This is a genomic window from Corynebacterium sp. USCH3 (genome assembly GCF_037619475.1).
GTDB lineage: Bacteria > Actinomycetota > Actinomycetes > Mycobacteriales > Mycobacteriaceae > Corynebacterium.
In genome coordinates this window covers 574,375-623,923 of the sequence record NZ_JAQPZT010000002.1, presented here as the reverse complement: position 1 = coordinate 623,923, position 49,549 = coordinate 574,375, and the positions used below count along the sequence as shown (strand labels likewise).

Annotated in this window: 50 protein-coding genes, 2 tRNA genes and 1 pseudogene (1 of these 53 cut by a window edge); 26 read left to right on the top strand and 27 right to left on the bottom strand. The window is 68.1% G+C overall.

Features of this window, described 5'->3' with window-relative positions; translation table 11 throughout:
- The 3 genes from PQI66_RS06160 to PQI66_RS06150 all read left to right on the top strand — a co-directional run.
- Nucleotides 1-572: cytochrome c oxidase subunit I (locus PQI66_RS06160; protein ID WP_339996784.1), on the top strand; the 572-nt coding region annotated here is incomplete at its 5' end.
- 97 nt (nucleotides 573-669) lie between these two features.
- Nucleotides 670-1,941 (top strand): phosphoserine phosphatase SerB, encoded by a 1,272-nt coding sequence (gene serB, locus PQI66_RS06155; RefSeq protein ID WP_339996783.1) that lies wholly within the window; start codon nucleotides 670-672, stop codon nucleotides 1,939-1,941.
- Complete coding sequence (locus tag PQI66_RS06150) at nucleotides 1,942-2,733, top strand: aminoacyl-tRNA hydrolase (RefSeq protein WP_339996782.1); 792 nt, start codon at nucleotides 1,942-1,944, stop codon at nucleotides 2,731-2,733.
- A 51-nt stretch (nucleotides 2,734-2,784) separates the two neighbouring features.
- On the opposite strand, the gene PQI66_RS06145 is transcribed toward PQI66_RS06150, so the two are convergent.
- The 3 genes from PQI66_RS06145 to PQI66_RS06135 all read right to left on the bottom strand — a co-directional run bounded on the left by PQI66_RS06145 (nucleotide 2,785) and on the right by PQI66_RS06135 (nucleotide 7,873).
- Complete coding sequence (locus PQI66_RS06145; RefSeq protein WP_339996781.1) at nucleotides 2,785-4,356, bottom strand: AMP-binding protein; 1,572 nt, start codon at nucleotides 4,354-4,356, stop codon at nucleotides 2,785-2,787.
- A 155-nt stretch (nucleotides 4,357-4,511) separates the two neighbouring features.
- Complete coding sequence (locus PQI66_RS06140; RefSeq protein WP_339996779.1) at nucleotides 4,512-6,605, bottom strand: ATP-dependent DNA helicase; 2,094 nt, start codon at nucleotides 6,603-6,605, stop codon at nucleotides 4,512-4,514.
- Nucleotides 6,602-7,873 (bottom strand): nicotinate phosphoribosyltransferase, encoded by a 1,272-nt coding sequence (locus tag PQI66_RS06135; RefSeq protein WP_445228007.1) that lies wholly within the window; start codon nucleotides 7,871-7,873, stop codon nucleotides 6,602-6,604. The genes PQI66_RS06140 and PQI66_RS06135 overlap by 4 nt, the downstream gene beginning before the upstream one ends.
- A 98-nt stretch (nucleotides 7,874-7,971) precedes the next feature.
- Between PQI66_RS06135 and clpS the strand changes: the two genes are divergently transcribed.
- The 9 genes from clpS (at nucleotide 7,972) to PQI66_RS06090 (ending at nucleotide 15,468) form a co-directional block, all read left to right on the top strand.
- Nucleotides 7,972-8,286, top strand: a complete 315-nt coding sequence (gene clpS / locus PQI66_RS06130) for an ATP-dependent Clp protease adapter ClpS (RefSeq protein ID WP_339996777.1) — start codon at nucleotides 7,972-7,974, stop codon at nucleotides 8,284-8,286.
- A 12-nt stretch (nucleotides 8,287-8,298) separates the two neighbouring features.
- Nucleotides 8,299-8,874 (top strand): DUF2017 domain-containing protein, encoded by a 576-nt coding sequence (locus tag PQI66_RS06125; RefSeq protein ID WP_339996775.1) that lies wholly within the window; start codon nucleotides 8,299-8,301, stop codon nucleotides 8,872-8,874.
- Nucleotides 8,867-9,940 carry a P1 family peptidase gene (locus tag PQI66_RS06120; protein ID WP_339996773.1) on the top strand — a complete coding sequence of 358 codons (1,074 nt, stop codon included), beginning with the start codon at nucleotides 8,867-8,869 and terminating at the stop codon, nucleotides 9,938-9,940. Before PQI66_RS06125 ends, PQI66_RS06120 begins: the two co-directional genes overlap by 8 nt.
- Nucleotides 9,941-9,948: 8 nt before the next feature.
- Nucleotides 9,949-10,587, top strand: a complete 639-nt coding sequence (locus PQI66_RS06115) for a rhomboid family intramembrane serine protease (protein ID WP_339996771.1) — start codon at nucleotides 9,949-9,951, stop codon at nucleotides 10,585-10,587.
- Nucleotides 10,588-10,811: 224 nt separating this feature from the next.
- The gene (gene murI, locus PQI66_RS06110) at nucleotides 10,812-11,654 is read left to right on the top strand and encodes a glutamate racemase (RefSeq protein ID WP_339996769.1); all 843 of its coding nucleotides are present in this window, start codon (nucleotides 10,812-10,814) and stop codon (nucleotides 11,652-11,654) included.
- Between the two features lie 77 nt (nucleotides 11,655-11,731).
- The gene (locus tag PQI66_RS06105; RefSeq protein ID WP_339996765.1) at nucleotides 11,732-12,556 is read left to right on the top strand and encodes an MBL fold metallo-hydrolase; all 825 of its coding nucleotides are present in this window, start codon (nucleotides 11,732-11,734) and stop codon (nucleotides 12,554-12,556) included.
- Between the two features lie 11 nt (nucleotides 12,557-12,567).
- A complete protein-coding gene (rph, locus tag PQI66_RS06100) occupies nucleotides 12,568-13,338 on the top strand; it encodes a ribonuclease PH (protein ID WP_339996763.1) in 771 nt (256 codons plus the stop codon).
- A 2-nt stretch (nucleotides 13,339-13,340) separates the two neighbouring features.
- On the top strand, nucleotides 13,341-13,985 hold the full coding sequence (locus PQI66_RS06095; protein WP_339996828.1) for a non-canonical purine NTP pyrophosphatase: 645 nt from the start codon (nucleotides 13,341-13,343) through the stop codon (nucleotides 13,983-13,985).
- A gap of 112 nt (nucleotides 13,986-14,097) precedes the next feature.
- Entirely contained in the window at nucleotides 14,098-15,468 is a 1,371-nt protein-coding gene (locus PQI66_RS06090) for an amidohydrolase (RefSeq protein WP_445228002.1), read from the top strand.
- Between the two features lie 25 nt (nucleotides 15,469-15,493).
- On the opposite strand, the gene PQI66_RS06085 is transcribed toward PQI66_RS06090, so the two are convergent.
- Nucleotides 15,494-15,868 (bottom strand): DUF3817 domain-containing protein, encoded by a 375-nt coding sequence (locus PQI66_RS06085; RefSeq protein WP_339996761.1) that lies wholly within the window; start codon nucleotides 15,866-15,868, stop codon nucleotides 15,494-15,496.
- Nucleotides 15,865-16,329, bottom strand: coding sequence for a hypothetical protein (locus tag PQI66_RS06080; RefSeq protein ID WP_445228001.1), 465 nt, complete (start codon nucleotides 16,327-16,329; stop codon nucleotides 15,865-15,867). Before PQI66_RS06080 ends, PQI66_RS06085 begins: the two co-directional genes overlap by 4 nt.
- Before the next feature lie 90 nt (nucleotides 16,330-16,419).
- Between PQI66_RS06080 and PQI66_RS06075 the strand changes: the two genes are divergently transcribed.
- Nucleotides 16,420-16,507: transfer RNA gene (locus tag PQI66_RS06075), tRNA-Leu, on the top strand.
- Between the two features lie 14 nt (nucleotides 16,508-16,521).
- Here PQI66_RS06075 and PQI66_RS06070 read toward each other — a convergent pair.
- Nucleotides 16,522-16,938, bottom strand: a complete 417-nt coding sequence (locus PQI66_RS06070; RefSeq protein ID WP_339996759.1) for a hypothetical protein — start codon at nucleotides 16,936-16,938, stop codon at nucleotides 16,522-16,524.
- Nucleotides 16,939-17,196: 258 nt separating this feature from the next.
- Here PQI66_RS06070 and PQI66_RS06065 point away from each other — a divergent pair, with 258 nt between their 5' ends.
- Nucleotides 17,197-17,337 carry a hypothetical protein gene (locus PQI66_RS06065; protein ID WP_339996757.1) on the top strand — a complete coding sequence of 47 codons (141 nt, stop codon included), beginning with the start codon at nucleotides 17,197-17,199 and terminating at the stop codon, nucleotides 17,335-17,337.
- An 18-nt stretch (nucleotides 17,338-17,355) separates the two neighbouring features.
- Here the strand turns inward: PQI66_RS06065 and PQI66_RS06060 are convergent, their stop codons facing one another.
- Nucleotides 17,356-17,901 carry a DUF4352 domain-containing protein gene (locus PQI66_RS06060; RefSeq protein ID WP_339996755.1) on the bottom strand — a complete coding sequence of 182 codons (546 nt, stop codon included), beginning with the start codon at nucleotides 17,899-17,901 and terminating at the stop codon, nucleotides 17,356-17,358.
- 205 nt (nucleotides 17,902-18,106) lie between these two features.
- On the opposite strand from PQI66_RS06060, the gene PQI66_RS06055 reads away from it, so the two are divergent.
- The 3 genes from PQI66_RS06055 (at nucleotide 18,107) to PQI66_RS06045 (ending at nucleotide 21,937) form a co-directional block, all read left to right on the top strand.
- Nucleotides 18,107-20,188, top strand: a complete 2,082-nt coding sequence (locus tag PQI66_RS06055) for a neutral/alkaline non-lysosomal ceramidase N-terminal domain-containing protein (protein WP_339996753.1) — start codon at nucleotides 18,107-18,109, stop codon at nucleotides 20,186-20,188.
- 128 nt (nucleotides 20,189-20,316) lie between these two features.
- Nucleotides 20,317-20,673, top strand: a complete 357-nt coding sequence (locus PQI66_RS06050) for a YciI family protein (RefSeq protein ID WP_339996751.1) — start codon at nucleotides 20,317-20,319, stop codon at nucleotides 20,671-20,673.
- Nucleotides 20,674-20,689: 16 nt separating this feature from the next.
- On the top strand, nucleotides 20,690-21,937 hold the full coding sequence (locus PQI66_RS06045; RefSeq protein WP_339996749.1) for an RNA polymerase sigma factor: 1,248 nt from the start codon (nucleotides 20,690-20,692) through the stop codon (nucleotides 21,935-21,937).
- Here the strand turns inward: PQI66_RS06045 and bcp are convergent, their stop codons facing one another.
- The gene (gene bcp / locus PQI66_RS06040) at nucleotides 21,938-22,420 is read right to left on the bottom strand and encodes a thioredoxin-dependent thiol peroxidase (RefSeq protein ID WP_339996747.1); all 483 of its coding nucleotides are present in this window, start codon (nucleotides 22,418-22,420) and stop codon (nucleotides 21,938-21,940) included. It abuts the gene before it with no gap.
- A gap of 140 nt (nucleotides 22,421-22,560) precedes the next feature.
- On the opposite strand from bcp, the gene PQI66_RS06035 reads away from it, so the two are divergent.
- The 3 genes from PQI66_RS06035 to PQI66_RS06025 all read left to right on the top strand — a co-directional run bounded on the left by PQI66_RS06035 (nucleotide 22,561) and on the right by PQI66_RS06025 (nucleotide 24,453).
- Nucleotides 22,561-22,842, top strand: coding sequence for a DUF3618 domain-containing protein (locus tag PQI66_RS06035; RefSeq protein ID WP_339996745.1), 282 nt, complete (start codon nucleotides 22,561-22,563; stop codon nucleotides 22,840-22,842).
- Nucleotides 22,843-22,949: 107 nt separating this feature from the next.
- Nucleotides 22,950-23,990, top strand: a complete 1,041-nt coding sequence (locus PQI66_RS06030; protein WP_339996742.1) for an AbrB family transcriptional regulator — start codon at nucleotides 22,950-22,952, stop codon at nucleotides 23,988-23,990.
- Between the two features lie 46 nt (nucleotides 23,991-24,036).
- Nucleotides 24,037-24,453 (top strand): phage holin family protein, encoded by a 417-nt coding sequence (locus PQI66_RS06025; RefSeq protein ID WP_339996740.1) that lies wholly within the window; start codon nucleotides 24,037-24,039, stop codon nucleotides 24,451-24,453.
- On the opposite strand, the gene PQI66_RS06020 is transcribed toward PQI66_RS06025, so the two are convergent.
- Nucleotides 24,425-25,660, bottom strand: coding sequence for an MFS transporter (locus PQI66_RS06020; RefSeq protein WP_339996739.1), 1,236 nt, complete (start codon nucleotides 25,658-25,660; stop codon nucleotides 24,425-24,427). The two genes, PQI66_RS06025 and PQI66_RS06020, sit on opposite strands and share 29 nt — an antisense overlap.
- A 138-nt stretch (nucleotides 25,661-25,798) precedes the next feature.
- Nucleotides 25,799-25,871: transfer RNA gene (locus PQI66_RS06015), tRNA-Lys, on the bottom strand.
- Nucleotides 25,872-26,282: 411 nt separating this feature from the next.
- On the opposite strand from PQI66_RS06015, the gene PQI66_RS06010 reads away from it, so the two are divergent.
- A complete protein-coding gene (locus PQI66_RS06010; RefSeq protein WP_339996738.1) occupies nucleotides 26,283-27,479 on the top strand; it encodes a L,D-transpeptidase in 1,197 nt (398 codons plus the stop codon).
- 29 nt (nucleotides 27,480-27,508) lie between these two features.
- On the opposite strand, the gene PQI66_RS06005 is transcribed toward PQI66_RS06010, so the two are convergent.
- The 11 genes and pseudogenes from PQI66_RS06005 to PQI66_RS05955 form a co-directional block, all read right to left on the bottom strand.
- Nucleotides 27,509-28,057, bottom strand: a complete 549-nt coding sequence (locus PQI66_RS06005) for a flavin reductase family protein (protein ID WP_339996737.1) — start codon at nucleotides 28,055-28,057, stop codon at nucleotides 27,509-27,511.
- A 10-nt stretch (nucleotides 28,058-28,067) separates the two neighbouring features.
- Nucleotides 28,068-28,316 (bottom strand): annotated as a pseudogene (locus PQI66_RS06000) (ABC transporter permease); the annotation flags it as partial.
- Nucleotides 28,317-28,450: 134 nt separating this feature from the next.
- The gene (locus PQI66_RS05995) at nucleotides 28,451-29,206 is read right to left on the bottom strand and encodes an iron ABC transporter ATP-binding protein (RefSeq protein ID WP_339996736.1); all 756 of its coding nucleotides are present in this window, start codon (nucleotides 29,204-29,206) and stop codon (nucleotides 28,451-28,453) included.
- Nucleotides 29,203-30,297, bottom strand: coding sequence for an iron chelate uptake ABC transporter family permease subunit (locus tag PQI66_RS05990; RefSeq protein WP_339996734.1), 1,095 nt, complete (start codon nucleotides 30,295-30,297; stop codon nucleotides 29,203-29,205). The genes PQI66_RS05995 and PQI66_RS05990 overlap by 4 nt, the downstream gene beginning before the upstream one ends.
- A complete protein-coding gene (locus tag PQI66_RS05985) occupies nucleotides 30,287-31,306 on the bottom strand; it encodes an ABC transporter permease (protein WP_339996732.1) in 1,020 nt (339 codons plus the stop codon). The genes PQI66_RS05990 and PQI66_RS05985 overlap by 11 nt, the downstream gene beginning before the upstream one ends.
- A 103-nt stretch (nucleotides 31,307-31,409) precedes the next feature.
- Nucleotides 31,410-32,399, bottom strand: coding sequence for a siderophore ABC transporter substrate-binding protein (locus PQI66_RS05980; RefSeq protein ID WP_445228006.1), 990 nt, complete (start codon nucleotides 32,397-32,399; stop codon nucleotides 31,410-31,412).
- 475 nt (nucleotides 32,400-32,874) lie between these two features.
- Nucleotides 32,875-33,870 carry an LLM class flavin-dependent oxidoreductase gene (locus PQI66_RS05975; protein ID WP_339996729.1) on the bottom strand — a complete coding sequence of 332 codons (996 nt, stop codon included), beginning with the start codon at nucleotides 33,868-33,870 and terminating at the stop codon, nucleotides 32,875-32,877.
- Between the two features lie 21 nt (nucleotides 33,871-33,891).
- On the bottom strand, nucleotides 33,892-34,395 hold the full coding sequence (locus PQI66_RS05970; RefSeq protein WP_339996727.1) for an HdeD family acid-resistance protein: 504 nt from the start codon (nucleotides 34,393-34,395) through the stop codon (nucleotides 33,892-33,894).
- Between the two features lie 165 nt (nucleotides 34,396-34,560).
- Nucleotides 34,561-35,139 (bottom strand): HdeD family acid-resistance protein, encoded by a 579-nt coding sequence (locus tag PQI66_RS05965; RefSeq protein WP_339996726.1) that lies wholly within the window; start codon nucleotides 35,137-35,139, stop codon nucleotides 34,561-34,563.
- Nucleotides 35,140-35,212: 73 nt separating this feature from the next.
- On the bottom strand, nucleotides 35,213-37,006 hold the full coding sequence (locus PQI66_RS05960; RefSeq protein WP_339996725.1) for an ABC transporter ATP-binding protein: 1,794 nt from the start codon (nucleotides 37,004-37,006) through the stop codon (nucleotides 35,213-35,215).
- On the bottom strand, nucleotides 37,003-38,766 hold the full coding sequence (locus PQI66_RS05955; protein WP_339996724.1) for an ABC transporter ATP-binding protein: 1,764 nt from the start codon (nucleotides 38,764-38,766) through the stop codon (nucleotides 37,003-37,005). Before PQI66_RS05955 ends, PQI66_RS05960 begins: the two co-directional genes overlap by 4 nt.
- 140 nt (nucleotides 38,767-38,906) lie before the next feature.
- On the opposite strand from PQI66_RS05955, the gene PQI66_RS05950 reads away from it, so the two are divergent.
- Complete coding sequence (locus PQI66_RS05950) at nucleotides 38,907-39,716, top strand: MurR/RpiR family transcriptional regulator (protein WP_339996722.1); 810 nt, start codon at nucleotides 38,907-38,909, stop codon at nucleotides 39,714-39,716.
- On the opposite strand, the gene PQI66_RS05945 is transcribed toward PQI66_RS05950, so the two are convergent.
- Both PQI66_RS05945 and PQI66_RS05940 read right to left on the bottom strand, forming a co-directional pair.
- Nucleotides 39,717-40,493 (bottom strand): VOC family protein, encoded by a 777-nt coding sequence (locus tag PQI66_RS05945; protein WP_339996721.1) that lies wholly within the window; start codon nucleotides 40,491-40,493, stop codon nucleotides 39,717-39,719.
- A gap of 499 nt (nucleotides 40,494-40,992) precedes the next feature.
- Nucleotides 40,993-41,691, bottom strand: a complete 699-nt coding sequence (locus PQI66_RS05940) for a hypothetical protein (RefSeq protein ID WP_339996720.1) — start codon at nucleotides 41,689-41,691, stop codon at nucleotides 40,993-40,995.
- Here PQI66_RS05940 and PQI66_RS05935 point away from each other — a divergent pair.
- On the top strand, nucleotides 41,690-42,589 hold the full coding sequence (locus tag PQI66_RS05935; RefSeq protein WP_339996719.1) for a cytochrome b/b6 domain-containing protein: 900 nt from the start codon (nucleotides 41,690-41,692) through the stop codon (nucleotides 42,587-42,589). The two genes, PQI66_RS05940 and PQI66_RS05935, sit on opposite strands and share 2 nt — an antisense overlap.
- 115 nt (nucleotides 42,590-42,704) lie before the next feature.
- Here PQI66_RS05935 and PQI66_RS05930 read toward each other — a convergent pair whose 3' ends face one another.
- The 4 genes from PQI66_RS05930 to PQI66_RS05915 form a co-directional block, all read right to left on the bottom strand.
- Nucleotides 42,705-43,772 carry a lipoate--protein ligase family protein gene (locus tag PQI66_RS05930; protein WP_339996718.1) on the bottom strand — a complete coding sequence of 356 codons (1,068 nt, stop codon included), beginning with the start codon at nucleotides 43,770-43,772 and terminating at the stop codon, nucleotides 42,705-42,707.
- Nucleotides 43,773-43,857: 85 nt separating this feature from the next.
- Nucleotides 43,858-45,987, bottom strand: coding sequence for a RecQ family ATP-dependent DNA helicase (locus PQI66_RS05925; RefSeq protein WP_339996716.1), 2,130 nt, complete (start codon nucleotides 45,985-45,987; stop codon nucleotides 43,858-43,860).
- 59 nt (nucleotides 45,988-46,046) lie between these two features.
- Nucleotides 46,047-46,565: a hypothetical protein gene (locus PQI66_RS05920; protein WP_339996715.1), complete on the bottom strand. Its 519-nt coding sequence runs from the start codon at nucleotides 46,563-46,565 to the stop codon at nucleotides 46,047-46,049.
- Nucleotides 46,562-47,065 (bottom strand): hypothetical protein, encoded by a 504-nt coding sequence (locus tag PQI66_RS05915; protein WP_339996714.1) that lies wholly within the window; start codon nucleotides 47,063-47,065, stop codon nucleotides 46,562-46,564. Before PQI66_RS05915 ends, PQI66_RS05920 begins: the two co-directional genes overlap by 4 nt.
- A 70-nt stretch (nucleotides 47,066-47,135) precedes the next feature.
- Here PQI66_RS05915 and PQI66_RS05910 point away from each other — a divergent pair, with 70 nt between their 5' ends.
- From PQI66_RS05910 to PQI66_RS05900, 3 genes are all read left to right on the top strand, one after another.
- Nucleotides 47,136-48,461 (top strand): dicarboxylate/amino acid:cation symporter, encoded by a 1,326-nt coding sequence (locus PQI66_RS05910; RefSeq protein WP_339996712.1) that lies wholly within the window; start codon nucleotides 47,136-47,138, stop codon nucleotides 48,459-48,461.
- Entirely contained in the window at nucleotides 48,458-48,778 is a 321-nt protein-coding gene (locus PQI66_RS05905) for a CHY zinc finger protein (RefSeq protein ID WP_339996711.1), read from the top strand. Before PQI66_RS05910 ends, PQI66_RS05905 begins: the two co-directional genes overlap by 4 nt.
- Before the next feature lie 153 nt (nucleotides 48,779-48,931).
- Nucleotides 48,932-49,549, top strand: partial view of an NADH:flavin oxidoreductase/NADH oxidase family protein gene (locus PQI66_RS05900; protein ID WP_339996709.1) — the 5' portion only. The gene runs 612 nt beyond the window's last position; 618 of the gene's 1,230 nt are visible here — the first part of the coding sequence; it begins with the start codon at nucleotides 48,932-48,934; its stop codon lies beyond the right edge, outside the window.

Here is a 49,549-nt window from a genome sequence, read left to right as displayed (position 1 = left end):
CCGGTGTGATGTTGGCGTCGCCGGCGCTGGACTTCCAGCTGTCGGACTCCTACTTCGTCGTCGCCCACTTCCACTACGTGCTCTACGGAACGGTCGCCTTCGGCTCCTTCGCCGGCGTCTACTTCTGGTTCCCGAAGATCACCGGCCGCATGCTGGACGAGAAGCTGGGCAAGATCCACTTCTGGCTGACCTTCATCGGCTTCCACACCACCTTCCTGGTGCAGCACTGGCTGGGCAACATGGGTATGCCGCGTCGCTACGCCGACTACCTGGACTCCGACGGCTTCACCCTGCTGAACCAGATCTCCACGGTCGGCGCGCTGATCCTGGGGCTCTCGGTCCTGCCGTTCATCTGGAACGTGTTCAAGTCCTGGCGCTACGGTGAGGTCGTCACCGTGGACGACCCGTGGGGTTACGGCAACTCGTTGGAGTGGGCGACGTCCTGTCCGCCGCCGCGGCACAACTTCACCTCGATGCCGAAGATCCGTTCGGAGCGTCCGGCCTTCGAGTTGCACTACCCGCACATGGTGAAGACCGCCCGCGAGGAAGCCCACGTGGGACGCCACTTCTAGTCTCCGCTCCACGACCGCACCTGCAGTCACAGCCGCACCCCAACTACGCGGGGTGCGGCTGTTCGCGTCTGCGGGAGTTCATGAGACAATAACACCCGTGGACCAGCCGAATTCCTCCCGTCACCTCACCGTCAGCCTCGCACCCGGACTCTCGCCCGGTGTCGTCACCGTCACAGGCCCCGACGCCCCCGGCGTCTCCGCCGACTTCTTCCGCATCCTCGCCGACCACGGCGTCCAGCTCCTGGACGTCGAACAGGCCAACTTCCGGGGGACCCTCAACCTCGCCGCCTACATCGGCGTCGTCGCCGGCAGCACCGAAGCCATGCGCCAGGCCCTCACCGATGAACTCACCGGCCGGGAGATGACCGTCACCCTCGACGTGGACGACGACCTCGTGGGGAGCCGCGCACGCTCCACCCACGCCGTCATCGTCCTCGGCAACCCCGTCACCGCCGAGCACATCTCCGCGATCGGGCAGACCCTCGTCGACCACGGCGCGAACATCGACCGTATCCGCGGCATCGCCGACTACCCGGTCACCGGACTCGAACTCAAGGTCACCGCCGCCGACCCGACCCCGGGCGGCAGTGCCGACCTGCGCCAGGCACTCGCCACCGTCTCCCACGCCACCGGAGTGGACATCGCCATCCAGCGCGCCGGTCTGACCCGCCGCGCACCCCGGCTGATCTGCTTCGACGTCGACTCCACGCTGATCCAGCAGGAAGTCATCGAGATGCTGGCCGCCCACGCCGGACGGGAGGCGGAGGTCGCCGAGGTCACCGAACGTGCCATGCGAGGGGAACTCGACTTCTCCGAGTCGCTGCACGAGCGGGTCAAGGCACTGAAGGGGTTGGACGCCTCCGTCATCGACGAGGTGTCCCGCATGGTGCAGCTGACCCCGGGGGCGCGGACGACCATCCGCACGCTGAAGCGGCTGGGGTTCCGTACCGGTGCGGTGTCCGGCGGGTTCGTCCAGGTCCTCGAGCCGCTCGCACGGGAGCTCGGCCTGGACTTCTACCGGGCGAACACCCTGGAGATCATCGACGGGAAGCTCACCGGCCGTGTCATCGGCCAGGTCATCGACCGTGACGTGAAGGCGGAGAGCCTCAAGGAGTTCGCCTGGTCGAACGGGATCGCGCTGCACCAGACCGTCGCCGTGGGCGACGGCGCCAACGACATCGCGATGCTGTCGGTGGCGGGTCTGGGCATCGCCTTCAACGCCAAGCCCGCGCTGCGTGAAGTGGCCGACGCCACGGTCAACCACCCGTTCCTCGACGAGGTGCTCTTCATGCTCGGCATCGACCGCGAGGAGATCGACGCCGCGGATCTCGAGGACGGCAGCTACCGTCGCGTCCCGCTGGAGCGCTGAGTGTCCTTCGACATCGCCTACGACCGCCTGCGGTCCGTGCTGGACACACCTGCGGGGGAGCGGGACGGGGAGAACCCGGCCGATCCCATGAGCGTCCAGGCGATGCCCCTGGTGCTGCACATCCCGCGTGACCCGCGGCCGCTGCGTCGCGACGTCCTGGAGGCCGCGGCGGTCGCCTGTGCGTCGGTGTGTCTCGACGACCGTGCGGGTGCGGAGCTCCCCGGTCCGGACGGCTCTGCCGACCCGGACAGCGGCGCTTTCGCCGCCGCACTGGTGCGGTGGTACGGGGCCCGGATCCGGAAGATCGCCCGCCGGGCGAGGAACAGCAGGTGGACGGACGTGCAGTCGTTGCCGGGGGCCACCGCGGCGGTGGGGACGGCGCAGGTCCGTGCCTTCCCCCCGTGTCCGGTGGTGGAGACTCCTCCGGCGATCAACCGCCTGCAGATCGAGGGGACCGACCTCCCGCTGCCCGGGGACGCCGAAGGCGTGGCGGACGGCGACGACCATCCGGTGGTCTACGTGGATGCGTCGCTGGGCATGAGCGTGGGCAAGGCCGCGGCGCAGGCCGCCCACGGCTCGATGCTGCTGGCGGCGTCCATGGACCGCGAACGGGCCCGGCAGTGGCGGGACGCCGGTTTCCCGCTGCACGTGTGCGAGGTGGGCGCGCCGCGCTTCGCGGACCTCAGAGCTGTCGTTGGCCAGCGCCGGCGCGGGGCCGCCGTCGTACAGGACGCCGGCTACACCGAAGTCGCCCCCGGGTCCGTCACCGTGGTCGCGCTCGACCGGCACTGAGGCGGACGGGCGCGGACGGGGGCGGACAACGCCGGCGCCGGCGCCGGTCGTTCAGAGCAGTGAGCGGCGCAGGATCTTGCCGGTGGCGGACTTGGGAATCTCCCGGAGGAACTCGAGGGCCCGGATCTTCTTGTAGGGCTCGACGTTCTCTGCCACGAATCCGAGCAGGGTGTCACTGAGGTCGTCACCGGCGGCCTCGGCGTCCCGGGCGACGACGAAGGCCTTCGGAACCTCTTCACCGTCGGCGTCGAGGACGCCGACCACGGCGGCGTCCGCGACGGCCTCGTGCGTGAGCAGCAGTGCCTCGAGTTCGGCCGGCGGGACCTGGTACCCCTTGTACTTGATGAGCTCCTTGAGCCGGTCGACGATGAAGACCTCGCCGTGGGAGCCCTGCCGGGCCAGGTCACCGGTGCGCAGCCAGCCGTCACCGGGCAGGCTCTCGGCGGTGGCCTCGGCATCACCGAGGTAGCCGTCCATCACCTGGGGGCCGCGGATCCACAGCTCGCCGGCGTCGCTGCGGGTCCCGTCCTCGGCAGGCACGGGAATCTCGTCGCCGGTGTCGGGGTCGACGATCTTGTGTTCCGTGTTGGCCACGGGCCGTCCGACGGAGCCGAGGGCGAGGGAGTCGCCGAGGTTGATGTGGGTCACGGGGCTGGTCTCGGTGAGCCCGTAGCCCTGGTGGACCTCGATGCCGAGCCGCTGTTTCACGGCGGCGGCGAGGTCGCCGTCCAGACTTGCCGCTCCGGACAGCACGCCGCGCAGGGCGGAGAGGTCGTAGTTGTCGACCTCGGGGTGCTTGGCCAGCGCCAGCGCGACGGGCGGCGCGATGAAGGTGAAGGTCACCGCGTGCTTCTGGTGGTTGCGCAGGAAGGTGTTGAGCTCGAAGCGTGGCACGGTCAGCAGGCGCGCGCGCAGGTGCAGCGTCATGTTCGCCAGGGCGGTGAGACCGTAGATGTGGAAGAACGGCAGGACGCCGAAGACGACGTCGTCCCGGGTGACCGGCCCCGCGGACTCGACCTGGGCCATGTTCGCCACCAGGTTGCGGTGGGTGAGCCGCACACCCTTGGGCAGCCCGGTGGTGCCCGAGGAGTACGGCAGCGCGGCGAGCTGCGTCGCGGGGTCGAAGGAGACGGCCGGGGGAGTGCTGCGCTCGGCGAGCATCTGGTTGAGCCCGCGGGAGGTGTCGAGGTGGATCAGCCGGTCGGACGGCAGCCCGGCGAGCTCGGCGGCCTCTTCGCCCCCGTCGCCCAGGCCGGCGAGGGTCAGCAGCATCACGGCGTGGGAGTCACGGAGCTGATCGGCGACAGACCCCGGTGAGGCCAACAGTGGCACGGGGGTCAGCACCGCACCGAGACGCCAGACCGCGTGGGCGGCGACGATGAATTCCACGGAGTTCGGGCAGTGCAGCGCGACGACGTCGTTCTTCTTCACCCCGTGGCGGGCGAGCCAGCCCGCGACGGAGTCGACGTGGCTGCGCAGGGTGGCGTACGACGTCTCCGTGCCTCCGGCGAGGTCGACGACCGCGATGCGGTCCTCGTCCTCGGGGGACAGGTCGCCGTAGAGGTACTCGTGGAGTCCGACGTCGGGGATGGTGACATCGGGACGGTCACTCGTGACGGGCATGTGTGTCCTCCTGCGCGAAAATGTCCGGGGTCGTCGTGTCCCGGGGGTAGATGTGTTCATCGTCGATCCTACCCGTGACTGTCAGTGACCCTGCCCACAATCCCCCGCGCGGTCACACCCGGACCCGCGGTGACCTGCGGAGAGGGCCGGCCCGGTCAGTCGGCGCGCAGTCGGCGCAGGGCACCCCGGGCGGTGTCGCCGTCGACGGTCTGCCAGAACGCCGGCATCGAGGCGCGGAGGAACGCCCCGTACCGCTTGGTCACCAGACGCTGGTCGAGTACGGCGACGACGCCACGGTCGTCGACGGCGCGGAGGAGACGTCCAGCCCCCTGTGCCATCAGCAGCGCGGAATGGGTCGCCGCGATCTCCATGAATCCGCTGCGCCCGGCGGCGTCCACGGCCTCCTTGCGTGCCTGCGACAGCGGGTCGTCGGGACGGGGGAAGGGGATACGGTCGATGACGACGAGGGACAGCGACGGGCCCGGGACGTCCACTCCCTGCCACAGGCTGAGCGTCCCGAACAGGCAGGTCTCGGGCTCGGCACGGAACCGGTCGATGAGGGCCCCGAGGGTGTCGTCGCCCTGGCAGAGGATCTCGTGGGGCACGAGGGTGCGCAGCTCCGCCGCAGCGTTCTCCGCGGCCCGCCGGGAGGAGAACAGGCCCAGCGTGCGGCCGCCGGCGGCGGAGACGAGCTGGGAGAGCTCGTCGATGGACTCCGGCGACGCCCCCTCCCTCCCGGGCGGGGGCAGGTGGCGGGCGGTGTAGAGGATGCCGTGGGTCGCAGGGTCGAACGGGGTGCCGACGTCGAGGGTGGTGCACGCCGAGGCGGCGAGGCCCCAGGTCGCGAGCATGGAGGTGAACCGACCGCCCAGTGCCAGGGTCGCCGAGGTCAGGACCACGGTCTGGTCGGCGAACAGCCGCCCGCGCAGCAGGTCGGACACGCTGAGTGGGGCGACGTAGACGCTGCGTCGGTTCCGGTCCCCGGAGAGCCAGACGACGTCGTCGCCGAGCAGGGAGTCGGCAGGCTCGGCAGGCTCGGCAGTCTCGGAAGCCCCAGCAGGTTCGGCGCCAGCCTCGGCAGGGGAGGCCTCGAGGATGCGCACCACCGTGTCGTGCATCTCCTCACAGCCGGAGAGACAGGAGAAGATCTCGGCTGTTTTCTCGGGGTCGTTCTCTGCGCCGCCCGCACCACCTGCACCGCCGGTGCCACCGCTGCCGTGCAGGCGGCTGCGCGTCTTCCACAGGGCGTCGCGCAGGGCGTGCAACGGTTCGACGAGGGTGACCGGCACACTCGTCCACCGGCCGTCGGGGGCGGTGTGGGCGGTGACGGCCGCCTCGATCTCGGCGGTCCACGTGTCGCCGGCGGTGAGCAGTTCGGCGGCGCAGTCGTCGGGACCGACCTTCTCGCACCGGCGCGCCAGTATCGCCACCGCCGCGCCGGAGAGCTCCTCGGTGGCGACCGAGGTGATGCGTCCCTCGAGTTCGTGGGCCTCGTCGATGATCACGGTGTCGTGGTTGGGCAGCACCGACTGCTCCGACAGCGCGTCGATGGCCAGGAGCGCATGGTTGGTCACCACGACATCGGACTGGGCGGCCTTCTCCTTGGCGGCCTCGGCGAAGCACTGGTCGCCGAACGGGCACCGGGTCGCGCCGACGCATTCCCGGCTGGTCACGCTGACCTGGCGCCAGGCCCGGTCGGACACCCCGCGGGGCAGTGTGTCGCGGTCGCCGTCCTCGGTCTCCTGCGCCCAGTCGTGCAGGCGCGCGACCTGTGCGCCGGTGGCTGTGACGTCCGCCTCGTCGAGCAATGCGGCGGCCCCGTCCTCTGCACCGGTGTCGCCGGTGCCTCCGGTGCCGCCGATCCGGTTCAGGCACAGGTAGTTGTTGCGGCCCTTGAGGATAGCGAATGTCGGACGCCGGCCCAGATCCTGCGCCAACGCCTCGGTCACCCGCGGAAGGTCGCGGTCGACGAGCTGACGTTGCAACGCGATCGTCGCGGTGGACACCACCACGCGCTCACCGGCACCCACGGCATGCTCCAGTGCGGGGACGAGGTAGGCCAGTGACTTACCTGTGCCCGTCCCCGCCTGCACCGCCAGATGGCGCCGGCCGGAGATCGCCTGGGACACCGCCGCCGCCATCCGACGCTGACCGTCCCGACGAGAGCCGCCGAGGGCGGCGACGGCGCTGTCGAGCAGCTGCTGTGTGTGCTCCCGCCGGTCGTCCGTGTCCTTCCCCCGGTCGCTCACAGGCCGACGAAACGAACGTTGAGGGCGGGCTCGTCGCGGGACAGGGCCAGGCCCTCCCACGGCAGCGACACCAGCTGACGGGCGAGATGGTCGCGGGACTCGCGGAGGGTCGGCAGATCGTCGACCACCGCTCCGTCCCGGACCAGCGGCACCGTGAGTTCCACGGGGTGCAGGATGCCCAGGTCGGGGATGCCGGAACCGAAGGGGTACACGACCTCCTCGACGGCGGTGCCGGTGTCACGGCAGGCGCGCAGGGCACGCTTGGCGCCGCCGTGGCTGGCCTTGTGGCTGCTGCGCTTGGCCACCGGGTGACCGTCGACGGAGGTCAACTTGTACACCAGCCCGGCGGTCGGGGCACCCGAGCCGGTGACCACCGAGGTTCCGGCACCGTAGATGTCCACCGGCTCGCTGCGCAGCGCGGCGATGGCGAACTCGTTGAGGTCGGAGGAGACCACGATGCGGGTGTCGTAGGCGCCGAGGCCGTCGAGCTGGTCGCGGACCTGGCGGGCCAGCACGCCCAGGTCACCGGAGTCGATACGCACCGCACCCAGCGCGGTGCCGGCGACCTCGACCGCGTTGCGCACACCCTGGGTGATGTCGTAGGTGTCGACCAGCAGCGTGGTGCCGGGACCCTGGGCGTCGATCTGGGAGCGGAACGCCGCCTTCTCGTCCGGACGGCCGTCCTCGTCGACGTGCAGCAGGGTCCAGGCGTGCGCGCTGGTGCCCCCGGCGGGCAGCCCGTACCGGGCGGCGGCCTCGAGGTTGGAGGTGGAGTGGAAGCCGGCGAGGTAGGCGGCGCGGGCCGCGGAGACCGCCGACTGCTCGTGGGTGCGACGGGACCCCATCTCGATGATCGGACGGCCCTCCGCCGCGGTCACCATGCGGGCGGCCGCGGAGGCGACGGCGGAGTCGTGGTTGAGGATCGACAGGATCACCGTCTCCAGGATCACCGTCTCGGCGAACGTGCCGCGCACCGTGAGGATCGGTGAGTTCGGGAAGTAGAGCTCGCCTTCCCGGTAGCCGTCGATCTGGCCGGAGAAACGGTAGGTGCGCAGGTACTCCCGCGTGCGCTCGTCGAGGAAGTCGAGACCGTCGAGCTGCCCGTCGGTGAAACGGAAGTCGCGTACCGCCTCGAGCACGCGTGCCGTGCCGGCGACGACGCCGTAGCGGCGCTCGTTGGGCAGGCGCCGGGTGAAGACCTCGAAACTGCACTGCCGGTCGGCCGTCCCGTCGCGCAGTGCGGCCTGCAGCATCGTCAGTTCGTACATGTCGGTCAGCAGGGCCGTCGACGACGCGCCGTCGGTCCGCTCAGGATGCGTGGTGTGCTCGGTCACGGTTGACCATCCTAGTCGGTAGTCTGGACACCATGACTTCACCTGCCGCTCCCGCCGCACCGGCGGTCACTCCCGTGGAAGAGCAGCTGCCGGACTCGCTGACGGCGGCCGACCTTCCCTGGCAGTGCATCTGCTGGGATGACCCGGTGAACCTGATGAGTTACGTGACCTACGTGTTCCAGACCGTGCTGGGGTACTCCCGGAAACGGGCGACCGAGCTGATGATGCAGGTCCACAACGAGGGCAAGGCCATCGTCAGTTCCGGGGAGCGGGACAAGGTCGAGGGAGACGTCAAGAAGCTGCAGACCGCAGGACTGTGGGCCACCATGCAGCGCGCGGAAGGGTGACGGGACAGAACCATGAAACCGTGGGTGAAGAAGAAGAGCCTCATGCGTGGCGTGCGCTACATCACCGAACTCGAGCCGATGGAGCGCGAGATGCTCGGCAACAGCGCCGCCACCGTCGGCGAACTGCTCATCGGACGTGCCCGGTCCGCGCCGAAGGACGAACTCGCCGACATGACCGGCCTGCCGTCGGGGCACACCGACGCCCCGGACGACCCGGTGCTCGCCGCCATGCTGCCGTCCTTCTTCCGCGACGGTGACGAGGAGGTCGACGGAGAGGCCGGCGTGTCCCGCCAGTTCAACGAGACCGACATCATCAAAGGCAAGCTGATCAACCTGCGACTGGTCAGCGATCTGCTCGGCCCGGACGGTTCGGTGAACGTCAGTCTCAGCGCGGAGCAGACCACCCCCTGGCTCGGTGCGCTCACCGATATCCGCGCCTACCACCACGGCCGTCTCGAACAGGCGCGCGGCAGCGACGGGGAGGTCGCGGCGGCGGAGAACTACCTCGAATGGCTCGGCTACCACCAGGACAGCCTGCTGACCGCCATGCTCGGGCCGATCGACGTCCCCGGTGAACGAGATGAATGAGCGGGCGGCCGGGGCCGCCACCGGTCCCGCCGGTCTCGCCGATGTCCCGGGTGTCTTCCTGGGGCACGCCGAGGTCGACAGCTCGGGGGTGAGCGTGGTCGTGTGCCCGGACGGGGCCGTCGGGGCGGTCGACGTGCGGGGAGGTGGGCCGGGGACCCGGGAGACAGACCTGCTGGACCCGTCGAACACCGTGGACACCGTGCACGCCGTCGCCCTGTGCGGCGGCTCCGCCTTCGGCCTCGACGCCGCCGGCGGGGTGATGGCCGGCCTCGAGGCCCGGGGGATCGGGCTGCAGGTGCCGGGGCCACGTCCGGAGCCGGACGCGCCGTCGCTCATCGTGCCGATCGTCCCGGCCGCGGTGATCTTCGACCTTCCCGTCGGTGACCCGTCCTCCCGGCCGACCGCCGACACCGGACGCCGTGCCGTCAGCGACGCGCTCGAGGGACCCCGGGGAGCCGGCAGCACATCACGCGCCGGGAACGTCGGCGCCGGGCTCGCCGCCACCGCCGGAGCGGTCAAAGGGGGCTTCGGCCAGGCCGGTGAGACCGTCCACCTGACCGACGGGGGCACCGCCACCGTCGCGGTCGGGGTCGTCGCGAACCCGGTAGGCTCCGTCGTCGACCCGGGGACCGGGCGACTGTGGGGCCCGCTCCCCGGCGACGGCGCCGACGTCCCCGCACCGACCGCCGACGGACTCCGCACGATCCTGGCCCGCGGCATCGGCGGCACGAAGATGACCGACTCCGGGCCCTCGCCGATGAACACCGCCATCGGCGTGGCAGCCACCGACGCCCCGGTGAACAAAGCCCAGGCCAGACGCCTCGCGATGGCCGCCCACGACGGCCTGGCCCGCGCCGTCCGCCCGTCCCACCTGCCGATGGACGGCGACACCTTCTTCGCCCTGGCACCGTCGGGGACCCGTGCCGGTACCGACACCACCGACCTCGCCCTGCTGTGTGCGGCGGTGGCGTCCTGCACGGAACGGGCCGTGGTCAACGCGGTCCTGGCCGCGGAGACCGCCTTCGACGTCCCTTCGTGGCGTGACATCATGACCGGAACGACCTGAGGAGAGCTATGACCGGGACAACACCTGCGACACCAGCCAAGACACGTTTCCGCGACCGCGGCCGATTCGGCCAGGCACTGGTCACCACGCTGGTGTTCCTCGCCGTGCTGTGGGGCGTCCAGATTGTCAACTGGGCCTCCGGCAACCGGCTCGTCTCCCTCGGCATCCACCCGCTGGACTTCTCCCGGTTCTGGGGGATCCTTCCGGCACCGTTCATCCACGTCAACTTCTCCCACCTGATCGCCAACACCCCGGCCGTCGCCGTCCTGCTCTTCCTGGTCGCCCTGTCCGGGCAGAAGGCGGTGTGGGCGTCCACGGTCGTCACGACCATCGTCGCCGGGGTCGGCGTGTTCTTCTTCGGCGGGGACAACACCGTGCACGTCGGTGCCTCGATGCTGATCTACGGGTGGGCGGTGTTCCTCGCTGTCCGCGGTGTCTTCACCCGCAGCATCCCCGAGATCCTGCTGGGGATCGCCGTCATCGTGGTCTACGCCGGGTTGTTCTGGGGGATCCTGCCCAACCAGCCCGGGGTGAGCTGGCAGGGACACCTCTTCGGTGGGGTCGGCGGCGCGATGACCGCCTGGGGTGCGGGGCGTCCGGCGGTGAAGGAGCGGCAGCAGGCCAAGGCCGTGACGGCCACGGCCTGAGGAGCGGACGGCTGGACCCCGGCGTCCGGCGCCCGGCCCCCGGTCCCCGGCGTCCCCATGATCACCGATTACGCCTCCGTCGGCGGGCAGCCTGCGAAACCCCAGGTCGCCGCGGAGGGGTGCGGGGTGTCAGGCGTAATCGGGGACGACCGCCGTGCGCTGCCGTGCGCTGCCGTCCACCTCGTCCGTCGGAGCGGCCCGGAACGGCACTAGACTCGGAGGCCATGAGCGATCTCTCCCCGTCAGTCCCCGCGCCCACGTCCACCGCACCCATCGGCATCTTCGACTCCGGGGTCGGCGGGCTGACGGTGGCACGGTCGGTCATCGACCAGCTCCCCGGCGAGTCGGTGATCTACATCGGCGACACCGCCAACTCGCCCTACGGCGACAAATCCCTGGCCACCGTCCGTCAGCTCGCCACCGGGATCGCCGACCAGCTGGTGGAACGCGGCTGCAAGATGATCGTCGTCGCCTGCAACTCCGCCTCAGCGGCCTTCCTGCGTGACGCCCGTGAGCGCTACCCCGTGCCCGTGGTCGAGGTGATCCTGCCGGCGGTACGTCGGGCGGTGTCGGTGACACGCAACAACCGCATCGGTGTCATCGGCACCCGCGCCACCGTGACCTCCGGGGCCTACCAGGATCTCTTCGCCGCAACTCCCGGGGTCGAGGTCATCGCCCAGGCGTGCCCCCAGTTCGTGCCCTTCATCGAACGGGGCGTCACCTCCGGCCGCCAGTTGCTGGGGCTGGCGGAGACCTACCTGGAACCGTTGAAGGACGCCGGGGTGGACACCGTGGTGCTCGGATGCACCCACTACCCACTGCTCACCGGGGTGATCCAGCTGGTGATGGGGGAGGACGTCACCCTGGTCTCCTCGGCGGAGGAGACCGCCAAGATGGTCTACCGCAGTCTGTCGGAACACGACCTGCTCGCTGAACCCGCGGCCGGGGTGACCCCGGAACTGACCTTCGAGTCCACCGGCGACCCTGCCCGTTTCGCCAACCTGGCCTCGCGTTTCCTGGGGCCGTCGGTGGCCGGGGTCAGCAGGATCCCGGAGATGCTGCGTTAACGGAGCCCGGGGAAATCACCGGGGAAATCACTGCCTGGTTCCCAGTTTCCGGCGTGGCTCATGTAACAATATCTCTCATGGACATGACCATTCTGGGATGCTCCGGGAGCCTTTCCGCTCCCGACAACCCCGCCTCGGGCTACCTGCTGCGGACGGCGGATGGGCGGGAGATCCTCATGGATATGGGTCCGGGCGTGCTCGCCCGACTCCAGGCGCTGGGACGCCCGGGAGATGTCGACGTCGTCTTCTCGCACCTGCACCCCGACCACTGTTCCGACTTCCCGTCCCTGGTGGTCTGGCAGCGGTTCCACCCCACCGAGGCGGCCGCGGTACGTCACACCCTGCTCGGCCCGTCGATCTCCGCCCTGCATCTCGGTCGGGCCTCGGCCGACCACCCGTCCCAGGTCGACGACTTCTCCGACATCATGGACGTGCGTTCCTGGCACGGCCCCGCCCCGCAGGACGCTCCTGTCGCCTTCGACGACGAGTCGCGCGGGACGGTGTACCCGGGGCACCACATCGGCTCGGCCGTCCTGTACGCCGCGCCGGCGGTGCACCCGACGGAGTCCTACATGATCCGTGTGGAGGACGGTGGGGCCTCCCTGGTCTACAGCGGCGACACCGCCGCCACCGGTCACCTCGCCGCGCTGGCCACCGGGGCGGACGTCCTGCTGTGCGAGGCGACCTGGGGGGAGCGGGACAACGGTGGCAACCCGCCGCAGATGCACCTCTCCGGAGAGGAGGCTGGTCAGGCCGCGGCGCAGGCGGGGGTCGGACGCCTGATCATCACCCATATTCCTCCGTGGGGTGACGCCGAGGGCGCGCTGCGCGGCGCACGCCGGTTCTACGACGGGCCGGTCGAGCTGGCCCGCCCCGGGATGGATGTCCGCATCGGCGGCTAGACTGTCGAGGCATGAGTGCTTCTGAATCATCCGTGACTTTCACCCGTGCCGACGGTCGCGCCGTCGACCAGCTGAGGAACGTCCGCATCACCCGCGGCTTCACCACCAACCCCGCCGGCAGCGTGCTGGTCGAGTTCGGTGACACCCGCGTGATGTGCACCGCCAGCGTCTCCGAGGGAGTGCCGCGGTTCAAGCGTGACTCCGGCGAAGGCTGGCTCACCGCCGAATACGCCATGCTGCCGTCGGCCACCGCCGAGCGCATGCAGCGTGAGTCCGTCAAGGGCAAGGTCAAGGGACGCACCCAGGAGATCTCGCGGTTGGTCGGCCGCTCGCTGCGCGCGGCGGTGGACCTGCGTGCCCTCGGTGAGAACACCGTGAACATCGACTGCGACGTGCTGCAGGCCGACGGCGGCACCCGCACCGCCTCGATCACCGGCGCCTACGTGGCACTGGCCGATGCACTGGCGGTGCTGCAGAGCCGCGGCGTCGTCCCTGGTGAACCCCTGCTCGACCCCGTCGCCGCGGTGTCCGTCGGCATCATCGACGGCGTCGCCTGCCTGGACCTGCCCTACGAGGAGGACAGCCGGGCGGACGTGGACATGAACGTGGTGATGACCGAGGAAGGTCACTTCGTGGAGATCCAGGGCACCGGTGAGAACGCCGAATTCAGCCGGGATGAACTCGGGGTGATGCTCGATCTCGCCGAGGGGGGCCTGCGCGACCTGACTGCGCTGCAGCGGAAGGCGCTCGCGGCCGATACGGGACAGGCGGTGACACTGTGACTGTGCAGGTCCTCGTCGCCTCCCGCAACGCCAAGAAACTCGCCGAACTGCACCGCGTGCTCGACGCCGCCGGCGTCGACGGTATCGAACTGCTGAGTCTGCGCGATGTCGACCCGTACCCCGAGACCCCGGAGACCGGAGCCACCTTCGAGGACAATGCCCTGATCAAGGCGCGTGACGGCGTCCGTTACGCGGGTCTTCCCACCGTCGCCGACGACTCCGGGCTGTGTGTCGACGCCCTCAACGGCATGCCGGGCGTACTCTCCGCCCGGTGGTCCGGCAGCCATGACACCGGTGACGGTTCCGCGGACGAGGCCAACAACCGCCTGCTGCTCGGCCAGACCGCCGACGTGCCCGACGAGCGACGCGGAGCCGGATTCGTCTCCGCCTGCGCCCTGGCGGTTCCCGCGGACATGGCCGGACGCCTCGGCGGTGACGAGGAGGTCACCGTCCGCGGTGTCTGGCGCGGCATGCTGCTGCGCGAGCCACGCGGCGAGAACGGTTTCGGCTACGATCCGCTGTTCTCCCCGGACGAGGAACCGCAGCTCTCCTCCGCCGAACTGAGTCCGGAACGTAAGGACGAGCTGTCCCACCGCGGACGCGCTCTCGCCGAACTTGTCCCGTACCTCACGGCGCTGCTGGCCTGAACCGGGGTGGGGCGTCCCGTTCACGCGGTAGGGTGGGGGACGACAGTATCCCCAGAATCCACCACAGAGCCTGCTCCAGAGCCAGCCGCTTCCCGGAAGGAACCGTGAGACCGTGCCCGTGACCGTCGACCCCGCTGACATCGTCGCCGAGACAGCGTTTGATCGGGACTGGCTCACCAGCCTGTACAAGGAGTTCCACCGGCGCCCCGAGCTCTCCGGCGCCGAGGAGTGGACCGCCGGACGCATCGCCGAGGAACTGGCACGCTTCAGCGACTGGGAGGTCACGACCGGCATCGGCGGGCACGGCATCACCGCCGTCCTGCGCAACGGTGACGGCCCGACCGTGCTCTTCCGGTCGGACTTCGACGGCCTGCCCGTCGCCGAGAACACCGGTGTCGACTACGCCTCGACGCACGCTCAGCTCGACGCCCAGGGCCAGCGCGTGCCGACGATGCACGCCTGCGGACACGACGCCCACACCTCCAGCGCCCTCGGCGCACTGTCGATCGTCGACGCGTCCCGGGAGAAGTGGGAGGGAACCGTGGTGTTCCTGTTCCAGCCCGCCGAAGAAGCCTCCATCGGTGCCCACGGCATGGTCAACGACGGACTCCGTTCCATCGTGCCCCGCCCCGACGTCTGCCTCGGCCAACACGTGGTCCCGGGGCCGGCCGGGCAGGTCTACACTGCTCCGGGACCGGTGTTGACCAGTTCCACGACCATTGAGATTACCCTGTTCGGCCGGGGCGCACATGCCTCGATGCCGCACCGGGCGGTGGACCCGGTGGTGCTGGCGGCCTCCGTGGTGATGAAGCTGCAGACCATCGTCTCCCGCGAACTGCCGCCGGGGAAGTTCGCCGTGGTGACGGTGGCGTCCGTGGAGGCGGGGAAGGCGAACAACGTCATCCCCGACTCCGCCCGGCTCGCGCTGAGCTGCCGTTTCTACGAGGAATCGGTGCGCACCAGAGCGGTGGACGCCATCAAGCGGATCGTACGCTCGGAGGCCGCCGCGGCAGGGTGTGAACGGGAGCCGGAGTTCCGTTTCCTCGGCCTGCTCGCCGCCACCGACAACGACAGCACCGCCTACGCGGTGGTCCGCCCCCACTTCGACCAGTTCTTCGGCGAGCAGTCCCAGGAGATGGAGCCCTGGACCGCCTCAGAGGACTTCTCCGTGATCCCCCGGGCGTTCAACGCGCCGTACCTGTTCTGGACGGTGGGCATCACGCCGCTGAAACAGTGGAAACGTGCCGAGGCCGCCGACCGGCTCGACATCGACATCCCCTCGAACCACAACCCGGGGTTCCTCCCGGACCTGTCGACACTGCCGGTGACGACCCAGGCAGCCGCACTAGCTGTGTTGGGGTGTCTGACGCACCAGTGGCCGGGGGCACCGGCCGGATGGTCCCCGGACACCGGTGCCGAGACCTCCGACATCGACGCCGCCGCGGTGCGACGGGCGAAGGTCGAGACGTCTCAGGCGGACTGAGCCGCGGTCCGCCCCGGGGCGGTGGCTACCGGTCGAGTCCGAAGGTCTCGATGACCTCGAGGCGACGGCGCTTCTCCAGCACGAACGAGAGCACCGGGATCACACCTGCCAGGATGGTGGTCACCCACTTCACCGGGGCCCAGCGGGCCTTGACCCCCAGGTCCAGGCAGGTGGCGCAGTAGACCAGGAAGATCCACCCGTGGACGATGGCGACGACCGAGAACCAGCCGGGGGACTCGATGTCCATCGGGGGGAAGACGAGGTACTTCAGGATCATCTCCACGCACAGGAACAGCAGGAAGAGGCCGGTGATGTAGGCGAGGACCGAGTAGCGCGTCAGGGCGCCCTTCACCCGGCGCTGACGTTCGGGGGTCACCGGGAGGGTGGTGGAGGTACTCATCGTTCTTCTCGGTCCGTCCTTGCTGTGTTGTCGTGTACTGAGGTGCGCGCCTGGCGGGCCCGGTGCCGTCGGTCATCCTCGAAGTGCTCCCGCGCTGCGGCGCTGGTGTCACGTGTCGGCAGGATGTCCTGCGGTATCTCGTGGGGGCCGGCGTCGGCCGAGGATTCCGGGGCGGCGGGGGAGGTGTTGCCGGCCGCGCGGTCGCGTTCGTACTCCATGTACCTGCGGTAGGCGAAGATGAAGAACAGTCCGAAGGTCGGCCACTGCAGCGCGTAACCGAGGTTCTGGTAGGAGCCGTCACCGCTTGACCAGCGTCCCCACTGCCACCAGGCGAGACAGAAGGTCGCGACGACGGCGAGCGCGAGAAACACCAGCTGGACCACCCGGACCCGCCGCGACTGCGGCTGCTGAGATCCGGTGGGCGTCATGGTGTTCGCGGTTCCGGGAGAGTCATCGGGCACGCGTTCCAGGGTACCCCCGCCCATGCTGCTACCATAACCCGGAGCAGCCGGTGGCCCGGCTGTGTCGACGGCCACCGTGTGGCCGTCACGGCGTCCGTGGCGGAATTGGCAGACGCGCCAGGTTTAGGTCCTGGTGTCCTTGACGGATGTAGGGGTTCGAGTCCCCTCGGACGCACCACGGAACGGGGGAGGTCAGGGCATGCCGGGAGTCGTCGACGCGCCGATGCTGTAGAAACCGGCCAGCGTCAGTGAGAGTCCCACGAGGACGAGGGCGGCGGCGACCGGTGCCACCGTCGTCCAGTGTCTCGGCGTCAACGGCGGCGGCCCACCCTGGTCGAACCCGGCGAGGAGGATCCGGTCCTCCTCGGTGAGGTGCCGGGCGAGCTCCCGGTTCGTCACCTGTTCCTGCCTCCACCGCAGGAGCGCCTTCGTGTCCCGGCGCCGGCAGCGCAACGGCCAGCCGCAGGCGACGGCGACGCCCGCACCGGTCACGGTGTAGCCGAGGGCGACGGGCACCGACAGTGCGAGCAGTCCCAGACCGGTGACGGCGCACATGCCGGCGAAGGCCACACCGGTCCACAGCCAGGTGTTCTGCCCGGTCACGGTCATCGTCAGCCTCCTGGGTCTGCGGGGTCGCGCCATGGACGTGCACATGCTACACTGCGGCGTCCGGCTCGGTCGTCAATGCCGCACTACGGAGATCATTGCGATCACCGCGATCACAGGGGTGGCAGGGGGACGTCAGGACCGGACATTTGCAGGGGGACGTCATACATCACGCCCCGGGGACCGGCTCAGTCAGAGGTTCCCGATCGGACATGCATGTCCCGACCCGCTGTCACCGAGTATCTTTCGAAAGGAGTGACCATGCCCCGCACTTTCCGCCAGCTGATCCACACCCTCACCGGACCGGCCAGTGAACCGGCCGAGCCGACCCACCCGACCGTCGTCGTCGAATATGATGCATTGTTCCAGCTGCCGCAGGGCGTGGAACAACCTGCGCCCTGACCGGCGGCAGGCTCGTTGTCAGAGCGTACCGGCCCACTCGGCGCGGTCGGTCTGGGCGTCGAAGTTCTCCTGGAAGCTCAGGTGGTACTCGCCGGGGTCGGCGGGTCCGTCGAAGCAGATGGTCCCGTCCTCGCTCTGCCCGGGGCCGACTTCGTCGAGCACGTGCTCGGTCTCGTCGGAGACCGTCTGGGTCCGGGCGACCTGGTCGGGGCCGTAGAGTTTCCACGCCGCCAGACCCCGCACCTGCAGTGCCTCGGTCTCGCTGGTGACGGTGAAGTTCACGTCCGCGCAGACCTGGTTCGTGGGATCGTGGTCGACCTCGCGGAGGTTGTCGACGGTGATGTCGGCCTTGTCGATGCTGATCGTCTCGCCGATCTGAGGCAGGTCAGAGTTTCCGTTTCCGTCACCGTCGCCTTCCGCGGCTCTGTCCGTGCTGGTGGCGTCACCGGTACTGGTGGCGTCGCCGGCACCGTCGGTGCCGTCGTCACCGCTCCCGCAGGCGGCGAGGGTGAGGGGGAGGGCGAGGGTGAGTGTCAACGCGGCGATGGCTCGGCGTGCGGTCATGGTTTCTCCTGGTCGTCAACGGGGATGTCCTGTGCACGAATGTATAGGAGCAGATGCAGCCTCCGCAGAGGAATCACTCTGATCTGCACAGACACAGGGTAATGGCGTTCACTGAGTGTGCATTTCCGTCGAATCCATTCCATTTTCGACATGAAACCTTTAGGGGGATGTAGCGTAAGCGGGGACATCACGGAGGAAGGCACCAATGACGGATTTCTCGCGCAGGACGTTCTTCGCCGGCCTTGCCGCGCTCGGCGGTACGGTGCTGTGGTCGTCGACCGTGTCGGGTGCGCCCAGCGCCGTCGCAGGGACAGCACAACCGGAGACCGCGGGAGCGTCGGGTGCCTCCGGACCGTCGTCCATCGCGGTGGGACGGGGAATCGCCGACGCGACGGGGGAGCCACTCGGCGCCGGGATGGACGGATACGCCGTCCAGGAGCAGACGACGGTCGGTATCCGGCAGCGACTGTATTCCCGGGCATTCATCTTCGACGACGGGACGCGGCGGTTCTGCCACGTCACCGTGGACACCCCGCTGATGTTCCAGTCGGTGTTCCTCGAGGTCCTGCGTCGCCTGCGGGCTTCCTACGGCGACACCTACCGCACCGACAACGTCGTCATCAGCGCCACCCACACCCATGTCGGCCCCGGGGGACGGTCAGGTCACGCGATGGTCGACCTTGTCTCGCTGGGGTTCCGTCCGGTGACCTTCGAAGCACAGGTCGCCGGCATCGTCCGCTCCGTCGCCCGCGCGCACGACGACATTGCCCCGGCGGAACTGACACTGGTCAGTGCAGAGATCGACGACGTCGGACGGAACCGTTCCCGGCAGGCCTTCGAGCGCAATCCGGCCGGGGACAGGGACACAAACCCGGGTGGAGTGGACCGCACCTCGGTCACCCTGCACATCGCCCGCAACGGGTCCCCGGTCGGCCTGATCAACTGGTACTCGGTCCACGCGACGAGTTTCAGCCATACGATCCGGCACATCTCCGGCGACAACAAGGGTTTCGCCGCCTACTCCTGTGAAGTCGAGGCAGGGGTCGACCACCGGAATCTCGGGGCTGCCCCGTTTGTCGCCGCATTCGCCCAGGGCACCCCCGGCGACGTGACGCCCAACCACGGGCTGGTGCCGGAGTCGGGGCCCGGTGGGGAAGGGGTGGACGGCCAACGGCGCTCCGTGGAGATACTCGGCCGCCGACAGGCGGAGGGGGCCCGCCTGTCCGGTGCCGGCCGCCGGGACGTCGGCAGCCGCCCTGGCCTGGAGGGACGCACCTGTTGGACCGACATGGACGGGGTCACCGTCGATGGCCGGTGGACGCCGGACGGTCGCCCGGGACGCACGGGCCCGGCCGTCCTCGGTGCTGCGTTCGCCGCCTCAAGCCAGGAGGACGGCGGCGGCCTGGATGTCGACCTCGGCATCGATGAGGGGGAGCGTGGTGGGTCGCCGTGGGTACGCCAGCTCAACGACCTGGCCCCGGTTCCGGAGGATGTCCGGCGCATCCACGCTCCGAAGGACATGCTGCTGCCGATGGGCTACATCGACGGCATGATCCAGCAGCGGCACCTCTTCGGGGTGTGGCGCATCGGCGGGCTGGTGCTGGTGTACCTCGGGTTCGAGCCCACGGTGACCTCGGGCCTGCGGATCCGGCGGACGGTGGCTGGCGCCATGGGCGTCCCCGCCGACAGTGTCGTTGTCCAGGGGTACTCCTGCGGCTACGGCCACTACATCACGACACCGGAGGAGTACGACCAGCAGGACTACGAGGGCGGCGCGACCGCCTTCGGACGTCTGGAGCTCCCCGCCGTCCAGCAGACCGTGCACCGGCTGGCGTCCGCCCTGGCGTCTGGCGGGGTCGTGGACCACGGGGCACCCGCCGGGGACCTCACCGGCGTCATCCCGACCAGTCCGGCGGCTGTCCCCGTCCCGGACACGGCACCGCCGGGCCGTAACTTCGGTGACGTGCTGGACGGTGGGGGCGAGGTACGGGTCGGGGACACCGCCCGGGTGAGGTTCGTCGGGGCGAACCCGAACAACAACCTGCGTCTGGAGGACAGTTATCTGCTGGTGGAGCGTCTCGGCGACGGTGCCGTGATCGCCCACGACTCGTCGTGGTCGACATTGCTGACCTTCGACCGCGCCTTCACCGAGACGACGGCCACCGTGGAGTGGGACACCACCGGGGCAGACTCCGGTGGCTACCGGATCGTCCTGTACGGGGGCTGGAAGGATATCCACGGCACCGTGCGTCCGTTCGAGGGGAGCTGTCGGGTCACCGTCGAATAAATTCTGCAGGTTCTGGCCACGGTGTCGATACTCGGGGATGCGGTACGTCATCATGATGTCGAGGCCGCAAGGTCTGGCAGCGCAGGCACCCGGAACCGCCGGGCGCCGACTACCGTGACGGAGGAATCATGAAGTACGCACTACTGTTGATGGGACGCACCAATGACCCGGACTGCGGGGACGACGGTGGCGCGAACCCGGAGGAGTTCTTCGAGTTCGACAAGGAGATTGAGGCGGCGGGAGTAGTCGTCTACTCGTTCGCCCTGGAGGACCCTGAGAATTCGGTCATCGTCAGCAGCGACGACGCGGCAGGCGGTGGCGACCGTGTCGTCTCCTCCGGGCCGTACGCGGAAGTCAGTGAGTTCGTCGGGGGTGGCTACGTCATCGACGTGCCCGACCTCGATACGGCGGTCGCGTGGGCGAAGAAGAGTCCGGCGTCCGGCTCGGGCGGCCACGTCGAGATCCGGCCCCTGGCACCCTACTGACAGCCGGCCCCACGCCATGCCTGATCTTCCAGTGGCTCTGGACGCGGAGACCCGTGCCCGCCTGATCGCCACCCTCGCCCGACGCTTCGGTGACATCGATCTCGCCGAGGACAGCCTGCACGAAGCGGTGCTCCAGGCGGTGCGCACGTGGCCCGAGTCGGGAGAACCCGACAACCCCGTCGCATGGCTGACGACCGTCGCAAAACGCAAGGCCCTCGACGTCGTTCGTCGTGAGGACGTCCTCGCCCGGAAGATCGCGGAACTGCACATCGAACAGGAACGCCCGGCCGGAGACGACCCCGTCGGAGATGCAGTCGGGGAGGGGCAGACGGAACGGGACGACAGGCTCGCCATGCTCATCGCCTGCAGCCACCCTGCGTTGACACCGTCTGACCGTGTTGCGATGACCCTGCGTTTCGCCGCCGGACGAGACACCCGCGTGGTGGCTGACCTGCTCCTGCTGCCGGTGACTACCCTGCAGCAACGCATAGTCCGTGCGAAGAAGCGCATTCGCGCCCTCGGCATCTCTTTCGCCGTGCCCGACGGCGACGTTCTGGAAGAGAGACTGGACAGCGTGTTGAAGGTGATCTACCTGATCTACACTGACGGATTCGCCCGCAGTACCGGGCCGGCCCACGTCCAGGACGATCGCACGGCGGAAGCACTGCGCCTCGCCCGTCTGGTGCACCGCCTTGAGCCGGATTCGGCGGAAGCGACCGGCCTACTGGCACTGCTACTTCTCACGGAGGCACGCCGTCCTGCCCGCCTTACCTCCGATGGACTACCGATACCGCTCGAGCGTCAGGACCGGACCCGGTGGGACGGACGGCTCAAGGCGGAGGGGCTGGTTCTCGCCGAACATGCCGCTGGAATGCCGGGTGCCCGGACCTACTCCATTCAGGCAGCCATTGCCGCAGTGCATGCCGAAGCGTTGACTTTCGCCGACACCGACTGGCGCCAGATTGTCGTTCTGTACCGACTTCTCCGGAGGTACGAATCCGGCCCAGCGGTGCAACTGGCCACGGTGGTCGCCGTCGGCCGGGCCGAAGGACCGCGACGGGGAAGCGAACTGCTCGGGGAACTGGCCGGGGAGCGCGCCTTCGACGACTACCGCCCGTTCCATGTCGCCCGGGCGGTCACATACCGGGAACTGGGGGACCGTCGCAGCGCCGCGGCTGCCTACCGACGGGCTCTGGAACTTCCGGGAAACGACGCGGAGGACCTTGTCCTGGCGGACATGTTGTCGGAGGTGACCCGCGCCTGATTACGTCAGGTCACGGATGATCCGGGCGACGTGACCGGTGGCCTTCACGTTGTACTTCGCCAGGCCGATGGTTCCGTCGGTGTTGATCAGGAACGTGGAGCGGATGACCCCTTGGACCACCTTGCCGTAGTTCTTCTTCTCTCCGAAGGCGCCGTAGGCGGTGAGTGCCTTCTTCTCCGGGTCGGAGAGTAGCGGGAACGTCAGGTCGTGGTTCTCACGGAACGTCTCCAGCTTCTCCACCGAATCCGGGGAGATGCCGAGGACGTCGATGCCGGCGTCGTTGAGCTCGGTGAGGGAGTCACGGAAGTCGCAGGCTTCCTTGGTGCAGCCGGGTGTGTCCGCCTTCGGGTAGAAGTAGACGATGACCTGCCGACCGCGGTAGTCGGACAGGCTGACCTGCCGGCCACGGTCGTCGGTGAGGGTGAAGTCCGGGGCGTCATCCCCGATCTCGAGGAGTGTGCGGTTGTCGTCGGGAGTGCTCATGTGGTCCGAGTGTACGGCGAATCCGTGGCATGTCGAGCACCGTTCGGAGGGTTCTTCTGCACCGCGTGGACCGGAGAACGTACAATTCAGGAACGATCTTTGAAACCGTTCCGTCACCACCAGTAATGCAGGAGACTTCAGTGGCCCGCACCATCGACTCTATCCAGAGCGACATCGAACGCACCCGTGAACAGCTCGCGAAGACTCTGGACGAGCTCAGCGTCCGCGCGGCTCCGAAGAACCTGGCGGACGAGGCGAAGACCCAGGTGTCCTCCATCTTCGCCCAGCCGAAGGTCCAGTTGATCATCGGCGGTGTCGTCGCAGGCGTCGGCCTCGTCGTCGCGCTGACGGTGGCGGGCAAGCGCAATGAGAAGAAGCAGATCAAGGAAATCCAGCGGCTGCTGGCTGACGCCAGGTCCTGATCCGCATTCCCGCCCCGCGCGAGCCCCGACAGCCCCGGCGGATCTCCGGCACACGACGTGCCGTCGAGATCGCCGGGGTTTGCGCATGCGCGGTGCTGCTCGGTGCGGTGTGCACCGAGTTCGGTGTCCCGGCGTCGTGGATCTTCGCCTTCCTGGTTTCCTTCGGTGTCTACGCGATCCTCTCCGATCGGCAGACGACACCGCCGACGCGGTTGATGCAGCCGGCCCAGGTGGTCATCGCGATGGTGTGCGTCGCCCCGCTCGTCGAGCTCGACGGGGCCACCGTGGCGGGCTACGTGGCGCCGACGGTCCTGGCGCTCGTGGTCACCCTGACGGTGTGCGCGGCGGCGGCGTTCCTCCTCTACCGCTCCGGGGCGACCAGCGCGGTCAGTGCGCTGCTGGCGACGTTGGCCGGGGGAGCCAGCGGCATGACCGTCCTCGCCGCCGAGCTCAAGGAGGACGTCCGCTTCGTCGTCCTCACCCAGTACCTGCGCCTGTCACTGGTGGTGCTGACACTGCCTGCCTTCGTGCACGTCTTCGCTGGTGGAGGCAGCGGTGGAGGCGACGGTGCCGACGCAGACGGTGGCGGGGGTTCGGATGCTGCGGCGTGGTGGTCGCCCGAGCTGCGGCCCGTCCTCGGTGCGCTCGTCGTCTGGGCCGCGGTGTGGGTGCTGGTGCGGGTGACCCGTCGGGTGGTGAAACTGCCGGTGCCCTACCTCCTGCTGTCGATGCTGCTCACCTGGTTCGCCGGAGTGGTCGGGGTACCCGACCAGTGGCTTCGACCCGAGGGTGTGCTGCTGGTCTTCGCCTACGCCGTGATCGGGGTGCAGGCCGGGGGGACGCTCACCAAGTCGGCGTTGCGGCAGTTCAGCCACAGCCTGCCATTGATCCTCACCGCGGTGGCGGCGATGATCGTCGGGGCGATCGTCGCCGCCCTGCTGATTGCACACTTCAGCGATGTCCCGCTGCTGGACGCCTACCTCGCCACCGTGCCCGGGGGGATCTACGCCGTACTGGCGTTCGCCCATGAGGCGGGCTCCGAGCCGGTCGTCACGGTGGTGCAGGTGATGCGCACGCTGGCGATGCTGGTCATCGGGGCCTACCTGCCCACGGTCATCGGTTGGTGGGGCGGGCGCCGGGGTCGCTGAACCGTTGAGCAGCAGGTCGGTGCATCGGCGATGGTAGTTTCGGGGCATGGGACTTATCTGGAACTTCCTCGTCCGCGCCGTCGGCACCGCCGTGGGGTTGTGGGTCGTGACCTACTTCGTCAGCGGTGTCACGGTCACGGCGCCGGCCGAGCCCCTGGTCGGTAACGGGGAGAACGACCGGCTGTGGGTGTTCCTCGGCTGTGCCGCAGTGATCCTGCTGCTCAACATGACCGTCCGTCCCGTCCTCCGGTTGCTGGGACTGCCGTTGACCATCCTCACACTGGGGCTGTTCGCCCTGGTGATCAATGCCGGGGTGTTCCTGCTGGCGGAGATCCTGGCACAGGCGGTGGGACTCGGCCTCGACATCGCGACGTTCGGCGCCGCTTTCTGGGGTGCGATCATCATGGCGCTGGTCAGCTGGGTTCTCGGCCCGATCACCGGTCTGTTGTCCGCCCGTCGCTGATGTCCCCGGTGCCGGAGGCCTCCTGCAGCGTGCGGGAGTCGGCCACCGTCGCCCAGCCAGCCGCAGCGAGGACCAGCAGGATCCCGCTGACCCCGAACGCCCACCCGAAACCGGCGGCGTCCACGAGTGCCCCGGCCACCAGCGGGCCGAGGACCCCGCCGAAATCCTGCAGCATCGAGTAACCGGCGACGGTGGAACCGCCGCGGCGTGTGCCGACAATGTCCGCGAGCACTGCCTGCTGCCCGGGATTGACCAGCGCTGATCCTGCCCCGGCGATGATCATGGCGAGGCAGGCGACGAGGATGGTGGGCGACAGGGGGAACGCCGCATAGCCGACGGCGGTGACCACCATGCCCGACACCAGCATCGGCTTACGTCCGAGCGTGTCGTTCCACCGTCCCGAGGGGAGGATGAGGATCGCGTTGCCGGCGGCGTAGGACGCCAGTGCCCATGCCGCGACAGCGGCGTCGCCGTGGAAGGCGGCGGCGACGAACAGAGGCACGATCGACACCCGCACACCGAAAGACGTCCAGCCGAAGACGAAGACCGACCCCAGTAGTACCCGGTACTGCGGGATGCCGAGCGAGGTGGCCAGGGAGAGCGGCTCGCGGGGGCTTTCGTCCGCCTGCACCCCTGCCAGGGACGAGCGGCGGAGGGTGAACCACACCACCGACGCGGCGACGACGAGCATGACGAAGTAGAAGACGAACGGTGCGCGGAGTCCGAACCCGGCGACGAGGGCGCCGAACACCGGCCCCATCAGGTTGCCGAGCAGGAATCCTGCGGCGTTGACGCTGGAGACGCGGCCGCGGGCGTCGACCGGGCTCACCTTGATCAGGAGCGCGGTCGCGGCGACGGTGAACATGATGGAGCCGAGCCCGCCCAGACCCCGGAGGATCAGGAGCTGGGTGTAGTTCGCCGCCAGGGCACAGGCGCCGGTGGATGCGGCGACGATGAGGATACCGACGGTGTAGGTGCGACGTTCACCCAGCTTGACGAGGATCCGTCCGGCCAGGGGAGCACCGACCAGTCGCATGAGGGCGAAAGCGCTGACGATGCCGGACGCGGCGGCGTTCGACACACCGAATGCGTGGGCGTACTGGGGGATGGCCGGTGCGACGACCCCGTAGCCGAGGGCGACGGCGAAGGCGCCGGCGACAAGGGCCCACACCTCGACGGGCAGGGGTGTGCGGGTTCTACGGGGCATCAGGTCATCTTATCCCCGGTTGTGGTCCGCTATCGCGGGGGCTGCGATGCGAATCCCAGAGTGTCCCCTCTCCTCACGCCGGAACGAGTGAACCCCAGGTAGTCTGTGATGGTGGCCACGTCCTACCTGGGGTAATTGTGCGTCATCAGGGACTTGAACCCCGAACCCGCTGATTAAGAGTCAGCTGCTCTGCCAATTGAGCTAATGACGCATGTTGTTCTCTGGAGGGGATGTCCCGTCCTCGGCAACGAGAAAAACTATAGCTCCGCGCCGCATCGGTGGCAAATCTGCAGGTCGACTCCGTTTTCGGTGGATGCTGGCGCACCAGCCCAGGCACAGCCCCGCCAGCGGCCTCTCGCGGGCCCGTCGTGGAACGGCCACCAGAGGCGGACGGAGCGGCCGGCGACGAGCGCATAACGATTCGGACACAATATGGTCGGCGTGGCGATTTCCGTTACTTTCGGCGCATACCCCGGACGTATGATGGTCGCCGAGACGGGGCCCGACCCTCACCTTGCCGGGCGCAGTACGACAGCTGCGTCGCTGCCGTCGATGCCCATCACCACAACACTTCATCGCCGCGGGTGCCCTTCACCTGGGACGGAAAGAGACTGTAGACACCATGCACTTCCGATTCGGCCGTACGGGCCGGGTTCTGCGTTCCATTGTGGCTGCCTCGGCTGCCACGGCTCTGCTGACGACGGCCGCCTGCACCATCAACGACGACGGTGAGACGGACACCGACCAGGTGGCACAGGACCAGGACGCCTCCGATGACGGGGAGGACGAGGTCGAGTTGACCGCCAACGTCGACGACAACGACACCGACGTCAAGGTCGACGAGCCGGTCACCGTCCGCGACGATGCGGGCATTGATTCGGTGACCTTGACCGACGCCTACGGTAACGAGATCGACGGGTCGTTCAACGACGACGAGACCGAGTGGACCTCTGACGGCAAGCTCGAGTACTCGAGCACCTACACGCTCGCGGCGGAGGCCGGGGACGAGACGCTGTCGACCTCGTTCACCACCTTCATGCCGTCCTTGCTGACCAACGCGTCGCTGGCCCCGCTCGACGGGTCGACGGTGGGAGTCGGTCAGTCTGTGGCGCTGCGATTCGATGAGGCGCCCGGGGACCGGAAGGCCGTCGAGGACGCCATCAAGGTCACCACGGAGCCCAAGGTGGAAGGCGCTTTCTACTGGATCACGGCCAATGAGGTGCGGTGGCGTCCGGAGGAGTACTGGAAGCCCGGCACCGAGGTGACGGTGGACGCGGATCTCGTCGGGAAGGACCTCGGCGGCATGTACGGCGAGGTCGACCGGTCGGCGTCCTTCACCATCGGTGATGACGTCCGTGCGGTCGCCGACAATGCGACGAAGACGGTGACGGTGACCCGTAACGGCGAGGTCGTGAAGACCATGCCGACCTCGATGGGGATGCCGGGCCATGAGACCCCCGAGGGGGTCTACCAGATCGGCGACCAGTTCGAGTCATTGACGATGGACTCGCAGACCTACGGTCTTGCCCTCGACGCGGGCGGTTATGTGACGGATGTGCAGTATGCGACGCAGATGTCGTACTCCGGCATCTACTTCCACGCCGCGCCGTGGTCGCTGTACGCCCAAGGCAACACGAACACCTCGCACGGGTGCCTGAACCTCTCGGTGGAGGACGCGCAGTGGGTGTACGAGAACCTCAAGCGTGGTGACATCGCCGAGGTCGAGGGCACCGGCGGCGGCCAGCTCGAGGGCTACGACGGCCTCGGTGACTGGAACATCCCCTGGTCGACCTGGTCGGCGGGCAACGCCGACGAGTAGTTGGCGCCGCGCAGGTCACGCTGCGCAGGTCACAAGGGGGGCTGGCCGGTGGGGAACCGGTAGAACTGGTGGCTGCGGAACATCAGCGGGGACGGGGCAGCGACATCGGCGCAGGCAGCTGCCTCGCCCTGTCCGTCGGCACCGCGGGTGACGTCGGTGACTTCGGCGGCGATGAGGGTGGCGTCGCCGACCCGGACGGTCTCCACGGTGTGGGCCCGCATCACCGCCAGGGCGTCCGACAGCAGCGGTTCACCGCCGGGAGCAGTGGTCCACTGCTGGTCAGGGGTGAATCGTCGGCCCTCGTAGCGGGAGAATTCATAGGCGATGGTGGCCTGATCCTCGCTGAGGAAGTGAATCAGGTAGGAGTCCGCGGCCAGGATGGCTCCGGCGCTGCCGCCCGACTTCGCCAGGGAGAACGACACCGCCAGCGGGTCGACGGACAGGGACGCGAGACTGGAGACCGTGAGACCGACGTCCTCCCCGTCGACATGCGCGGTGATCAGCGCGACACCGGTGGGGTGGCGTCGGAACGCCGTCCGGAAGCGTGTGGCGACGGAATCGGGCTCAGGTGAGGACATGGTGACCAATCTACCCGTCAGCCGGGCAGCGGAGCGACGGCGCCAGGCTGGCACCACCGATGATGATGCCGCCGATCGCCAGCGCGTAGCGTGCGGAGAACTCGATTGCACCGGTGAGGAACACGATGCTGAGTACCGTGATGACACCGGCGGCCATCGCGCCGGAGACGACGGCGAAGCGGGGGAGCGTCCAGCCGATCCGGTGTGTACTGGTCACTGCGGCGACAGTGAACATGACCAGTAGTGCGAGAGTGGCCCACCGCGGCGACGGTGCTCCAACGGTGGCCCACGCCGGCGAGGGACAGGACCGTCACCGCGGTCGCCACGAGGAGGGCGACGCCGAGCAGTGTGTGCCAGAGTTCGGGGGTGACGGTCACGGGGTGCGGGTCCGGCTCAGAAGTAGTTCGCCAGTCGGCCGTACTCGGTCTCCAGGACACGGACCTCGGTGCCGAAGATGTCGCTGAGCGTGTCGTCCTGGATGACCTCCTCCGGGGTACCGAAGATGTTGACCTGACCGTCTGTCATCGCGCAGATGTGGTCGGCGTAGCGTGCGGCGAAGTTGATGTCGTGCAGCACGATGATCACGGTGCGGCCGAGTTCGTCGCAGGCGCGGCGCAGCTGCTTCATCATCTGGACGGAGTGCTTCATGTCGAGGTTGTTCAGCGGCTCGTCGAGCAGCACGTACTCGGTGTTCTGTGCCAGGACCATGGCCACGTAGGCCCGCTGACGCTGACCGCCGGAGAGCTGGTCGAGATAGCGGTTCTCGAACTCCCTGAGGTTGAGGAAGTCGATGGCCTCGGAGATGTACTTCTCGTCCTCGACGTTCAGCCGGCCGTGGGAATAGGGGTAGCGTCCGAACCCGACGAGCTGCCGGACGGTCAGGCGGGTGACGAAGTGGTTCTCCTGGCGCAGGATCGACAGGTGCTTGGCGACCTCGCCGGACGAGGCCGAGGCGACATCCATGCCACCGACCCGGATGGTGCCGGTGTCCGGCTTCTGGAGCCGGCCGATCATCGTCAACAGCGTCGACTTTCCGGCACCGTTGGGGCCGACCAGGGCGGTGACACCTCCGGCGGGGATCTCCAGCGACACCGGGCCGATGGTGGTCTCGGCGCTGTAGGACTTGGAGACGTTGTCGATGGTGATCACAGGCGGCCCTTTCGCATGATGAAGAAGAGGAAGACGCTTCCGCCGACGAGTTCGATGATGATGGTCACCGCGCCCTCGGCGTAGAAGAAGTTACGCATGATGAAGTACGAGCCGGAGAGCACGATGTAGCCCACCAGGACCGCGACAGGGAGGATCAGGCGGTGGTCGTAGGTGTCGGTGAGCTGGTACGCCAGTGTGGCGACCAGGAAACCCAGGAAGGTCATCGGCCCGACCAGCGAGGTCGTCATCGCCATCAGCACGGCGACGAGGAAGAGCAGGATCATCAGCTCGCGCTTGTGGTTGACGCCGAGGTTGTTGGCGGTGTCGCGCCCCAGGGCGACCACGTTCAGCCGACGTGAGCGCAGGTAGAGGATCGTGCAGGTGACCGCGACAACCGGGATGACGAGGATGAAGTTGTCGGTGTCGGCGTTTCCGACGTTGCCGAAGGTTCTGGCCGTGAGGATGTCGAACTCATTGGGTTCGAGCAGACGCTGCATGAAGGTCGACAATGCGCCGAGGCCCCCGCCGATCACGACGCCGACCAGCAGCATGACGTGGATGTTGCCGAACCGTCCGGACAACAACCAGGTGTACAGTCCCACGGCGAAAGCGATCATCAGCGCGGACTGGGCGATGAACTGTGAGGTCCCGGTGAACGCGGCGAGCCCGGCGGAGCCGAGGAAGAAGATCACCGCGGTCTGTACCGCGACATACAGTGACTCGAACCCCATGATCGACGGGGTGATGATGCGGTTGTTCGTCGCCGTGTGGAAGGACACGGTGGCGAAGGCCTGGCAGAAGGCCACGACCAGCATGGCGACGAGCGTGTCGACCCGCATACGGGCGATCTTCCAGTAGCCGTCGGTGCCGAAGTCCATCGGATTGCCGTAGCTGAGGTGTGCCACCGTGAACCCGGCGGCGGCGACGGCGAGGACGGTGACGAGGACGATGTACTTCACCCGCTGGGACGGGGAGGTGAACGGCCCGGAGTGCCGCCTGGCGGAGCGCACGTCGGAGTCGGGCGCGTCGGTGGCGTCGTCGCGGGACGTCTCCTTCAACTCGCGGTACCTGTCAGCTGACTTATCGGGCATACCGGCGGCTCCTCACGAGAAGAAAGACGAAGACGGCGGCGCCGATGACGCCGAGGATCAGTGACACCGGGACCTCGAACGGTGCGATGACGGTACGGGCGATGATGTCGCAGATGATGAGGATCCAGATGCCGAGCATGCAGACCCAGGGGAGATTCGACCGCAGGTTGTCGCCCCGGAACAGTGAGACGATGTTCGGCACGATGAGTCCGAGGAAAGGCAGCGAGCCGATGACCACGGTGACGACACCGGAGACGACGGCGATCATCATGATGCCGAGCATCAGTACCCGGGTGTAGTTCAACCCGACGTTGGTGGCGATGTCCTTTCCGAGCCCGGCGACGGTGAACCGGTCCGCGATGATGAAGATCAGCACGGTGACCGCGAGCACGATGAACAACAACTCGTACCTGCCACGGACCACACTGGTGAAGCTTCCAGCGAACCAGATGCCGAGCTGCTGGAGCATGTCGGTCTTCAGTGCGACGTAACTCGACACCGACCCGACGACGGCACCGAGCATGATGCCGACGATGGGCACGATCAGTGAGGACTTCAGTGTGACGCGTTGCAGGAAGAGGAAGAAGACGATGGTGCCGACCAGTGCGAAGAGGATGGCGCCGATCATCCGGGTGAACAGGCTGGCCCCCGGGACCATGATCATCGTGAGGATCAGGCCGAGACCGGCCCACTCGGTGGTTCCCGTGGTGGTGGGTTCGACGAACTTGTTCTGGGTCAGCAGCTGCATGACCAGACCGCTCATGGCCATCGCGGCACCGGCGAGGGCCAGGGCGATGGTGCGGGGGATGCGGGTCACCCCGAAGATCATCCAGCCGTCCTCGTGGCCGGTGATGTCGAACACCCCGACGAACAGGGAGATCACGATCAGGATGAGCGTGAACGCGACCCCGGCCAGGAGCGGCCAGGTGGCCCGCCACCGGGAACGTGTCGGAGGAGACGCTGCGGACGGTGGCGCCTCGTCGGCGGTCGGGGACGGTGCGACGGTCATGGGGGTCCTGTCTTGTACGGGCGGAGCTGTGGACACGGCGACGCCCGGGATGGGGGTGTCCGTGGTGGACGCCCTGCCCGGGCGGAGGCGTGTCGGGGGACGACTACTCGGACTCGTGGTCCTCGAAGGCGTCGGCGATGCTGTTCAGGACGGTGGTGTAGGCCTCGATGTCCTCGGTGGTGTAGAAGTCGTCCGGGAAGTAGACGATGTTGCCGTTCTGGACGGCGGGCACGTTCTGCAGCGCCTCGGAGTCGGCGATGACCTCATCGGCGGGGCGGGCGTCCTCACCGGCGGAGGAGACGGCCGCGTCACGGTCCATGACGATGATCCAGTCCGGGTTGGACGAGGCGATGGCCTCGACAGAGATGTCGTCACCCTGGTGGTTGGAGGACCCCTCGCGTTCCAGCGACGGGGTCAGGCCCAGCATGTCGAAGACCGGGCCGACGGAGCGTCCGGTGGTCGGTGCGGAGTAGGAGATGTCGCCGCCGGAGACGATCAGTCCCATGACGGTCTCGTCGGAGTTGTAGGCCGAGGCAGCACGCTCCTTGGCCTCGTCGAACTGCTCGACGAGGCCTTCCGCCTCGTCATCCTTCTCGAAGATCTCACCGATGAGGTTGGTGATGTCCTTCAGACGGTCTTCCAGCGGCAGTTCGTTCTCGGCGTCTTCGTCCTCGAAGTTTTCACCGAAGCTCAGGTCGACGACCGGGACGTCGGGGAGCAGTTCCTTCATCTCGTCGTACTGGCTGGCGTAGCGGTAGCCGGTGATGATGAGGTCGGGGTCGGATGCGACGAGTTCCTCGAGGTTCGGCTCGCGGTGGGAGCCGGTGTCGCGGATCTTGGTGTCGTCGTGGTACTTCTCGATGGTGTCCGGGATCAGGGTGACCGGGGCCGAGACCAGGTCGATGTCCCAGTCCTCGAGCACCTGGAAGATGCGGTTGTCGAACGCGGCGACACGCTCCGGGTTGGCCGGGATCTCGACCTCGCCGCGGGCGTCGGTGACGGTGCGGGTGTCGGAGGACGAGTCGCCGTTGTTGTCCGCGTCGTCGTCGGACGAGCAGGCGGCGAGAGCTCCCACAGAGAGCATGGCGGTCATGGACACGGCCAGCGCACGGCTGGGTGAGCGTCGGAGGGTGAAGCGCATTCGGCGGGTTCCTTTTCTTGACGGCCGTCCCACCGGAAGTCAACGTCAGCAATGCTTCCGGCGGCACGGTCTGGGGACTGGCTGAGCAAAACTCTTTCCGGCGCAGATTAGCTGAGCCGAACCGAATCCAGCAAAGTGCACCCTAAGCAGAAGATAGGCTCGGGTGTGTTATTCCACCGTCAAGGTGTAGGTCGTTCACCGTCATGAATAGTGCTTATGTCGAGGTCAGCGGGGCATTGGCCGGGCGATTCCCCGGGGGGTGTGCCTGAGCGCTATCGGGGGTGAAACAAGGGGGTGTCCGCAGAGGTGCCGCCACCGGCGAACATCCCCTTTGTAGTGCAGGTATGCCGACGGTGCGTCGTCACTACATTCACTACATTCACGACATCCGCGGCGGGAACGCCTTCCGTCCACCGTCGTGTGACGCCTACAGGCCCCAGGCGTCGGCGAGAATCTCCATGCCACGCAGTGATTCCGCGGTTGAGGGCGACTGGATCGCCACCATCAGCTCGTCTGCCTGAGCTGTCGCTGTGAAGCCCTCCAGGTAGTCACGGACCTGGTCGCCGGTACCGACCGCGGAGTAACGCAGCATCGACAGGATCTGCTCGGCGGCGGGGGACGACATCAGCAGGTCGAGATCCTCCGCCGAGACCTTGCGTCCGCGCAGGGCCATCGCCTCGACCCGGCTCCGGCGCACCTTCTCGTTCTGGGTGGCCGCCTCAGCCTCGGTGTCGGCGGCGGTCACGTTCACCGCGGCGATGACGTAGGGCTCCGGGTGTTCTTTCGAGGGGCGGTAGGTCTCCCGGTACACCGAGACCGCCTCCTTCAACGCGTCCGGCGCGAAGTGGGAGGCGAAGGAGTAGGGAAGGCCCAGCTTCGCGGCCAACTGAGCCCCGAACAGGGAGGACCCCAGGATGTAGACCGGGACGTGGGTGTCGGTGCCCGGTGTCGCGGTCACGCCCGGTACGCGGGAGCGTCCGGCGAGGTAGCCCTGGAGTTCCTGGACGTCCTCCGGGAAGGATTCTGCGGACCGGGGGTCACGTCGCAGGGCGAGTACGGTGCGCTGGTCGGTGCCGGGGGCGCGCCCGACGCCGAGGTCGATACGTCCCGGGTAGAGTTCGGCGAGCGTGCCGTACTGCTCGGCGATGACCAGCGGGGAGTGGTTCGGCAGCATCACGCCGCCGGAGCCCAGTCTGATGGACTCGGTTTTCGCGGCGATGTGCGAGATCAGGACCGCCGGGGCACTGGAGGCGATGCGCGGCATGTTGTGGTGCTCCGCATACCAGATGCGCGAGTAACCGAGCCGTTCAGCGTGCTGGGCCTGGTTGACGGAACGCAGGAACGCGTCCCGGGAGGTTTCACCGTCGTAGACGGTGGCGAAGTCGATGAGGGAGAGGGGGACATGCCGTTCGTTGGTACTCATGACCACGACGGTACGCCGGGACTAGCGGGTGCGGCGCAGGCGGATTCCGATGACGATGGAGAGCACGCCGAACAGCAGGGCGTAGACGCCGAGGATCCAGGCGAGGGCGACGAGACCACCGGCCGGTTCGGCCAGGGCGACACCACCCAGCAGGACGCCGAAGACGATGTTGAGCAGGCCGGTCGCCAGGCTCCAGCCCCCGGCGTGGGCGGCGGTGCGGGCGATGCCGGTGATGACCAGGCCCAGTGCCATGATCCACAGCACGGCCATGGCGCCGACAATGGCGAAGGCGACGGGGAAGAGCAGGACGCCGACACCGGCGAGCGCGGTGATGATGCCGGAGAACATGGTGAACCCGCATCCGGCGCCGTGGGAACGCTGCTGCACGGCCAGTCCGACGGTGCTGAAGCCGTCGACGACGAGCCACAGTCCGACGACCAGGCCCACGACGGTCGCGGTCTCCATCGGGAAGAAGAGCAGCGCCAGACCGACGACCACACTCAACCCGCCTCGCCACAGGAGCATCTTTCCGCCGGTGTCGCGGAGATGCCGACCGAGGTGAGGGCCGGGTACTGCATAAGAACACTCGGAGGTGTCCCCAGGACGGGTAATCATGGCGACTGATCGTAGACCCGCCTACGGATACCGCACAACTCCTATCGGACTTGCTGAATCGGTACGGACGGACGGTCAGGCGTCCATCTGCCCTGACCTGCGCATACGGACGGAAATGACGATCGCCGAGATACCCAGGATCAGGGCGTACACGCCGGCGACCCACGCCAGGGTCCACACGTTGTCGACCGGGTTGAGTACGGCCAGGACTCCAAGGAGGACACCGAAGACCACGTTGAGTACACCGGCGGCGACCGTCCAGCCGGTACGCAGTGTCCGCGGCACGCTCAACTGGGTGACGCCGCTGACAACGAGGCCGAGTGCCAGGAACCCGATGATGAAGAACGAGCTGACGACCGCGAAGATGCCGGGGAGCAGCAGGACGGCGATGCCGGCGACGACGGAGATCACGCCCTCGGCCAGTGTCCAGCCCCACGGCGCTCCGGCCTTCTTCAGGTCCACGGCCTGGCCGGAGGCGACGAGACCGTCGACGATCATCCAGGCCCCGACGAACAGACTCATGACGATGGCGGAGCTGAAGGGGAACAAGATCAGCAGGAGACCCATGACCACACCGACGATGCCCCGCCAGAGGAGGAACCGGGCGCCCCTGCGGAGGAGTGACGAACGGAGAGAGGTGGAGAGGGAGGACATGGGGCGGCTTCTTTCCGGAGGGGTCGAGGGGGACTGCGGTACCTTTCCCACGATAGGTCGGATCGGAGGTGTCTCAGTGGGACCTGTGGGTGTTCCAGGCGCCCCATAGGCGGGAGTAATGCCCCCCGGCGGCGACGAGTTCGTCGTGGGAACCGTCCTCGAGGATACGGCCGTGGTCCATGACGATGATCCGGTCGCAGGCAGCGGCCTGGGAGAGCCGGTGTGCGATGACCAGGCCGGTGCGTCCCCGCAGGGCGATGTCGGCGGCGGCGTCGAGGGCGGCGGCGTGGGAGGACCCTGCTTCGGCGGTCGCCTCGTCGAGGATCGCCAGGTCCGGGTCGGCGATCAGGAGCCGCGTCAGTGCCAGGTGCTGCTGCCGGGCGGCGCTGAGGGGATGCCCCTGTGCACCCAGCGGGGAGTCCAGCCCGTCGGGGAGTTCGTCGAGGAGGCCGTCGGCGCCGATTCGTCCCAGGGCCTCGAGGAGGACATCGTCGTCGACCCCGGGTGCGGCGAGGGTGAGGTTGTCGCGCAGCGTGCCGGCGAAGACGTGTGTCTCCTGGCTGATGAGCATGGTGTCCGTCGGCGCACTGACGGTGCCGCTGGTCGGACGGTGGATGCCCGCGATCAGCGCGGCCAGCGTGGTCTTCCCCGCACCGGAGGTGCCCACCACCGCCACGCGTTGCTCGGCGGGGACGGTGAGGCAGACGCCGTGGAGGACGTCGGTGTCGCCACGGCGGTCGGGGTCGTAGGAGAAGCAGACGTCGTCGACGACCACGGCGTGGTCGGTGTGCCCGGAGTCGGCGGTGGTGCCGCCGGTGGTGTCGTCGACGCTGCCGCGTTCGGCGCGTTCGGCCCGGTCGGCGAGGTCGGTGACGCCGATAATGCGCGCCAGCGACGCGGCGGCGGCCTGCAGGCTGTCGATCTCCATCATCAGCCCGCGCAGCGGTCCCTGCAGACGCAGGAAGTACAGCACTGCGGCGGTCGCGGCCCCGACGGTGACGGCATCGGTGTCGACCAGGGCGTACCCGGTGCCCGTCACCACGCACACCACGACGATGAACGACAGGTCGATACGCCACGCGAACATCGTCTGCACGGTGCGGGCCCGCAGCGCCCAGGTCGCCACCGCCCAGGACGACGTGGCGACGCGCCGGGTGTGCCACGCCGACAGCCGGTACGCCAGGACGGTGTCCAGGCCCGTCAGCGCCGACAGCAGGTGGTGGGCACGGGTGCCGAAGGCGGCGCGTTCCGCCGCGTACAACGGCGGGGCGGTGCGCACGTACCACCGCAGCGACAGCCAGTACAGGGGGACCCCCACCAGCAGGGTCAGTCCGAACCTCCAGTCCAGCAGGAACAGGGCGCCCAGGGTCAGCAGAATGGTGAACACTGTGCGCGACAGCGACGGCAGGACCTGGGACAGTGCCTCGGAGACCTGGGCGACGTCGTCGCTGGCACGGGAGATCAGGTCACCGGTGCCGGAACGCTCGACCTGGTCCTGCGGCATCGACAGGGCGGTGGACACGAGGCGTTCGCGCAGGGTGGCCAGCAGCCGTTCGAGGACGCGGGAGGCCAGGAGGACGCCCAGCACGCCCAGCGCGGACGCGGCGATGACGGACACTGCGATCAGCATCCCGTAGAGCCAGATCGGGCGCGGGGCACCGTCTCCGGAGATGTCGTCGACGATGGAGCCGAGCAGGGCCGGCGTGACGAGCTCCAGTGCGGCCGCACCGGCGGAGATCATGGCCGCGAGGATCAGCAGGCCACGTCGTCCGGCCAGGGCGTCCCACACCGCAGCGGTGGAGCGGCGTCCGGTGGCGACGGGGAGGCGGTGGGGTACGTCGCCGGTGCGCGGGTCGGTGGCGCTCACAGGTCCACCACCCGGTCGCAGTGGGCCAGCAGCGCGGGGGACCCGGTGACGACCAGTGTGACCCGCCCGGCGCGGAACGCCCCAAGGCGCGAGGCGACGGAGTTCTCGGTGACGGCGTCGACGGCGGTGGTCGGATCGTGCAGGACGAGGACCGGAGGGTCCGCGGCGAGGGCACGTGCCAGCGCGATGCGCTGACGTTGGCCACCGGACAGCCGGGTTCCGCCGTCCCCGACGTGGGTGTCGAGGCCGTCGGGCAGTGAGGCGACGATGTCGTCGCAGGCGGCGGCGTGCAGGGCACCGGGAACACGGTCGGTGTCGGTGTCGGTTCCGTTGTCGGTTCCTCGGGGAGCGAGGTTCTCGGCGATGGTGCCGTCGAACAGGTCGGCGGCGTGCGGGGCGGTGAGCACGGTGGCCCGGTAGGCCTCCAGTGGCAACGACGCGGCGTCGGCGTCCGTTCCGTCCAGCAGGACTGCCCCGGACCCGTCCGGGGACCGTCCGTCGGAGAGCAGGGCGACGAGTTGTCGGGCTGCCGGGCCGCTGGCCCGTACCCCGACCATCTCATCGGAGGCGGCGTGGAGGACCGCGCCGGTGTGCCGGGTGACGCGGATGCCCGTCGCGGCCACCGCGTCGGCTGGACCGGTGCTGTCGGTGTTGTCGGCGTTGTCGGTGCCCTCGTGGGCGACGGGCGTGCGGAGCAGGTCGAGCACCCTGCCCGCCGAGGCGACCCCGGTCGCCCAGACCGCACCGGAGTTCGCCGGCAGCATCGTCAACGGGTTGACGAGGAACTGGGTGACACCGACCACGGCGATGAGCTCACCGACGCTCAGGCGTCCGGTCAGCGCCAACCAGGCGGCGCAGACCGTCAGGGCGGCGATGAAGACGCCGGTCACACCGTTCATCGACACCATGAAGACCGCCCGAGACGTCCTCGCCCGGAGGGCACCGTCCAGTGCGGTACGGCTGACCTGTGAGTACCGCCGTGACGCCTCGTCCTCCGCGCGCAGTCCCTTGATCATCCGGTAGCCGGTGATCAGGTCGGACGCCCGGCCTGTCGCGTCGGCGGCCAGCGCCTGCTGCTCGCGGCTGCGCTGCTGCAGCGGACGCCCGGCGGCGGTCATCACCCACAGCATCAACGGGCTCCCCACCAGCACCGCGAGTCCGAGGGGCCAGGAGATGGTCAGCAGGATCACCGCCGAGGCGAGGATCGCGGCGACCTCGCCGACGGGGTAGATGCCCAACTGCATGGTGGCGGCCAGCCGGAACACGTCGCCGGTGGCCACCGACAGCATTGCCCCGCCGAGTCGCCGGTCCTTCATTCCCGCAGGATGGAGCAATCGTTCCGTGACCTGCGTCCGCAGCCGGTGTTGCACGGTCTGCATGCCGAAGAACCCCAGCCGGGAGCCGAAGCGGAACGACAGCGACATCACCACGACATCGAGGACCAGGGCCGCCGTCCACAGCAGCAGCTGACCCAGATCACCCGCGGCGATCCCTCTGTCCACGGCGACACCGGCGATCACGGGGAGGCCGGCGGCGGCGATGTTGGACAGGATCAGCAGGCCGCCACCCGGCAGGGTGAATCTCTTCGCCCCCAGGATGACCCGCCAGGTGAAGCGGGCGGGCGACACACCGTCGTCGAAGGCGACCGGAGAGGCGACGAGGGGGCGCTCCGGTGCCTGGAGCAGCAGCGGCCACCGGAGGCCGAAGGCGTGGCTGCGCAGCGATTCACCGTCGGTCGCGACCGGGGAGGCGTGGGTCATGGTTCTCCTGTTCAGGTCTGCGGGACCGGCGGTGGGGTGGTGCGGGGACTCCGCGTACGCTATCACGATATAAGTGAGGTTCACCTCATATGAGGTAGAGGTAACTCCCCGGCACCCGGGCCGCGTGTAGCGTTCACGACATGGACCTGCTCGAAAGAATCGCGGCGGAACGCGGGAACCTGTCTCCGGCTGAGGCCAGGGTCGCCGAGTTCATGGCGGCGAACCCTCACAGCGTGGGGCACCATTCAGCACTCCGGCTCGCGGGGGCTGTCGGCGTCAGTGACGCCACCGTGGTGCGTACCGTCCGTCGACTCGGCTTCGCCGGGCTCGACGATCTCCGCGAGCGGCTCGCCGAGGACCTGTCCCGGGGCGGCCGGATGGAGTCGTCCCTGCGGGCGGGCGGAGTGTCACGGGCCATCGGCGAGCGCGTCGGCGGGGCGGAGGCGCTCATGGACCGGATGGATGAGCAGGACCTCCTCCACGTGGTGGACCTCATGGGTGGCGCCGACCGGATCGTCCTGGTCGGATTCGGGCCGTCCCGGCACATCGCAGACTATGCGGCGGCGAGGTGTCTACGCGCCGGACTCCCGGCGGTGTCGATGGGGACGACCGGCAGAGGTTTCGCCGACGAGGTCGCCGTGCTCGCCGACGGCGACCTCGTCCTGCTGCCCGCCTACGACGACACGTCGGCGGAGGGGGACGTGTTGTTCCTGCGCGCCGGGGAACTCGGGATTCCCGTCGCCCAGCTGACCGAAGGGCTGTTGAGTTCGGATCCCCGCAGTGCGGTGTCACTGGGGGTGGGGAGGGGAAACCCGGAGTTCAGTCCCAGTTACGTTCCGACCGTCGCGGTGTTGGAGACGGTGATCGTCGCCACGGCGGCGAAGGATCCGGAGCGAAGTGCGGCAGCCGGGCATCTGGTGGACCGGCTGCGGGGTGAACTCGGGCGGTAGTCAGTTCCGCTCGATCACGGCCCCGTGGACGTCGACGGTTCCCTCGTCGCCGGATGTGCCGGGGATGTTCGGGGCGCCCCGCACTCCGAAGCCGTAGAGACCTGACGGAGCCCCGGGTGTGAACCGGATCTGGGCTCCGGGCAGGTGAACCGTCGTCTCATCGTGCCTGCACCCCAGGAGCCCGGCGAGCCGACGGGTGGACTCGGCAGGTGCGTCACTACGTACCAGGAGGTAGGCGAGGTCCGGGCCGGAGACGCAGGCGGGCTCAGGATCGCCACCCTGGCTGATCCGGTGGTCGGCACGCATCGCCGCAATCGTGGACCGTGGCGGGTCGTAGCTGATGAAGAAGGGGAACCATGTGGGAGCGTCGGAAATGAAGACCTCGGTGAAGCCGGCGTTCTTCTCCTCGAAGCGGACGTCTGCGATCCGGACGTCGTAGTCGCCCGCCTCGAGCGCACGCGCAGTCGCGTGGGCGTCGGGGACGTGGACCGCGAAACTGACCAGTCCTGGTGTGGTGGCGGCCTCGACGGACGGACGCATGAGGGACAGGGTGTGGGCATACGGTGAGTCGGCTGTTGCGTCCCAGTCGTCGATCGTCGCAAGCTCGACATAACGTTCGTCGTCGACGCCCCAGGCGGCGTTGCGGAATCCCGGCATCGACAGTGCGGTGTGCGTCGGTAGGTTGAGGGAGGTGTAACACGTCATGGCGTCCTCGAGGTCGTCGACAACGTGGATGAGGTGATCGAAAGAGTACGGCTGTTCATCGTGCTCTGACATTGGTGGCTCCTTCACGGAATAGAACATGCGTAAAGCAAGGCTACCCATAATTAACAGGGGGCGGAGAATGTGGCCGGGGAGAGTGGCTGGGAGATTCGCCGTTTTTCGTGATACGCGGCACAGGTCAGCTATCCTGTCTCCTGAGGTAGTTATCGTTTCAGAAGAGGTCCAGGTCACATGAGTTCCATTGTCGGCACCGGGCGTATTTCCCGGCGCCTCGTTCTCCACGGAGTCGTCGCGCGGGCGTACGACGTGGCGCCCTCGGACGCTGTGGGCTCTATCCTGCCTCTCGCCTCATCGCTGGCCGCGACTCGGTCAGTTCCGCGACTTCCGAATGATGTGACGTGCGGAGGCATCCGGGTACTTCGACTGTTGTCGCAAACATCACGGGTGCCGACCGCTATGATCCTCGTGACGGACGACGACGGCGGCAACGATGACTTGTCTGCATCTGTTCCACAACTCACCAGCGCTATTGACGAGCGAAAGCAGTAGGAGACTACACAATGTCCAACGACGACAATAAGGCCCAGCCGATGAAGCTGCAGCCGCCTGTCGCCCAGGCGCCAGGTGCGCCGGCCGCTCCATCGGCTCCGGCGACGCCCGCCGCCCCGGCCGCTTCCGCCGAGCCGGACGCTGCCGCCACCCCGACGGCGCCGGAAACACCCGTTGACACTGCTCCGGCAGCAGACAGCGCACCTGCGACGAGTCCTGAGACGACCTCGGAGCCTGCTGCGCCGGGTGCTCCGATGAAGCTTTCCGCTCCGGGTGCGCCGGGTGCCCCGTCGGCTCCGGGTGCGCCGTCGGCTCCGGCCGCGCCTGCCGCTTCTTCGGCCCCGTCGGCTCCGGCAGCGCCGAGCGCCCCGTCGGCTCCTGCCGCGCCGGGTGCACCGGCAGCTCCTGCCGCGCCGAGTGCTCCGGGTGCCCCGAGCGCCCCGGGTGCCCCGTCGGCTCCGGGTGCGCCGGGTGCCCCGGGTGCGCCGAGCGCCCCTGCCGCGCCGGGTGCCCCGGGTGCGATGTCGGCCCCCGGAGCCCCGTCGGCGCCGGGTGCTCCCGGTGCTCCTGCGTCCCCCGGCGCTGCTGCGCCGGCCGCGCCGGGTGCGCCGGCGGCTGCCGCCACCGCAACCGCCCCGAAGACCGGCGGTGCGGCCAAGACCGCGGCAAAGGAAAAGCCGAAGAAGAAGCGCGAGCCGATCATGATCGGCGAGAAGTCCCTCGGACAGTGGGGCAAGCTCGCCGGCATCGGCCTGGTCATCGCCGCCGTGGCCGTCGCGGTGGTCATCTTCGTGGCCCGCTGGATCTACGACCTCTCCGGGGTCCAGAACTTCATGGACACCTACCCCGGTGAGTACCACCTCCCCGACTTCGTCGACGACGGCTTCCCGGCCTGGGCCCGCTGGACCCACTTCCTGAACTTCTTCTTCATGGCGATGATCATCCAGTCCGGTCTACGCGTCCGCCAGCAGCAGAAGCCGCCGGCGGTGTGGCAGCCGAAGAAGGGTGGCAAGAAGATCAGCATCCACCTGTGGCTGCACACGAGCCTGGACCTGCTGTGGATCCTCAACGGTGTCGTGTTCATCGTGCTGCTGTTCATCAGTGGTCACTGGGCACGAATCGTGCCGACCAGCTGGGACGTCTTCCCCAACATGCTCACCAACATGCTCCAGTACGCCTCGCTGCAGTGGCCGACGGAGAACGGCTGGGTCAACTACAACAGCCTCCAGCAGATCATGTACTTCGTCATCGTCTTCATCGCCGCGCCGCTGGCGATCATCTCCGGGTTGCGGATGAGCGAATGGTGGCCGAAGGACGCCACGAAGCTGAACAAGATCTACCCGGCGCCGCTGGCGCGCAAGATCCACTTCCCGACGATGCTGTTCTTCGTGATGTTCATTGTCGTCCACGTTTTCCTGGTCTTCGCCACCGGGATGACCAAGAACCTCAACCACATGTTCGCCGGTACCCCGGCCGAAGGCTGGGGCGGGTTCTTCTGGATGCTCGGTGCGGTGATCGTCACCGTCGGCGTGCTCTTCGCCACCCGCCCGCTGGTGCTCGCACCGATCGCCTCGCGCTTCGGACAGGTCAGCGCCCGCTAGCCTCCGAGTCAAATGCTGAGGTAGCGCAGAAACCACGCGGAAACCACGCAGAACGCGGGGGTCGGCGTCCCTTACCTGGGACGCCGACCCCCGCGTTCCGTATCGTCAGGTCAGGTCAAGGCAGGCGGTAGGTCCACTCGTCGGTGGAGAACTTCTCGTCGCAGCGCGTCTGCGCGGCAGCGAGGTCCTCGGCCGTGATGGTTCCCTCCGTCGCAGCGTACTTGTCCCGGAAGTGGTTGTAGAACACCTCCAGGATCTCCGAACGGGGCATCTGTGTCTGTGACCTCATCGGGTCGACACGCTTGACCGCGGAGCGTTGCCCCTTGTCCCGCATCTTCTCCTTCCCGATGCGTAGGACCTCCAGCATCTTCTCCGCGTCGATGTCGTAGGACATCGTCACATGGTGGACCATCCAGCCGTTGCTGAAGCGTTTCTGCGCCGCTCCGCCGATCTTGCCCTGTTCGGAGGCGATGTCGTTCAGCGGGACATAGCGCGCCCGGATCCCGACCTTCTCCAACGCCTCCATCGTCCATTCATCCAGGAACGGGTACGACTGGGCGAAGCTCAGTCCGTCCACCAGCGACTGGGGGACCACCAGCGAATACGTCACACAGTTGCCCGGTTCCATGAACATCGCCCCACCGCCGGTGACACGGCGGGACACGGTGATGCCGTGGCGGTCCGCGCCCTGCTGGTTGATCTCGTTGGAGTAGGACTGGAAGGAACCGATCACCACCTGTGGGGCATTCCACTCCCACAGCCGCATGAACGGCCTGCGGCGTCCCGCCGCCACATCCTCGGTGAGGGTCTCGTCCAGGGCGACGTTGACCATCGGATCGACGCTGGGCCCGTGGATAACCTCCAGGTCGAGGTCCTCCCAGCTCACGGCATGACCGAGCGCACGGCGCACTGCCACGCCGACTCCGTCCGGCGTGATGCCGAACAGGACGTCATCGGGATGCAGTGCCGCGGTGATGCTCGAGGACACGTCGGCGGCACTCAGATCGGCCGGGGCGCCCTCCAGCGCCTGTGTCATCCGGAGGAGGGTTTCGTCAGGTTCCAGGAAGAAGTCGCCGGCGATGCGGACGCCAGACAGGGTGCCCGGAGACGAGGCGCCTGCCCCACTGACATCGAGATCGACGACGATGAGTTTCCCACCGGGAACCTTGTATTCTCCGTGCATCGGCTGGCCTTCCTTCAATCGTGGGCGGGGCCGGAGCGGACCGGCCCGTTTTCACCGCGGACCAGCCTACGCCGGTCGACGGCGGTCACCCACGCAACGCCAGTGCGAAGGGGAGCACCCCGCGGGCCCCGGCCCGGCGCAGCTCTCGTCCGGCCATCGTCATCGCCCACCGCGAACCGATCTCGGTGTCGACCAGCAGGACGACCCGGTCCTTGACCGCTTCGGCGGTAGCCGGTTCAACGTGGAAGGCGCCGTAGAGATTCTGCACCCGGTAGGCACTGTTGACGTCGGGGGATCCCGGGTCACGGGTGAAGGACAGGTGGCCGGCGTCTGCCATCCGTCCGATCCGTGCCAGGCCCTGTGCCAGGTCAGAACACGTCACCGGACGGGGTGTGCCCGGCATGCCGACGACCACGGTGGGGCGTTCGTCCCAGTCCCATTCCTGAAGCACGGTGATGCACCAGTCCGCGATATTCTTCGGCACCGGTGCGTCGTCGGCGCCGGGAGCCAGGAATCCCCTCAACACCTGGCCCGGTCCGAGGTCGGTGAACCGTGCGACGACCCGACCCTCGGCCACCCGCTCGTCGACCGGGATCCTGCCTTTCAACGGCACCCCGATCGTCGCCATGCCGGAAGGCCACTGGCCACGCGTCTCCACCGGGACGCCGATCCCCGACAGGATGCGGCGTGCGCCGGAGGTCCGGTCGTCGGTGACGTCGGCATCCCACCACTGGCCGGCGCAGACATCGCACCGGCCACAGTCACGGGCGTGGGGGTCGTCGAGGGTTTCGGCGAGGAACCGCATCCGGCACCGGTGACCGGCCTCGTACTCGAGCATGGCGTCCGCCTCGTGCCGGCGAGCCTGAGCCACCGCCGCATAGCGCTCCGCGTCGTAGGACCACGGGACGCCGGTGGCGACGAATCCACCCTGGACCCGGTCGACGGCCCCGTCGACCTGAAGGGTCTTCAGCAACAGGTCCAGGCGGGAGCGTTTCACCCCGACCAACGGTTCCAACGCGGGTACCGACAGCGGGGATTCCGCATCGGCCAGGGCGGCCAGCACGGCCTGCGCCTCACCGTCGTCCGGCATGGACGCCGTCGCGAAGTACTCCCAGATGTTCGGGTCCTCGCCACCAGGCAGCAGGAGGACGTCCGCGTTGTCCGTGGCGCGACCTGCGCGACCGACCTGCTGGTAGTAGGCCACCGCGGAACTCGGGGCACCCAGGTGGACGACGAAACCGAGGTCGGGTTTGTCGAACCCCATGCCCAGTGCACTGGTGGCGACCAGTGCCTTGAGTTCGTTGTCCTTCAACGACTGCTCCAGCCGTGCCCGGTCCTCGGCGTCGGTGCGTCCGGTGTAGGTCGCCACGTCCCAGCCGGCCTCCGCCAGCGCTCTCGTCGTGTCTTCGGCGGCGGAGACGGTCAGGGTGTAGATGATGCCGGAACCGTGGAAGTCCCCGAGATGCTGGGCCAGCCACCCGATGCGGTGTTCGGCGGTGGCTGTCGGGGCGACGCCGAGACGAAGTGAGTCCCGGGACAGGGCACCGCGGACGACCATCGTGTCCTCGCCGAGTTGCGCGGCGACGTCGGCGACCACGCGGCTGTTCGCCGTCGCCGTGGTCGCCAGCACCGGAAGCTCGGCAGGCAGGCCGTCGAGGAGGGCACCGATCCGGCGGTAGTCGGGCCGGAAGTCGTGCCCCCAGTCCGAGATGCAGTGCGCTTCGTCGACCACGATCATCCCCACCCCGGCGCGTGACGGGTCGAGGAGAACGTCGAGGACGTTCCTGCGGAAGCTCGGGTTCGTCAGCCGTTCCGGCGAGATCAGCAGGACATCGAGGTCACCAGCGGTGAGACTGTCCAGCACGGACGACCATTCGGTCGCGTTCGACGAGTTGATGGTTGCCGCGTGCACTCCGGCGCGCTCGGCCGCGGCGACCTGGTCACGCATCAGTGCCAGTAGCGGGGAGATGATCAACGTCGGTCCGCGTTCAGCACCGTAGCCTTCCCGGATGAGGCGGGCGGCGACGAAGTACACGGCCGATTTTCCCCACCCGGTCCGCTGGACGACGAGGACGCGTCTGTGGTCGTTGACGAGCGCCGCGACGGCCTCGAACTGTCCGTCGCGGAAGTTGGCGTCGGCACGTCCGGTGAGTTCACGCAGGATCTCGGTGGCACGGACGCGGAGTCGGTCGTCGAAGGGGTTGTCGCTCGGCATGGGCTCCACCATAGAACACACCCCGGACACGGAAACCCGGGCCGGACGGCCGGACGGGCCTACCGTTTCCAGTCGTCCGAACGGACCACCACGATCCCCAGACAGATGACAGTGAGGACGATGACGCCACCCACCGTCATCATCAGGTACCCCAGGGCCCACAGTCCGGTGATGTCAGCCCCGTCGGCATCGACCGCATAGGCCGTGGTGAGGCTGGACAGTCCGCCGAGCGCCACGGTGAACGGCCCCGTCCATGGCCACCGGGTCCGGTTGCCCAGCCACACCAGGACGGCGAAGGCGGAGACGGTGGCACCGACCGCGAGCACCGGCGCGATACTGCCCGGTGGGGCCCAGCTGAACCAGACCAGCCAGAGCAGGATCCCCGCCACCACGCCGGAGATGGCGGCTGAGGTGTTGCCCATCCGGGCACGGTCGTCGGACGGGGGAGCGGACCTCTTTCGTTCGACGGTATGGACGGCCACCAGAATCAGGGCGCAGACCAGCAGCAGGGGTGCGCCGAACTGCGTCATCGTGAACCCGGTGTCGAGGAGGTTCCCGGCAAGGTGCATGTCGCTCACCGTGCCCGGCTCCGGACCAGGACGATGCCGGTGGCGATGGCCGCCAGGATGAATCCGGCGATGAAGACGATCATCAGGTAGCCCACACCCCACAGGCCCGTGGTGTCGTAGAAGCTGGCATCGACGGCGTAGGCGGAGGAGAACCCGAACAGTCCGCCGAGCGCCACGACGAACGGCCCCGTCTGCCGCCACCGGGTGACGGCCCCGATCCCGACGACGGCAGTGAGGGCGGTGACGACGGCTCCGACGATCGCCCAGGTCGCATAGCCGGCAGGATTGCCCCAACTGAACCAGAGCAGCCACAGCGAGACACCGACCGCGACACCGGATACCGCGGCGCCGACATTGCCCAGCGCCCGACCGTCCGTCCGGAGTTCGTCGGCGTTCTCGCGCTCCGACAGGTGCATGAACACCAGCACGAGAGCCGGAACCCCCATGGGAATACCGCCGAACAGCAGAACCACCCGCAATACTCCCAGAAGCGTATCCACGGTACTCATGTTTCTCAGCCTAGTGAATGTTAACCGTATTGGCATCGCCGGGAAACATTTACCCGCTAACATAACGGCGATGGGATTGAGAACACGTAAACTCCTGCGCAGCCCCGCCGTGATGATCGGGGTGGGAGCGGTCGCCGGAATGGTCTTCGGACTGATTGTCGGTGACTGGGCGGCGAACCTGCAGTTTATCGGGGACATGTTCATCCGGTTGATCCAGATGTCGATCGTCCCCCTCGTCATGGCGTCCGTCATTGTCGCCACCGGGTCAATGTCCGGAAAGGGGACAGGGCTTGTCGCGGCCCGGACATTCGGATGGATGCTGGCCTTCTCCTTCCTCGCCGCCGTTCTCGCCTGGGGTCTCGGCAGCGTGATTCGTCCCGGGGACGGCATGGTCTTCACCGGTGAGTTGGACCCGTCACTGGAGGAGGGGGCACGGCAGGCGGGCACCTGGCAGGACACCCTGCTGGGATTCGTGTCCACCAACGTCGTCGAGGCGATGGCGAGTGCCGACATGCTGCCGATCATCGTGTTCTCCCTCATCTTCGGGATCGCGCTGAACCGCTACATGGCGCAGACCGGGAACCGGACGTTGATCGGGATCTTCGAGGGGATCCAGGCGGTGGTCCTCACCATGATCCAGTACGTGATGTACATCGCGCCCCTGGGCGTGTTCTGCCTGCTGGCCGCGCTGACCGGTGAGCAGGGGATCGCGGTGATCACCTCTGCAGTCAAGTACCTCATGGCCACCTTGACCGGTGTGCTGATCCTCATGGTGGTCTTCGTCCTCGTCATCTGGGCACGGACCCGGTTGAACGTGTGGAAGCTGCCGCCCAAGCTGGTGGAGCAGACGGTTGTCGCGGTGACGACCACGAGCTCTGCCGTCACCTTCCCGACCGTGCTGCGCAACACCGTGGAGAAGGTCGGGGTGAGCCCGAGGGTCGCGAACTTCACCCTCTCCATCGGTCTGACCATGGGTTCCTACGGGGCGGTCCTCAACTACATGATCGTGATCCTGTTCCTGGCGCAGGCGGGGGGAGTGGAGCTGAGCTTCGGGCAGATCGTCCTGGGCGTGGCACTGTCGATCATGCTGAACATGGGGACGATCACCGTCCCCGGTGGTTTCCCGGTCGTCGCCATGTTCCTCGCGGCGTCCCTGGACCTTCCCGTCGAGGCCGTCGGCCTGTTGATTGCGGTGGACTGGTTCACCGGGATTCTGCGGACCTTCCTCAACGTCAACGGCGACACCTTCGTGGCGATGCTGGTGGCGGCGTCCGACGACGACATCGACCGCGACATCTACAACGGACACCGGGCCTTTGACCCCGACATCGATCTTGAACCCGACAGCGCCCCCGACGCTCCCACGGACCGGGGTCTGGCATCGGAGGGGACGTGACGACGGATCCGTTGACCGGGGGAGTCGGGTGCGCTCACTGGCGAACCTCCCGTGACGTCGTCGCGATCAGGTTCCACTGCTGTGGTCGGGCCTACCCGTGTCTGCACTGTCACGACGAGGCGGAGGACCACCGCATCGTGCCGTGGCCCCGCGAACTCTTCGACACCGGGGAGGCCGTCCTGTGCCGGAGGTGCGGACACTGGATGACGGTGAGCGCGTACCTCGACAGTGGATCGTCCTGCCCGGCGTGCGCAGCGGAATTTAATCCGGGGTGCTCGTTGCACGCCCACCTGTACTTCGACATCGGAGTCGGGTGACCGGCAGAGGGGCGGACACCGACATGGTTGAAACCGTGCGCTGCAGCATGGTATGCAGGCAAGGAGCAGCAGGTACAGTCTGCGGGTGACGGGCCGCCGGTCGGTCCGGAACCGACATGTTCACCGGATACCTACACTTTTTGGAGAGTCACCGTGACCCCTACACCGGTTGCCGCACCACTGGAGCTGCCGTGCGGCACCACACTGAAGAACCGTCTCGTGAAAGCGGCGACGAGCGAGGGCCTGGCGACGCCGTCGGGCGGGCCGTCCAACCAGCACCTCGACCTGTACCGGCGGTGGGCACACGGAGGGTCCGGCCTGGTGGTGACCGGCGGGGTCATGGTCGACTCCGAACACCGGGGGGAGCCGGGGTCGGTCGTGGCCACCGATGACCGCCACCTCGACATGCTGCGCAGTTGGGCGACGGCCGGCACCGTGAACGACACCCACCTGTGGATGCAGCTCAACCACCCCGGCAAGCAGTCGCCGCGGAGCATCAACAAGTACCCCGTCGCCCCCAGCGCGGTGCCCCTGGGGGGACGCATCGGGCGCTACTTCGCCGACCCGCGTGAGCTCACGGTCTCCGACATCGAGTTGATCGTGTGGCGCTTCGCCTACACCGCGCTCATCGCACGCGAGACGGGCTTCACCGGTGTGCAGATCCAGGCGGGTCACGGCTACCTCATCAACCAGTTCCTGTCCCCGGCGGACAACCTGCGTTCTGACGAGTACGGCGGCGACCTGGACGCACGGATGCGGTTGCTCGTCGAG

Coding starts and splice junctions, on each gene's coding strand:
- PQI66_RS06145 (WP_339996781.1), bottom strand. CDS start 4,356: ATGCCCGTCACGAGTGACCGTCCCGATGTCACCATCCCCGACGTCGGA.
- PQI66_RS06135 (WP_445228007.1), bottom strand. CDS start 7,873: ATGTACGAACTGACGATGCTGCAGGCCGCACTGCGCGACGGGACGGCC.
- clpS (WP_339996777.1), top strand. CDS start 7,972: ATGACTTCACCTGCCGCTCCCGCCGCACCGGCGGTCACTCCCGTGGAA.
- PQI66_RS06125 (WP_339996775.1), top strand. CDS start 8,299: ATGAAACCGTGGGTGAAGAAGAAGAGCCTCATGCGTGGCGTGCGCTAC.
- PQI66_RS06120 (WP_339996773.1), top strand. CDS start 8,867: ATGAATGAGCGGGCGGCCGGGGCCGCCACCGGTCCCGCCGGTCTCGCC.
- PQI66_RS06115 (WP_339996771.1), top strand. CDS start 9,949: ATGACCGGGACAACACCTGCGACACCAGCCAAGACACGTTTCCGCGAC.
- murI (WP_339996769.1), top strand. CDS start 10,812: ATGAGCGATCTCTCCCCGTCAGTCCCCGCGCCCACGTCCACCGCACCC.
- PQI66_RS06105 (WP_339996765.1), top strand. CDS start 11,732: ATGGACATGACCATTCTGGGATGCTCCGGGAGCCTTTCCGCTCCCGAC.
- rph (WP_339996763.1), top strand. CDS start 12,568: ATGAGTGCTTCTGAATCATCCGTGACTTTCACCCGTGCCGACGGTCGC.
- PQI66_RS06085 (WP_339996761.1), bottom strand. CDS start 15,868: ATGAGTACCTCCACCACCCTCCCGGTGACCCCCGAACGTCAGCGCCGG.
- PQI66_RS06070 (WP_339996759.1), bottom strand. CDS start 16,938: ATGACCGTGACCGGGCAGAACACCTGGCTGTGGACCGGTGTGGCCTTC.
- PQI66_RS06065 (WP_339996757.1), top strand. CDS start 17,197: ATGCCCCGCACTTTCCGCCAGCTGATCCACACCCTCACCGGACCGGCC.
- PQI66_RS06060 (WP_339996755.1), bottom strand. CDS start 17,901: ATGACCGCACGCCGAGCCATCGCCGCGTTGACACTCACCCTCGCCCTC.
- PQI66_RS06055 (WP_339996753.1), top strand. CDS start 18,107: ATGACGGATTTCTCGCGCAGGACGTTCTTCGCCGGCCTTGCCGCGCTC.
- PQI66_RS06050 (WP_339996751.1), top strand. CDS start 20,317: ATGAAGTACGCACTACTGTTGATGGGACGCACCAATGACCCGGACTGC.
- PQI66_RS06045 (WP_339996749.1), top strand. CDS start 20,690: ATGCCTGATCTTCCAGTGGCTCTGGACGCGGAGACCCGTGCCCGCCTG.
- bcp (WP_339996747.1), bottom strand. CDS start 22,420: ATGAGCACTCCCGACGACAACCGCACACTCCTCGAGATCGGGGATGAC.
- PQI66_RS06025 (WP_339996740.1), top strand. CDS start 24,037: ATGGGACTTATCTGGAACTTCCTCGTCCGCGCCGTCGGCACCGCCGTG.
- PQI66_RS06020 (WP_339996739.1), bottom strand. CDS start 25,660: ATGCCCCGTAGAACCCGCACACCCCTGCCCGTCGAGGTGTGGGCCCTT.
- PQI66_RS06010 (WP_339996738.1), top strand. CDS start 26,283: ATGCACTTCCGATTCGGCCGTACGGGCCGGGTTCTGCGTTCCATTGTG.
- PQI66_RS06005 (WP_339996737.1), bottom strand. CDS start 28,057: ATGTCCTCACCTGAGCCCGATTCCGTCGCCACACGCTTCCGGACGGCG.
- PQI66_RS05990 (WP_339996734.1), bottom strand. CDS start 30,297: ATGCCCGATAAGTCAGCTGACAGGTACCGCGAGTTGAAGGAGACGTCC.
- PQI66_RS05985 (WP_339996732.1), bottom strand. CDS start 31,306: ATGACCGTCGCACCGTCCCCGACCGCCGACGAGGCGCCACCGTCCGCA.
- PQI66_RS05980 (WP_445228006.1), bottom strand. CDS start 32,399: ATGACCGCCATGCTCTCTGTGGGAGCTCTCGCCGCCTGCTCGTCCGAC.
- PQI66_RS05975 (WP_339996729.1), bottom strand. CDS start 33,870: ATGAGTACCAACGAACGGCATGTCCCCCTCTCCCTCATCGACTTCGCC.
- PQI66_RS05970 (WP_339996727.1), bottom strand. CDS start 34,395: ATGCTCCTGTGGCGAGGCGGGTTGAGTGTGGTCGTCGGTCTGGCGCTG.
- PQI66_RS05965 (WP_339996726.1), bottom strand. CDS start 35,139: ATGTCCTCCCTCTCCACCTCTCTCCGTTCGTCACTCCTCCGCAGGGGC.
- PQI66_RS05955 (WP_339996724.1), bottom strand. CDS start 38,766: ATGACCCACGCCTCCCCGGTCGCGACCGACGGTGAATCGCTGCGCAGC.
- PQI66_RS05950 (WP_339996722.1), top strand. CDS start 38,907: ATGGACCTGCTCGAAAGAATCGCGGCGGAACGCGGGAACCTGTCTCCG.
- PQI66_RS05945 (WP_339996721.1), bottom strand. CDS start 40,493: ATGTCAGAGCACGATGAACAGCCGTACTCTTTCGATCACCTCATCCAC.
- PQI66_RS05935 (WP_339996719.1), top strand. CDS start 41,690: ATGATCGGCGAGAAGTCCCTCGGACAGTGGGGCAAGCTCGCCGGCATC.
- PQI66_RS05940 (WP_339996720.1), bottom strand. CDS start 41,691: ATGATCGGCTCGCGCTTCTTCTTCGGCTTTTCCTTTGCCGCGGTCTTG.
- PQI66_RS05930 (WP_339996718.1), bottom strand. CDS start 43,772: ATGCACGGAGAATACAAGGTTCCCGGTGGGAAACTCATCGTCGTCGAT.
- PQI66_RS05925 (WP_339996716.1), bottom strand. CDS start 45,987: ATGCCGAGCGACAACCCCTTCGACGACCGACTCCGCGTCCGTGCCACC.
- PQI66_RS05915 (WP_339996714.1), bottom strand. CDS start 47,065: ATGAGTACCGTGGATACGCTTCTGGGAGTATTGCGGGTGGTTCTGCTG.
- PQI66_RS05910 (WP_339996712.1), top strand. CDS start 47,136: ATGGGATTGAGAACACGTAAACTCCTGCGCAGCCCCGCCGTGATGATC.